Origin of the sequence: Pseudomonas sp. CFBP13508, assembly GCF_005233515.1 — a bacterium.
In the GTDB taxonomy this organism is placed as follows: Bacteria; Pseudomonadota; Gammaproteobacteria; order Pseudomonadales; family Pseudomonadaceae; genus Aquipseudomonas; species Aquipseudomonas mercuritolerans.
Genome location: NZ_QFZZ01000014.1, coordinates 1 through 57,671 on the forward strand (window position 1 = coordinate 1; position 57,671 = coordinate 57,671).

49 protein-coding genes (1 of these 49 running past the window's edge) are annotated in these 57,671 nt (G+C 58.7%); 10 read left to right on the forward strand and 39 right to left on the reverse strand.

Annotated elements, in window-relative coordinates; all coding sequences use genetic code 11:
* Together PspCFBP13508_RS26125 and PspCFBP13508_RS26130 are read left to right on the forward strand one after the other, a co-directional pair.
* A partial coding sequence (locus PspCFBP13508_RS26125) for an RHS repeat-associated core domain-containing protein (protein ID WP_137216185.1) occupies positions 1-2,583 on the forward strand: 2,583 nt, incomplete at its 5' end.
* 14 nt (positions 2,584-2,597) lie between these two features.
* Complete coding sequence (locus tag PspCFBP13508_RS26130; RefSeq protein ID WP_309475210.1) at positions 2,598-3,008, forward strand: hypothetical protein; 411 nt, start codon at positions 2,598-2,600, stop codon at positions 3,006-3,008.
* Positions 3,009-3,045: 37 nt separating this feature from the next.
* Here the strand turns inward: PspCFBP13508_RS26130 and PspCFBP13508_RS26135 are convergent, their stop codons facing one another.
* Entirely contained in the window at positions 3,046-4,833 is a 1,788-nt protein-coding gene (locus PspCFBP13508_RS26135) for a bifunctional diguanylate cyclase/phosphodiesterase (protein WP_137216186.1), read from the reverse strand.
* Positions 4,834-4,951: 118 nt separating this feature from the next.
* Positions 4,952-7,036, reverse strand: a complete 2,085-nt coding sequence (locus PspCFBP13508_RS26140) for a carboxy terminal-processing peptidase (RefSeq protein ID WP_161806099.1) — start codon at positions 7,034-7,036, stop codon at positions 4,952-4,954.
* Between the two features lie 138 nt (positions 7,037-7,174).
* Here PspCFBP13508_RS26140 and PspCFBP13508_RS26145 point away from each other — a divergent pair, with 138 nt between their 5' ends.
* Complete coding sequence (locus PspCFBP13508_RS26145; RefSeq protein WP_024012197.1) at positions 7,175-8,137, forward strand: zinc-binding dehydrogenase; 963 nt, start codon at positions 7,175-7,177, stop codon at positions 8,135-8,137.
* Between the two features lie 96 nt (positions 8,138-8,233).
* On the opposite strand, the gene PspCFBP13508_RS26150 is transcribed toward PspCFBP13508_RS26145, so the two are convergent.
* The 6 genes from PspCFBP13508_RS26150 to PspCFBP13508_RS26175 all read right to left on the reverse strand — a co-directional run bounded on the left by PspCFBP13508_RS26150 (position 8,234) and on the right by PspCFBP13508_RS26175 (position 13,621).
* Positions 8,234-8,887, reverse strand: coding sequence for an HAD family hydrolase (locus tag PspCFBP13508_RS26150; RefSeq protein WP_130888605.1), 654 nt, complete (start codon positions 8,885-8,887; stop codon positions 8,234-8,236).
* Between the two features lie 112 nt (positions 8,888-8,999).
* Positions 9,000-9,989, reverse strand: coding sequence for an ABC transporter ATP-binding protein (locus PspCFBP13508_RS26155; RefSeq protein ID WP_137216187.1), 990 nt, complete (start codon positions 9,987-9,989; stop codon positions 9,000-9,002).
* On the reverse strand, positions 9,986-10,786 hold the full coding sequence (locus tag PspCFBP13508_RS26160; protein ID WP_123443861.1) for an ABC transporter permease: 801 nt from the start codon (positions 10,784-10,786) through the stop codon (positions 9,986-9,988). Before PspCFBP13508_RS26160 ends, PspCFBP13508_RS26155 begins: the two co-directional genes overlap by 4 nt.
* Entirely contained in the window at positions 10,773-11,609 is an 837-nt protein-coding gene (locus tag PspCFBP13508_RS26165) for an ABC transporter permease subunit (RefSeq protein ID WP_161984092.1), read from the reverse strand. Before PspCFBP13508_RS26165 ends, PspCFBP13508_RS26160 begins: the two co-directional genes overlap by 14 nt.
* A gap of 5 nt (positions 11,610-11,614) precedes the next feature.
* Complete coding sequence (locus tag PspCFBP13508_RS26170) at positions 11,615-12,421, reverse strand: alkaline phosphatase family protein (RefSeq protein WP_130909698.1); 807 nt, start codon at positions 12,419-12,421, stop codon at positions 11,615-11,617.
* A gap of 132 nt (positions 12,422-12,553) precedes the next feature.
* On the reverse strand, positions 12,554-13,621 hold the full coding sequence (locus tag PspCFBP13508_RS26175) for an ABC transporter substrate-binding protein (RefSeq protein ID WP_137216188.1): 1,068 nt from the start codon (positions 13,619-13,621) through the stop codon (positions 12,554-12,556).
* A 351-nt stretch (positions 13,622-13,972) separates the two neighbouring features.
* Between PspCFBP13508_RS26175 and phnR the strand changes: the two genes are divergently transcribed.
* On the forward strand, positions 13,973-14,686 hold the full coding sequence (gene phnR, locus PspCFBP13508_RS26180) for a phosphonate utilization transcriptional regulator PhnR (RefSeq protein ID WP_016773745.1): 714 nt from the start codon (positions 13,973-13,975) through the stop codon (positions 14,684-14,686).
* 450 nt (positions 14,687-15,136) lie between these two features.
* Here phnR and PspCFBP13508_RS26185 read toward each other — a convergent pair whose 3' ends face one another.
* From PspCFBP13508_RS26185 to minC, 10 genes are all read right to left on the reverse strand, one after another.
* A complete protein-coding gene (locus tag PspCFBP13508_RS26185; protein WP_137216189.1) occupies positions 15,137-16,471 on the reverse strand; it encodes an amidohydrolase in 1,335 nt (444 codons plus the stop codon).
* Between the two features lie 63 nt (positions 16,472-16,534).
* A complete protein-coding gene (locus tag PspCFBP13508_RS26190; protein ID WP_137216190.1) occupies positions 16,535-18,688 on the reverse strand; it encodes a mechanosensitive ion channel domain-containing protein in 2,154 nt (717 codons plus the stop codon).
* 74 nt (positions 18,689-18,762) lie between these two features.
* Positions 18,763-18,939 (reverse strand): hypothetical protein, encoded by a 177-nt coding sequence (locus tag PspCFBP13508_RS27480; RefSeq protein ID WP_016773747.1) that lies wholly within the window; start codon positions 18,937-18,939, stop codon positions 18,763-18,765.
* Positions 18,940-19,171: 232 nt separating this feature from the next.
* Positions 19,172-20,461 carry a M18 family aminopeptidase gene (locus PspCFBP13508_RS26195; protein WP_016773748.1) on the reverse strand — a complete coding sequence of 430 codons (1,290 nt, stop codon included), beginning with the start codon at positions 20,459-20,461 and terminating at the stop codon, positions 19,172-19,174.
* Between the two features lie 89 nt (positions 20,462-20,550).
* Positions 20,551-21,645, reverse strand: coding sequence for a hypothetical protein (locus tag PspCFBP13508_RS26200; protein ID WP_137216191.1), 1,095 nt, complete (start codon positions 21,643-21,645; stop codon positions 20,551-20,553).
* Between the two features lie 93 nt (positions 21,646-21,738).
* The gene (locus tag PspCFBP13508_RS26205) at positions 21,739-22,581 is read right to left on the reverse strand and encodes a hypothetical protein (RefSeq protein ID WP_137216192.1); all 843 of its coding nucleotides are present in this window, start codon (positions 22,579-22,581) and stop codon (positions 21,739-21,741) included.
* A gap of 152 nt (positions 22,582-22,733) precedes the next feature.
* On the reverse strand, positions 22,734-23,369 hold the full coding sequence (locus tag PspCFBP13508_RS26210; protein WP_137216193.1) for an RluA family pseudouridine synthase: 636 nt from the start codon (positions 23,367-23,369) through the stop codon (positions 22,734-22,736).
* Between the two features lie 169 nt (positions 23,370-23,538).
* Complete coding sequence (gene minE / locus PspCFBP13508_RS26220; protein WP_003223146.1) at positions 23,539-23,793, reverse strand: cell division topological specificity factor MinE; 255 nt, start codon at positions 23,791-23,793, stop codon at positions 23,539-23,541.
* Positions 23,793-24,605, reverse strand: coding sequence for a septum site-determining protein MinD (gene minD, locus PspCFBP13508_RS26225; protein WP_007913953.1), 813 nt, complete (start codon positions 24,603-24,605; stop codon positions 23,793-23,795). The genes minE and minD overlap by 1 nt, the downstream gene beginning before the upstream one ends.
* A 169-nt stretch (positions 24,606-24,774) precedes the next feature.
* Positions 24,775-25,512 carry a septum site-determining protein MinC gene (gene minC, locus PspCFBP13508_RS26230; protein ID WP_024012205.1) on the reverse strand — a complete coding sequence of 246 codons (738 nt, stop codon included), beginning with the start codon at positions 25,510-25,512 and terminating at the stop codon, positions 24,775-24,777.
* A gap of 117 nt (positions 25,513-25,629) precedes the next feature.
* Here minC and PspCFBP13508_RS26235 point away from each other — a divergent pair, with 117 nt between their 5' ends.
* Together PspCFBP13508_RS26235 and PspCFBP13508_RS26240 are read left to right on the forward strand one after the other, a co-directional pair.
* On the forward strand, positions 25,630-26,562 hold the full coding sequence (locus PspCFBP13508_RS26235; protein ID WP_041479319.1) for a lipid A biosynthesis lauroyl acyltransferase: 933 nt from the start codon (positions 25,630-25,632) through the stop codon (positions 26,560-26,562).
* A gap of 35 nt (positions 26,563-26,597) precedes the next feature.
* Positions 26,598-27,770 carry a patatin-like phospholipase family protein gene (locus PspCFBP13508_RS26240; protein WP_130910482.1) on the forward strand — a complete coding sequence of 391 codons (1,173 nt, stop codon included), beginning with the start codon at positions 26,598-26,600 and terminating at the stop codon, positions 27,768-27,770.
* A 91-nt stretch (positions 27,771-27,861) separates the two neighbouring features.
* Here PspCFBP13508_RS26240 and PspCFBP13508_RS26245 read toward each other — a convergent pair whose 3' ends face one another.
* The 8 genes from PspCFBP13508_RS26245 to puuE all read right to left on the reverse strand — a co-directional run bounded on the left by PspCFBP13508_RS26245 (position 27,862) and on the right by puuE (position 36,000).
* Positions 27,862-28,647 carry an outer membrane protein OmpK gene (locus tag PspCFBP13508_RS26245; RefSeq protein WP_056784020.1) on the reverse strand — a complete coding sequence of 262 codons (786 nt, stop codon included), beginning with the start codon at positions 28,645-28,647 and terminating at the stop codon, positions 27,862-27,864.
* A gap of 371 nt (positions 28,648-29,018) precedes the next feature.
* Positions 29,019-29,804: an outer membrane protein OmpK gene (locus PspCFBP13508_RS26250; RefSeq protein ID WP_137216194.1), complete on the reverse strand. Its 786-nt coding sequence runs from the start codon at positions 29,802-29,804 to the stop codon at positions 29,019-29,021.
* Positions 29,805-29,966: 162 nt separating this feature from the next.
* Positions 29,967-31,319 (reverse strand): nucleobase:cation symporter-2 family protein, encoded by a 1,353-nt coding sequence (locus PspCFBP13508_RS26255; protein ID WP_137216195.1) that lies wholly within the window; start codon positions 31,317-31,319, stop codon positions 29,967-29,969.
* Between the two features lie 171 nt (positions 31,320-31,490).
* On the reverse strand, positions 31,491-32,804 hold the full coding sequence (locus tag PspCFBP13508_RS26260; RefSeq protein WP_137216196.1) for a urate hydroxylase PuuD: 1,314 nt from the start codon (positions 32,802-32,804) through the stop codon (positions 31,491-31,493).
* A 51-nt stretch (positions 32,805-32,855) separates the two neighbouring features.
* Positions 32,856-33,359, reverse strand: coding sequence for an ureidoglycolate lyase (locus tag PspCFBP13508_RS26265; protein ID WP_039763801.1), 504 nt, complete (start codon positions 33,357-33,359; stop codon positions 32,856-32,858).
* Positions 33,360-33,478: 119 nt separating this feature from the next.
* Positions 33,479-34,474 (reverse strand): allantoicase, encoded by a 996-nt coding sequence (alc, locus tag PspCFBP13508_RS26270; RefSeq protein WP_016773759.1) that lies wholly within the window; start codon positions 34,472-34,474, stop codon positions 33,479-33,481.
* An 87-nt stretch (positions 34,475-34,561) separates the two neighbouring features.
* Positions 34,562-35,077, reverse strand: coding sequence for a 2-oxo-4-hydroxy-4-carboxy-5-ureidoimidazoline decarboxylase (gene uraD, locus PspCFBP13508_RS26275; protein ID WP_016773760.1), 516 nt, complete (start codon positions 35,075-35,077; stop codon positions 34,562-34,564).
* Entirely contained in the window at positions 35,074-36,000 is a 927-nt protein-coding gene (gene puuE, locus PspCFBP13508_RS26280) for an allantoinase PuuE (protein ID WP_024012213.1), read from the reverse strand. The genes uraD and puuE overlap by 4 nt, the downstream gene beginning before the upstream one ends.
* Before the next feature lie 420 nt (positions 36,001-36,420).
* On the opposite strand from puuE, the gene uraH reads away from it, so the two are divergent.
* Entirely contained in the window at positions 36,421-36,774 is a 354-nt protein-coding gene (gene uraH, locus PspCFBP13508_RS26290; RefSeq protein ID WP_137216198.1) for a hydroxyisourate hydrolase, read from the forward strand.
* A 152-nt stretch (positions 36,775-36,926) separates the two neighbouring features.
* On the opposite strand, the gene PspCFBP13508_RS26295 is transcribed toward uraH, so the two are convergent.
* From PspCFBP13508_RS26295 to PspCFBP13508_RS26315, 5 genes are all read right to left on the reverse strand, one after another.
* The gene (locus PspCFBP13508_RS26295; RefSeq protein WP_137216199.1) at positions 36,927-38,789 is read right to left on the reverse strand and encodes a hypothetical protein; all 1,863 of its coding nucleotides are present in this window, start codon (positions 38,787-38,789) and stop codon (positions 36,927-36,929) included.
* A 134-nt stretch (positions 38,790-38,923) separates the two neighbouring features.
* A complete protein-coding gene (locus PspCFBP13508_RS26300) occupies positions 38,924-42,442 on the reverse strand; it encodes a calcium-binding protein (protein WP_137216200.1) in 3,519 nt (1,172 codons plus the stop codon).
* Between the two features lie 200 nt (positions 42,443-42,642).
* Positions 42,643-43,272, reverse strand: a complete 630-nt coding sequence (locus tag PspCFBP13508_RS26305; protein WP_137216201.1) for a LysE family translocator — start codon at positions 43,270-43,272, stop codon at positions 42,643-42,645.
* Positions 43,273-43,357: 85 nt separating this feature from the next.
* The gene (locus PspCFBP13508_RS26310) at positions 43,358-44,707 is read right to left on the reverse strand and encodes an NCS2 family permease (protein ID WP_024012217.1); all 1,350 of its coding nucleotides are present in this window, start codon (positions 44,705-44,707) and stop codon (positions 43,358-43,360) included.
* 298 nt (positions 44,708-45,005) lie between these two features.
* Complete coding sequence (locus PspCFBP13508_RS26315; RefSeq protein WP_130910490.1) at positions 45,006-45,452, reverse strand: MarR family transcriptional regulator; 447 nt, start codon at positions 45,450-45,452, stop codon at positions 45,006-45,008.
* A gap of 81 nt (positions 45,453-45,533) precedes the next feature.
* On the opposite strand from PspCFBP13508_RS26315, the gene PspCFBP13508_RS26320 reads away from it, so the two are divergent.
* Positions 45,534-46,700: a PLP-dependent aminotransferase family protein gene (locus PspCFBP13508_RS26320; protein ID WP_137216202.1), complete on the forward strand. Its 1,167-nt coding sequence runs from the start codon at positions 45,534-45,536 to the stop codon at positions 46,698-46,700.
* 58 nt (positions 46,701-46,758) lie between these two features.
* Here the strand turns inward: PspCFBP13508_RS26320 and PspCFBP13508_RS26325 are convergent, their stop codons facing one another.
* The 6 genes from PspCFBP13508_RS26325 to PspCFBP13508_RS26350 all read right to left on the reverse strand — a co-directional run bounded on the left by PspCFBP13508_RS26325 (position 46,759) and on the right by PspCFBP13508_RS26350 (position 53,494).
* Positions 46,759-50,304: a calcium-binding protein gene (locus PspCFBP13508_RS26325; RefSeq protein ID WP_241669551.1), complete on the reverse strand. Its 3,546-nt coding sequence runs from the start codon at positions 50,302-50,304 to the stop codon at positions 46,759-46,761.
* A 417-nt stretch (positions 50,305-50,721) separates the two neighbouring features.
* Positions 50,722-51,093, reverse strand: a complete 372-nt coding sequence (locus PspCFBP13508_RS26330; protein ID WP_130910492.1) for a glutathione S-transferase N-terminal domain-containing protein — start codon at positions 51,091-51,093, stop codon at positions 50,722-50,724.
* A 103-nt stretch (positions 51,094-51,196) separates the two neighbouring features.
* Positions 51,197-51,742, reverse strand: a complete 546-nt coding sequence (gene folE / locus PspCFBP13508_RS26335) for a GTP cyclohydrolase I FolE (RefSeq protein WP_011062625.1) — start codon at positions 51,740-51,742, stop codon at positions 51,197-51,199.
* 77 nt (positions 51,743-51,819) lie between these two features.
* Complete coding sequence (locus PspCFBP13508_RS26340) at positions 51,820-52,377, reverse strand: Smr/MutS family protein (RefSeq protein WP_137216203.1); 558 nt, start codon at positions 52,375-52,377, stop codon at positions 51,820-51,822.
* Between the two features lie 74 nt (positions 52,378-52,451).
* Entirely contained in the window at positions 52,452-52,772 is a 321-nt protein-coding gene (locus tag PspCFBP13508_RS26345; protein ID WP_016773771.1) for a hypothetical protein, read from the reverse strand.
* A 131-nt stretch (positions 52,773-52,903) separates the two neighbouring features.
* On the reverse strand, positions 52,904-53,494 hold the full coding sequence (locus PspCFBP13508_RS26350) for a cysteine hydrolase family protein (RefSeq protein ID WP_016773772.1): 591 nt from the start codon (positions 53,492-53,494) through the stop codon (positions 52,904-52,906).
* Positions 53,495-53,733: 239 nt separating this feature from the next.
* On the opposite strand from PspCFBP13508_RS26350, the gene prmB reads away from it, so the two are divergent.
* A complete protein-coding gene (prmB, locus tag PspCFBP13508_RS26355; RefSeq protein ID WP_016773773.1) occupies positions 53,734-54,642 on the forward strand; it encodes a 50S ribosomal protein L3 N(5)-glutamine methyltransferase in 909 nt (302 codons plus the stop codon).
* 92 nt (positions 54,643-54,734) lie between these two features.
* Here the strand turns inward: prmB and PspCFBP13508_RS26360 are convergent, their stop codons facing one another.
* On the reverse strand, positions 54,735-55,526 hold the full coding sequence (locus PspCFBP13508_RS26360) for a hypothetical protein (RefSeq protein ID WP_137216204.1): 792 nt from the start codon (positions 55,524-55,526) through the stop codon (positions 54,735-54,737).
* Positions 55,527-55,624: 98 nt separating this feature from the next.
* Positions 55,625-56,578 (reverse strand): alpha/beta fold hydrolase, encoded by a 954-nt coding sequence (locus tag PspCFBP13508_RS26365; protein WP_137216205.1) that lies wholly within the window; start codon positions 56,576-56,578, stop codon positions 55,625-55,627.
* Between the two features lie 130 nt (positions 56,579-56,708).
* Between PspCFBP13508_RS26365 and aroC the strand changes: the two genes are divergently transcribed.
* A protein-coding gene (aroC, locus tag PspCFBP13508_RS26370; RefSeq protein ID WP_137216206.1) for a chorismate synthase crosses the window boundary here: on the forward strand, positions 56,709-57,671 show its 5' portion. Its footprint extends 129 nt past the window's final position; the window shows 963 of its 1,092 coding nt (coding positions 1-963); the start codon lies at positions 56,709-56,711; its stop codon lies off the right edge, out of view.

Sequence of the window (57,671 nt, forward strand, 5' to 3'; positions counted from 1 at the left end):
GACGATGCACCAACGTCCTACGAGTACCGCAACGGTTTTCTCTACAAGCGTTGCCGTGGTGATGCGGTGTGGATCTACCGACGCAACGCTGAAGGCGCCGTCACCGAAGCGGTCGATCCCGACGGCCAGGTCACGCATTACTACTACAACCTGCGCGGGCAGTTGCTGTCGCTGCGCTATCCGGACAGCAGCCGCCACCGCTGGGTGTGGAACGAGCTCGGCCAGCTCATCGAAGAAACCCTGCCCGATGGCGGCGTGCGGCGCTTTTCCTACGATGCACTGGGCCGGCGGATTACCACTCAGGACGAATTTGGTGTTGTCAGTCGTCAGCAGTGGGACGCCGCCGGCCGACTGATCCTGACGACTTCTCCTACGGGCAGCACGCGCGCCTACAGCTACGGCGCCTACGGCCAGATCACCGCCGAACGCGATGAACTCGGGCGCATCACCCGCTATGAATATGACGATGATTTGCACCTGGTCTCGCGGCGGATCAATCCTGACGGCACCCGCGTGCAGTACCGCTACGACCATGCGCGGCTGTTGCTGACCGAGATTGAAAACGAATCGGGCGAAAAGTACCGACTGGATTACACGCCGACCGGATTGATCCGACAGGAAACCGGGTTTGATGGGCGCCGGACTGCGTATGCCTATGACCTCAACGGGCACCTGCTGGAGAAGACCGAGTTTGGCGAGCAGGGTTTATCGCTGGTCACCCGGTACGAGCGCGACGCGGCTGGAAGGTTGCGAGTCAAAACCCTGCCCGATGGCGCCAAGATCCGCTACGACTACGATCGCCTCGGTCGGTTGATCGGTGTCGATGACGGCCAGAACCATCCGCTGGCCTTCGAGTACGACCGTCAGGATCGGCTGATCACCGAGCATCAGGGCTGGGGCACCTTGCGCTACGCCTATGACGCCTGCGGCCAGCTCAAACGCCTGCGCCTGCCGGACAACAGCAAGCTTGATTATCACTACGCCAAGGGCGGTGCGCTGTCAGCCATCGACCTCAACGGCACGCCGCTGACCCGGCATGTCTATCAATCCGGTCGCGAACAACAACGCCAGCAAGGCTTGCTGCTCAGCGAATATTCCTACGACGATCAGGGCCGTTTGCTCGCCCACGCTGTAGGCCATCGCCACGCCTCGCTGTACCGCCGCGATTATGCCTACAGCGCCAACGGCAATCTCGAGCACATCGCCGACAGCCGCCACGGCCAGCGCACCTACGGCTATGACGCCCTTGACCGACTGATCCGCGTACGTCACTCACGCGACGAACTGCCCGAATCCTTCGCCCACGACCCGGCCGGCAACCTGCTGATGCAGGACCGCCCCGGTCCCGCGCAAATCAAAGGCAATCGCCTGCTGATGCAAGGCGACCGTCATTACGACTACGACGCCTTCGGCAACCTGATCCGCGAACGCCGAGGCCACGGCCAGACCCTGGTCACCGAATACCGCTACGACTGCCAGCACCGCCTGATCGGCCTGACCCGCCCGGACGGCCAGACCGCCACTTATCAATACGACGCCTTCGGCCGGCGCATCCGCAAAACCGTCGACGGCGCCGTCACCGAATTCTTCTGGCAAGGCGAGCACCTCGTCGCCGAAAGCAGCGCCACGCAATACCGCAGCTTCCTCTACGAACCCGGCACCTTCCGCCCGTTGGCGATGCTGGATGGCAAAGGCCCGAAAAAAGCCTGCCCGTTCTACTACCAACTCGACCACCTCGGCACCCCGCAGGAACTCACCGACTACAGCGGCGAAATCGTCTGGTCCGCGCAATACGACGCCTACGGCAAAGTCGCCGCCGTCACCCTCGCCGGCGAAGACTATCTGGATCAACCGCTGCGCTTTCAGGGGCAGTATTTCGATGCGGAAAGCGGCCTGCACTACAACCGGCATCGGTATTACGACCCGAGATTGGGAAGGTATCTAACCCCGGATCCGGTGAAGCTCGCGGGTGGGTTGAATCAGTACCAGTACGTGCCGAATCCGACGGGGTGGGTGGATCCGTTGGGGTTGACGTCGAACTGCCCGCCGCCGAAAACTAATAGGCCCGAGAGGTGCCAAGCACCGACTCAAGCTAACAGGCCGAATGTAAATCAAGGGTTACCGACCGTTCCGGATGTTGGCAAAGATGGACCACAAAATGAAGCTGAAGCTAAGCGCCGGGTATTAGCTTGGAACAGACAATACAGAATGCACTCAGTAGAAAAACATGGCCCAGAGATCGATGATTCAGCTTTAAAGCAAAGATCAATAGACGGCTCACATCCAACAAAAAAAGGCGTTAGAGGCCCAGTGGGCCCGAGTTCGCAATTCAGTAGTTGGATGATGCAATTTAGAGCGTTGCATTTCGCTTTATCCAGAATGCATAAAAAAATACCTGAGCCGACAGGATATGATGCAGACGGAAACCCTATTGTTAGGATGAAACTGCCAGGAGCGGGTCGTGGGTACAAGCCCAATGAAAGAAATCCAAGTAATCCTCGTTACGTAGAAAGCTTGGATGGGGCGGAAGTAAAATTTGATAAACGAGATGTTAAGCGGCCGTTTACTGGCTTTCCGAGATAGGTGGAATTATGTTGATGCAGCCATTCACAAACTTTCCATATGAGCCAAAACTCTCTCATGTTTTGGGTGGAATATCGATCTACGATCGAGAAGAAACGCTTGGTGAGGCGTTGTGGATTTACAATCCTAATAGTTATGAAGACCAAAAAAAAATAATTAATGACTTCATTATTCCCGATTTTGATTATTTAACCTATCGCCATAGGTTTGTGATTTTTAAACTTCTTGAAAGCCATTTGCATGATGCTGATTTTGATTTTTCTAAAGAATTTGAGAGCGACTATGAAGATCCCAGAACACTGGCATGGGATGAGACGGAAATAATGGATGCTCGTGGTTTTTTTGAACATGTATTCGAGATCGCGAGTGAGTCGTGGAAGGATGATCTGGTTCGGGCGAGCCTTGAGGATCAGAGCCAATGGTGACGTTGAGTTGTCTCGTCGTTTCGTAAATTTGAACAGATTAACATTGCTCCACTAACTGCAGTTGTTGATCGCCCAAGGCGAAACTATCAATCAGGTACACACTAAACCCCACAACCCCCTTCGCATGATGCTTAGCCTGCGAAGCCATCTCCGCAAGCTGGCTGGCATCAAGCGCTGCACAAGCCTCAGGCCGCAGATGCACCACCCCAATCGATAACGACAACAACGCAAACTCCTGCCGCACGCCTTGGCGATTGGGTGCAACGAAGCAGCCGGCCTCCACATGCTCGGGACGGTAGAAGCGGCGGCATTGGTTTTGGAAGTCGTCGAGCAGTTGGTTTAGGCGTTTGCGCCAGTCTTCGGGGCCGAGGACGAGAAGGAAGTCGTCGCCGCCGATGTGGCCGACGAAGTCGCGGGTGGGGTCGATGCGTTCGTTGAGGCATTGGGCCAGGCAGAGCAGGACTTCGTCGCCACGGCCGTAGCCGTAGATGTCGTTGAAGGGTTTGAAGCTGTCGATGTCGACGTAGCAGATAATGGACTCGCGGGCCTGTTGCAGCAGGCGCGTGAGGCATTGCTGGATCGGTACGTTGCCCGGGAGCAGGGTGAGGGGGTTGGCGTAGCGTGCCTGCTGGATTTTCAGTTCGGTGATCAGCTTCAGCACGTCGATGACCCGGCCGAGGCCTAGATAGCCGCCGTTGAGGGTGATGATGAAGTCTTCTTCGATGCGCTGGCGGGCGCGGCTGGTGATCAGGCGACTGACTTGCTGCAGTGACTGGCTGATTTCCACGGCGAGGAAGTCATCGTTCATCAGGCGGCTGATCGGTTTGCGCGCGAATAGATCGGTGGCAAACGGTTTGAGCAGTGCGTCCGACAGCGAGTGGCGATGGACGATGCCGCAGGGCTGGCCTTGTTCGTCGAGCACCGCGAGCGAATTGAGGTTGGCTTGGCGGCGGAAGGCTTCCAGTACCGTCGCGGTGGGCGTATCGCGTTGCACGGCGGGCTGCTCGTTGAGCAGGGCGCTGAGGTCGCTGCCTTCGTCATTCAGCGCGACAGCGCTGCTGTCGTGTTTGGGCATCAAGGCGCGAGCGTCGCGGGATGGATGTTCCTGAGGGCGGCCGAGCAGGTAGCCTTGCACCAGGTCGACGCCCATTTCAGTCAGCACCGCGAGTTCTTCCGGAAGCTCGATGCCCTCGGCGATGACTTGCGCGCGCGAGGCTTTGGCGATTTGCAGAATCGAACCGACAAACTCTCTTTTCAACGCATCCTGATGAATACCGTCGATGAAGTGCCGGTCGATCTTCACGTAATCCGGACGCAATTCCGACCACAGGCGCAGGCTCGAATACCCCGCGCCCAAGTCGTCCAGCGCAATGGAAAAGCCCATCGCCCGGTAGTGATGCAGAGCGGTTTGCAGCAACTGAAAGTCATCGATCGGGGTCTGCTCGGTGAGCTCGATTACCACTTGGCTCGGCGCAATGCCCAAGTCCTGCAACAGCTGCAACGTTCGTCCGGGTTGGTGCGCGGCCTCAAGCAAGGATTCCGGCGAAACGTTGAGGAACAGTTTGCCCGGCAACTGCTGCTCATTGAACCGGCGACAGGCGCTTTGTCGGCAGGCGATCTCCAGTTCGCTCAATCGGCCAGCCTGTCGCGCCACGGCGAACAGGGCAATCGGCGAGTGAAGAGGGCTGTTGGACGGGCCACGGGTCAGGGCTTCGTAGCCGAGAATACGTCGCTCGGAGAGGCAGATGATCGGCTGGAACAGGCTGTGTAAACCGCTTTGAGTCAGGATCGAGCTCAAGGCGCTCAGCTGTTCGGTCGTGGTCATGGCAGTCTCTGGCGATAAAAAAAGGACCGGGAGCGCTTGCTCCCGGTCCTTTATTGCACGACAGAATGATGACTGTTTGATGACGATCCGGGGATCGTCAGCACTAAATTGCCATCACTTACTTCTTGGCCACCTGATTGCTCAGTTTCAGGTAATCCAGCAGCACGCGCCCGGTTTCGCTCAGATAGGCATCGTCTTCCGGTTTGACCTTGTCCGGCTCGGCAGCGGCCAGTGCGTCTTCATCTTCTTTCTTCAGCTCTTTGAGCGGTTCTTCGCCTTTGGCCTTGCGACGGATGTTCTCCATCGCCAGCTGCTTGGCGTCGATGTCGGCGTGCTGGGCACGACGATCGGCTTCGTTGAGGCTGACGGTTTTTTCTTCCATCAGTTTCTGCGCCAGGGCCAGCTTGTCGCGGATGAACACGAACTCGGCATCCTTGTTGGTGCGCGCGTCATGTTCGGACTTCAGCTGGGCGAGGAACGGCTTGAACGGATCGGCCGCCGGTTTGATCGCTGCGCGTATGGTGTCCCACGGCATGGCTTCCGGCAGAGCGCTCTCGCCGATTTCCTTGGTGTCGATCAGCGACGGGTAGTCGATGTCCGGCAGCACGCCCTGATGCTGGGTGCTCTGCCCGGAGACACGGTAGAACTTGGCCAGAGTCAGTTTCAGTTCGCCATGGTTCAGCGGCTGAATGGTCTGCACGGTGCCTTTGCCGAAGGTCTGGCCACCGATGATCAGCGCGCGGTGGTAGTCCTGCATGGCGCCGGCGAAGATCTCCGAGGCCGAGGCGGACAGGCGGTTGACCAGCAGCGCCATCGGGCCTTTGTAGAACGCGCCCGGGTTTTCATCTTCGAGCACGTCGACACGGCCGTCGGCGTTACGCACGAGTACGGTCGGACCTTTGTCGATAAACAGGCTGGTCAGCTCGGTGGCTTCCTGCAGGGAGCCGCCGCCGTTGTTACGCAGGTCGATGACTACGCCGTCGACTTTGTCCTTCTGCAACTCGGTGAGCAGCTTCTTGACGTCGCGAGTGGTGCTCTTGTAATCCGGATCGCCGGCACGGAAGGCCTTGAAATCGAGGTAGAAGGCCGGGATCTCGATGACGCCAAGTTTGTAGTCCTTGCCGTCCTGTTTCAGGCTGAGGATCGACTTCTTCACGGCCTGGTCTTCGAGCTTCACCGCTTCACGGGTGATCGGCACGATCTTGGTGGTCTGGTCGTTCGGCGCATTGCTCGCCGGGATCACTTCCAGGCGCACCACGGTGCCTTTCGGACCGCGAATCAACTTGACCACTTCGTCCAGGCGCCAGCCGACCACGTCGACCATCTCTTTATTGCCTTGGGCAACGCCGATGATCTTGTCGGCCGGAGCGACCTGCTTGGTCTTGTCCGCCGGGCCTGCCGGCACCAGACGCACGACTTTCACTTGATCGTTGTCGCTCTGCAACACGGCGCCGATGCCCTCGAGGGACAGGCTCATGTTGATGTCGAAGTTTTCCGCGTTATCCGGCGACAGATAGTTGGTGTGCGGGTCGTAGGACATGGCGAAGGTGTTGATGTACGCCTGGAAGATGTCCTCGGCACGGGTCTGGTCCAGACGCGCCAACTGATTCTTGTAGCGCTTGGTCAGGGTTTCCTGGATCTGCTTCGGCTCTTTGCCGGCGATCTTCTGGCGCAGCACTTCGTCCTTGACGCGTTTGCGCCACAGGTCGTCGAGTTCCGCGGTGGACTTGAGCCAAGGCGCGTCCTTGCGATCGATCAGCAAGGTCTCCTTGGTGTTGAAGTCCATTTTGTCGACGCCTTTGTTCAGCTCGGCAAGGGCGAAGTCCAGACGCGCTTTCACGCGGTCCAGGTAGCGCTTGTAGATGGTGAACCCGGCGTTGAGGTCGCCGCTTTTGAGGAAGTCGTCGAACTGCGTCTTCCACTTGTCGAATTCGGCGATATCGCTGGCCATGAAATAGCTGCGCGATGGGTCGAGCAGCTTGATGTAGCTGTCGTAGATGATCACCGAGCGCGCATCGTCGAGCGGCGGCTTGCTGTAGTGGTGACGCTTGAGCAACTCGACGACGTTCAGGCTGGCGATGACTTCATCGCGATCAGGCTGCAACTTGTCCCAGCTGTTGGCTGCGAATGTGGTGCCCGACACCGGCAACAGGCCGATACCGATGAAAAGAGCGAGGGCGGTGCTGGGGAGCAGATGCTTCATGCTGATTCGACGCGGGGACAATTGATAACGCATATTAGGCCGTCTTTGAAGTCGCCGGTTCTTTGAGAGCCGGTCGCATAATGCAAAAAGCCCGGCGCTACAGCTTCGGGCTCAGTCCAGACTCACTATGGAGGCAGTGTGAAGGCATTGCAAGGCGTTGAAGGTCAAGTGGCATGGGTTGAAGAGCCGAGTCTTACCTGCGATGTAGGACAAGTCCGCATCCGGGTGGCGGCAGCCGGCCTCAATCGCGCCGATTTATTACAGAAGGCAGGGCTTTATCCGCCACCACCAGGGGCCAGCCAAGTGCTTGGTCTTGAGTGCTCGGGGGTGATCAGCGAGGTCGGCGCGGGCTCGTCCTGGCAGGTCGGCGATCGGGTTTGCGCCTTGCTGGCCGGGGGCGGCATGGCTGAAGAGGTGGTCGTCGACGGACGGCACGTGCTGCCGGTGCCCGAAGGTGTTTCGCTGATCGAGGCGGCGGCATTGCCCGAGGTGTACGCCACCGTCTGGCTGAATGTGTTTCAACTTGCAGCGTTGAAACCTGGTGAGAAAATTCTCCTGCACGCCGGCGCAAGTGGAATCGGTTCAGCCGCCATTCAGCTGTGCAAAGCCTTCGGTAACCCGTGCTGGGTCAGCGTCGGTTCCGCCGAGCGCCTGGCTTACTGCGAAGCGTTGGGTGCGCAAGGCGGCGTGGTGCGTACCGATGATCTCGAAAGCCTGCGCGACTTCGGGCCGTTCGATGTCATCCTCGACCCGGTGGGCGGCAATTATTCGGCACTGAACCTCAAGTTGATGGCGCTGGACGGGCGTTGGGTGTTGATCGGTTTGATGGGCGGTCGCGAGGCGAAACTGGATCTGGCGCAGGTGTTGGCCAAGCGTGTGCAACTGCTCGGTTCGACGTTGCGCAGCCGTGGCGATCAGTTCAAGGCCGATCTGCTCAGCGATCTGGGCCAGCATGTGTGGCCGCTGTTTGCCGAGGGCCGCTTGCGTCCGCAACTGGCCAAAGCGTTTGCGGTGAAGGATGCCGAGGCGGCGTTTGCCGAACTGGCGAGCAATACGGTGGCGGGCAAGTTGGTGTTGGTGATCAATGAGGGTTTGAGCTGACAGCAAAGCAAGGTCAAAAGATCGCAGCCTCCGGCAGCTCCTACAGAGGCACGCATTGCAAAAGTAGGAGCTGCCGAAGGCTGCGATCTTTTGCTTTTATTTCCAGAGATGGATCGGCCAGCCGGCCTTTTCGGCGTGCTCAAGCAGCACCGGATCCGGATTGACCACGTGGGGGAAGTCCACTTTAAGCAACAACGGCAGATCGTTGCGCGAATCGGAATAAAAACTCGCGCCTTCGAGGTTTTCTTCTTCGGCGTCCAGCCATTCCAGCAAGCGGGTGATTTTGCCTTCGCGGTAAGTCAGGGTGCCGACGGTTTTACCGCTGTATGCGCCGTGGGCTACTTCCAGTTCGATGGCGAGAACCTCATCAATACCTAATCGTTCGCCGATCGGCTTGACCAGATGGATACCCGACGCCGAGATCACCAGAATCCGGTCACCGGCCTTGCGGTGGGCGGCGATGGTTTTGGTCGCATCGCTGAAGATGATCGGTTCGATGAAATCCTCCACCCACGGGCCAACCAAGTGCTCGATTTCCTCAGGGGTGCGGCCAATCAGCGGTTCGAGACTGAAGGCCATATAGTCTTCCATCGCCAGATGTCCGCGGCCGTAGGCATCCATCAGTTCCTTGTCACGCTGCATGAACGACTCGCCATCGACCCAGCCGAGGCGGACCATCTGCTCACTCCATAGCGAGGAACAGTCACCGTGAATCAACGTTTCGTCCAGATCAAAAATTGCCAAAGCCATCGGTTCTCTCCGAGAACAGCTTCAAGCCATGAGCTTCAAGCTGCAAGAAATTGGAATCAAGTACGCCGCAGTCTACAACCTGAAGCTTGTAGCTCGAAGCTTGCAGCTGCTTTTAAGCTACTTGGCACAAGGCCGTTGGATCGATGGAAATTGCCAGGCGCTGTCCGTCGGGATGCAGATCGGCGGCGGAACGGTTGAGCACATCGACCACCAATTCCACGCCGCGTGCTTCGACGCGATAGCGAATGACGTTACCGAGCAGGCTGTGGCTGCGGATCTGCGCGTCGAGTTCGCCGTCGAGGCTCAGTTCGATGGCTTCCGGGCGGATGGCGATGCGGTGGCTGATCGGCCGTTGCAACAGCTTTGAGGCGGCAGCGGCATCGAGCAGGTTGTAGTTGCCGATGAAGCCGGCGGCGAACACATCGACCGGCGCGGTATAGAGGGTTTCGGCATCGCCGCTCTGGACGATCTTGCCCTGATTCATCAGGAATATCCGGTCCGACATGGTCAGCGCTTCTTCCTGATCGTGGGTGACGAAGATCGTGGTCAGGCCAAGTTCGCGCTGAATCTGGCGAATCTGTTCGCGCAGGTGTTTGCGTATCCGTGCGTCGAGGGCTGACAAAGGCTCATCCAGCAGCAACAAGCGCGGGCGGGTTACCAGTGAGCGGGCGAGGGCGACTCGTTGGCATTGGCCACCTGAAAGCTGATGCGGATAGCGGCTGGCGAAGTCGTGCAGCTCAACCAGTTTCAACACTTCTGCCACGCGTTTGTGGCTGTCATCGGCGTTGACCTTTTGCATACGCAGGCCGAAGGCGACGTTCTGTTCGACGGTCATGTTTGGGAACAGCGCATAGCTTTGAAAGACCATGCCGATTCCGCGTTTCTGCGGGCTCAACGGCACGATGTCGACGCCCTCGAGGAGGATCTTGCCGCCGTCCACCGGGGTCAGCCCGGCGATGCAACGCAGCAAAGTCGACTTGCCGCACCCGGACGGGCCGAGCAGGGTGACGAACTCACCTTTGTTGATCTCGCAATCGATGTCGCTGAACACCGTGGTGCCGGCATAACTTTTCTGCAGGTGTTGGACGCTGACGTAGCTCATTCGCTTTTGTCCTTGTTCAAGATGTTGGCGATCCAGGTCAGGACCAGCACGAAAAAGAAATACGAAATGACCAGCGCACTGGTGAAGTGGCCGCTGCTGTTACGCATGTTGTTCAGGTACACCTGCAGTGTTTCGTAGCGGGTGCCGACGAGGATGTTGGCGAACACGAATTCACCGAAGAGGAACGAGAACGACAGCAGCAGCGCCACCATCAGGCCTTTGCGCAGATTCGGCAGCACCACCAGAAACGCCGCTTGAAAGGTGCTGGCGCCGAGCAGTTGCGCGGCGTCCATCAGGTCGCGCAGGTTGATCGCTTGCAGGTTGTTGGTGATCGCGCGGTACATGAACGGCAGCGCCACGGTGAAGTAGCAGCCGATCAGAATCCATGGCGTACCGACCATCGCCATCGGCCCGGAACCGTAGAGCTGCAACAGCCCCACCGAGGACACCACTGGCGGCACCGCGAAGGGCAGCAGGATTAGGATGTTCATCAGTGCATCGAGTTTCGGGAAGTAGTAATGCACGACGAACAGCAGCGGCAGGATCAGCAGCACCGACAGCACCAGCGCGCCGACACAGACAATCAGCGACTGACCGAATGCATGCAGAAAGCGCGGATCGCTCCACAGCTGGATGTACCACTTGAAGGTGAAGCCGCTGGGCAGAATCGTTGCCGACCAACTGCTGGCGATCGAATAGACCAGCGTGCCCAGCAGCGGCAACAGCAGAATGGCGAACAGCAGATAAACCACGACGCGGTGGTAGAGGCCGGCCGGGCCGGATTCAGCGCGAGACATGGTAGCTCCTCTTCAACAGCAGTTGATGCACGACGGTGACGATGGTCATCAGCGCCACGAGCACCACGGCCAGGGCGCTGGCCAGGTTCGGGTCAAGGGAAATGTCGCCGGAGACCATCGCCGCAATACGGATCGGTAGAACGTTGAAGTTGCCGGTGGTCAGCGCATAAACCGTGGCGTAGGCGCCGAGGGCGTTGGCCAGCAGGATCACGAACGTGCCGAGCAGCGCCGGGGTCAACACCGGCAGGCCGATGTGCCGCCAGAACTGCCAGCCGTTGGCGCCGAGCAGTGCGGCGGACTCGCGCCAGTCTTCCCGCAGAGCGTCGAAAGCCGGGTAGAGGAGCAGCACGCCGAGGGGAATCTGGAAGTAGGTGTAGAGGATGATCAGGCCGGTTTTCGAGTACAGGTTGAAGTCCTGAATGATCCCCGACTGCTTGAGCATGATGGTAATGCTGCCGTTGAAACCGAGCAGGATGATGAAGGCGAACGCCAGCGGCACGCCGGCAAAATTGCTGGTCATGTTGGCGAAGGCATTCACGAAGTTGCGCAGCTTCGAATCGACGCGGCGTAGTGAATACGCACCCAGCACGGCGATGATGATGCCGAATACGCTCGACCAGAAACTGATCTCCAGGCTGTACTGGATCGCCTGCCGATAGAACTTCGAACCGAAGATCTTGCTGAAGTTGGCCAGGCCCCAGCCGGACTCTTCCGATTGCAGGCTGTTGATCATCACCCAGACCAGCGGGGCAATTTCGAAGACGATGAAGAACAGCGCGAAGGGCACCAGACACAGCGCCGCGAGCCATTTGCCGCGATTCATGGCATTCACTTGAGCAGCTCCCGGCACACAGGTTTGTCGTGGGGCACGCCGAGCAGTTCGCAAACCGTGCCGCAGAGCTCGGTCTGCTTCGGAGTGGCGTCAGGGTTGAGGCTGAACGCCTCACCGAGGACGAACAGCGGTACCTGACGTTCTTCCGCCAGCAGGCCGTTGTGCGAACGATCGTTGTTCATGCCGTGGTCGGCGGTCACCAATACCTGATAACCAGCGTCGAGCCAGCTCTGCAGATAATCGGCGAGGATGACGTCAGCCGAGCGCGCGCTGTTGCGGTATTGCGAGCTGTCGAGGCCGTGCTTGTGCCCGGCGTCGTCGATGTTCATCGGGTGGATCAGGAGGAAATCCGGCGCGTGGCGCAGGCGCAGGCTTTCGGCGTCGGCGAACAGGTGCGAATCCGGATAATGATCGTTCCAGTAGAAGTGGCCGTACTGGATCGGCAGCGTCGGATCATTGGTGTGGCGGTCGCGCGCCGCCACGAACGGTGAGCGGTTGTACAGCTCGCTGACCCAGTGATACGCCGCAGCGGCTGTTTTCAACCCGGCATCGCGGGCGTAGTGATAGATGCTGCGCTGGTTGGACAAGCGCGAGACATTGTTGTGGACAATGCCGCTGTCGATCGGCGGCACGCCGGTGAGAATACATTCGTAAAGCGGTCGGGACAGGGCCGGCAATTCGCACTCCAGCTGATAGAGCGCCGCGCGTCCTGCGCCAACATAAGCCTGCAGATGCCCCATGGCGTGACACGCAACCTCGTAGTTGAGGCCGTCGAGCACGACAAGGATGACGGTGTGCTTCATAGGGGCAAGAACTCCGAAAACAAATCTGGAACCAATCTGTGTAGGAGCTGCCGGAGGCTGCGATCTTTTGATGTTGCTTTAAAGGGCAAGATCAAAAGATCGCAGCCTCCGGCAGCTCCTACAGATGAAGGATTACTTCATCTCGACGATGACTTCTTCGTTCCACTGTTGTGGCAGGGCTTTGGAGGTCTTTTCCCACGCCTCGGCGTCCTTGACCGGCGTGACCTTCTTGTACTGCTCGTTCGGCAGCAGTTGGGCTTTCACGTCTTCCGGCAGTTGCAGGTGTTCGGCGCGGATCGGCCGGGCGTTGCCGCGGGCGAGGTTGGTCTGGCCGGCGTCGCTGAAGATGTATTCGCGGGTCAGCTTGGCGGCGTTGGGGTTTTTCGCGTACTTGTTGATGATCGTGGTGTAGCCGGAAATCACCGAGCCGTCAGACGGGATCAGCACCACGTAGTCATCCGGATTGGCCATCTTGGCTTTGTAGCTGAGGCCGTTGAAATCCCAGACCACGCCGACTTCGATCTCGCCTTTTTCCATGGTGGCGATGGTCGGGTTTGCCATCGACAGACGACCCTGTTTGGCAAGGTCAGCGAACAGCAGCAGGGCAGGCTTGATGTTTTTCTCGTCACCGCCATTGGCCAGTGCGGCGGCGAGAACGCCGTTGGCGGCCTGCGCTGCAGTGCTCACGTCGCCGATGGAAACCTTGTATTTGCCGGTCTTCAGGTCAGCCCATTTGGTCGGCACGTCGGAGCCGTTCAGCAGCTTCTTGTTGACGATGAAGGCGATGGTACCGGTGTAGGCCAGCGCCCAGTTGCCGTCCTTGTCCTTGGCCCAGTCCGGAATCTGATCCCAGGTGCTTGGTTTGTACGGTTGCACCACGCCTTGCTTGACCGCGATCGGGCCGAAGGCGGCACCGACGTCGCCGATGTCGGCGGTGGCGTTATCTTTCTCGGCGGCGAACTTGGCGATTTCCTGAGCCGAACTCATGTCGGTGTCGATGTGCTTCAAGCCGTAATTCGCAGCCAGGTCATCCCACGTGCCTTTCCAGTTGGCCCAGTTGTCGGGCATGCCGACGCTATTGACCGCGCCTTCCGCTTTCGCAGCGGCTTCGAGGGTTTTCAGATCGGTGTCGGCCGCCATGGCGGCGGTGCACATAGCGATGGTCGAGCCTAACAGTGTTGCCAGGAAAAGCTGTTTCATTCCGAAGCTCCTTGGTCGTGTTCAACGCTGCGATTGCGGTTGGTGTTGGTCTAGGTCAGCAATACCTGAGCCAATTTAGGTCGGCTGGATGACATTTTGATGTCGATGGCCTCGTGGCTGATCTTTTATCAACCATTGTCAGGAAGGTGCCAGATCAGCGTAGACCATACCCAAAGGCCCGTAGGGCAGGGGACTTGGCCGATGTATTGCAAGCCGTGAAAGCGACCGTTCGGTAGTTTTGTCATCTGTCGGTCATCTGCACTGCCTAGGCTTGCAACATACGAAGGCGCTTTGATCGGCGTTCGGATTTGCCCCGAAACAGTGCTGGTCTAGTCCAGATAGGTAACGTTGATGCGCGATGAGGCAACGAAAGCGGTGACAGCGATTGGCCAGGTGCTGCAGGAGCAGATCGATCATGGTTTGCTGGCGGCCGGGAGCAAGTTGCCCGCTGAACGCAAGCTCAGCGAGTTGTTCGGGACGACGCGGATCACCGTGCGAGAGGCGTTGTTGCAACTGGAGGCGCAGGGGCAGATTTACCGTGAAGAGCGGCGCGGCTGGTTCGTGTCGCCGCCGCGTCTGGCGTACAACCTGATGCAGCGCAGTCACTTTCACGCGATGGTCAGTGCGCAGGGGCGTGAGCCGTCGACCGAGGTGATTTCGGCGCGGTTGCAGCCGGCTTCGGCGGCGGTGTGTGCGTGGTTGCAGTTGCCGGCCTTGTCGAGCGTGATTCAGATTTGCCGCTCTCGGCGCATTGATGGGCGACTGGTGTTGTATGTGGAGCATTATCTGAATCCGCAGTTTTTTCCGGGGATCCTCGAGTTTGATTTGAATCAGTCGATCACCGAGCTGTATGCGCGGCATTTCGATTTGCACTATGGGCGGGTGCGGTTTGAGATCGTGCCTACGTCTTTATCTGTCGATGCGGCGGCGGCTTTACGGGTGTCGGTGGGGAGTCCGGGACTGAGGATTGCTCGGGTCAATTATGATCAGCATGGGCGGTTGATTGATTGTGATCTGGAGTTTTGGCGGCATGATGCGATTCACGTAGGGGTTGATGTGGTTTGACCTTGGCGGCCTCTGGGCCGACCAGGTTGGTTGGGTTTTGCGTGAATATCCGTTTCTGCGGGTGTTGCTGGTTACGGTTCCGCTCTTACAGCGGGTCACTTTGGCAAACGCCCCAAAGTAACCAAAGGTCTGCGCCCTGACGTTCGGCCCGCTCGCTGGGGCTCGGGGTTCCTTCGCTCCGGGATCGATCCTGGCGCAGCGGCTCCGGTTTGCTTCGCTGCACCTACACTCGCTGTGTACGACTGCGTCGTACGGTCGCTGCGCTCCCACGCCCGGATCAATCCCTCCACTCAGCCTGCCGACGGGCTCCGAGATCAAGATCAAAAGCGGTGCTCGAGCTAACGCTCATCGTGTGTAGGAGCTGCCGAAGGCTGCGATCTTTTGCTTTTGCTTTCGCTTTTCTGTGGGAGCGAGCCTGCTCGCGAAAGCGCCCCCACAGTCAACCCCTCTCTACTTGCCTACCGCCGCATTCCCATACAAATAATCCGTCGCCAACGACGCCAATGTCCTGACCCCAACCACCAACGCCGACTCATCGACAAAGAACCCCGGATTATGATTCGGCGCAGCTTTGCTCATGTCCTGGTCCCTCGGGGTCACGCCAAGAAATACAAACAACCCCGGTGCTTCTTTGGCAAAGAACGAGAAATCTTCCGCCCCACCCACCAGCGGTCCCTGCACCACGTCATCCTTGGCAGCCCACTTCAACGTCGGCAGCATTTTTTCGGTCAGTGCCGGGTTGTTGATGGTCGGGTCGTATTTTTCGATGATGGTGACGTCGGCCTTGGCGCCGCCGCTTTCCGCGATTTTCTCGATGGTCTGGCGCACGTCGCTGTGCAGTTTCTGGCGGATGCCGTAGTCGTAGGAGCGGATCGTGCCGGTCATGTCGAGCGATTCGGGGATGATGTTGTAGCGGGTGCCGCCGTTGATGGTGCCGATGCTGACCACCGACGGGTAAGAGGAAATGTCGGTGCGGCGGCTGACCACGGTTTGCAGGCCGACGATGGTTTGTGCGCCGACGGTGATCGGGTCGATGCCGTCCCAGGGGCGGCCGGCGTGGGTTTGTTTGCCGTGGATCTTGATGCGCAGGTCGTCGGAGCTGGCCAGGGTCGGGCCGGGGCGGTAGGCGATCTGGCCGGCGGGGACGCCGGCCCAGACGTGCAGGCCAAATACCGCGTCGGGTTTCGGCGATTTCATCACGCCTTCCTCGACCATCATCTTCGCGCCCCAGGTGTTTTTGCCGTCGGGAATAAAATCACTCGGACCTTCCTCGGCGGGCTGGAAGTAGAACACTACGGTGCCGGGCAGGGTGCCGCGCATGCCCGTCAGAATTTTCGCTGCGCTGAGCAGGATCGCGGTGTGGACGTCGTGGCCGCAGGCGTGCATGACGTCGACTTCCTTGTCGAGATACGTGCCTTTGGCTTTCGAAGCGAACGGCAGGTCCGAGACTTCCTTGACCGGCAGCGCATCCATGTCGGCGCGCAGGGCCACGGTCGGGCCGGGCAGGGCGCCTTTGAGAATGGCGACAACGCCGGTGCGGGCGACGCCGGTTTTCACTTCCAGGCCCATGGCTTGCAGCTGTTTGGCGACCAGTTCAGCGGTGCGTTTTTCAGTGTTGCCAAGTTCTGGATGAGCGTGAAGGTCGCGGCGGGTTTCCAGCAGCTCCGGTTCGAGCTTCTGCGCCTGCTCGGCGATGCGCGTGCGGGCGCTGTCCATCGTCGCGGCGCTGGCGTGGCTGGCGACCAGGGTGAGCAAAAGGGTCTGGGCAATGCGCGTCAGTTGCATGGGCTTCTCCTTGATTATTGTTGTTGGCTTCCTTGCCTGTGACTGCAACCGCGCGCCTGAGTGCTATTCCTTCGGCTGACCGCCGCCGGCAGTAATCACCTGCACACTCATCCGCGGTGTCGCCAGATCCAGCCCCGCCTCATCCAGTTGCCGTTTCAGCGACAAATTGAACGCCCGGGAAACTTCCCACTGCTTGATCGGCGCAGTCTTGAACCGTGCGCGGAGGATCGCGCTGCCGGACTCGAAACTTTCCACACCCTGAATCTCCAGCGGCGACCAGATGTTGCGGCGCTGCAACGGATCGCTGCGCATCTTCTGGCCGACGTCGCGCATCAGTTTGATCGCGTCGTCGATTTCCATGTTGTACGGCACGGCCACGCGGAAGATGGCGTAGCCGAATTCCCGCGAGTAGTTCTTGATGCTTTTGATTTCGCTGAACGGGATGGTGTGGACGATGCCGTCGATATCGCGCAGGCGTACGGTGCGGATGGTCAGGCCTTCGACGGTGCCGAGGTGGCCGCCGACGTCGACGTAATCGTTGATGGCCAGCGAGTCTTCGATGATGATGAACAGGCCGGTGATCAGGTCAGCGACCAGCGACTGCGCACCGAAACCGATGGCCAGACCGATCACACCGGCACCGGCCAGCAATGGCGTGACGTTCATGCCCATGTTCGCCAGCGCGACGATCAGCGCAATGATGAAAATCGCCACGAACAGCACGTTGCGGATCAGCGGCATCATCGTCTGTGCCCGGGCGTTGGCCAGGCCTTTGCGCGAGCGGGTGAGGGCGTGGTGCACGGCGGTGTCGGCGAGGATCCAGATCAGCCAGGAGAAAATCAGCGTGCCGATCAGGCTGAACAGTTTGACGCTGATGTCATGGCCATCGCCTTCGGCGAACGCGATCAGCGAATGGCCCCAGACGCGCAGGCCCAGTTCGATGAAGATCAGCCACACCAGCAAATGCGTCAGGGTATAGAAGAAGTTTTTCAGTCGCTCCGAGTACAGCGCATGGCGTTTCGGCCCGCGTTGTGGTTTCAGCGAATGACGGCGCACAAGGCCGTTGAGGACCATGCACAATACCAGCAGAACCGTGCAGATCAGCGATTGGCGCAGCGCGGTGCTGGTGTCGCCGGCGGAGACGAATGTGGCGAACAGCGAGATGCCGACCAGCACCAGCGCCGGCACGTACCAGAAGGTGCCGAGGATTTCGATGGTGTCGCTGAGGGCGCGGCGAGTCAGGCGGCGCGACAGTGGTTGGTTGCGGATCAGGTGCGCGATCGGTCGGCGGAATCGCAGAATGAACAGGCCGGTCGACAGCGCCGCAAGCACATTGGCGGTGGTCGCGGCGGTGTGCGCCAGATGCACGCCGAGGCTCTCGACCAGACGCGGGTCGCTCAACGCTTCACCGAACGCGGCGAAACTGCCGATCAGCCACAGCGGCCGGAACGCCTGATGACGCAGGATGTACAGCGCACGATGGCGGTGCGGGCCGTCGAGCAGGGAGAAGGCAATCACGCAGATCGCCGAAAAACAGGTGCCGACCACCAAGGCATAGGCCAGCACCATCGCCAGGCTTTTGCCCAGTGACGACGGCAGCACGTAGCTCATGTACACCGTGATCACCAACGCGATCAGCCACGGTCCAAGCTTGCGCAGGGCAAAACGCAGCATGTCGAGGGCCTTGGGGTGTTGCGGCAGTTCTTCGGTGAGGCCAAAGCGCATGCGCACGCGGTGGCCAAGCCAGATCAGCGCGGCGGCGAGCAGGCTCCAGACCATCAGGATCACCGCGAAACCGAAGATGATCGGCAGCCATTCATTGGCCGGCAGCAGCTTGCTGGTCAGTTCGTCCTTGGCCAGATCGAATTCGTTGGACCAGCGGGTAATCGGGCTGTCGGCGCCGGAAAACTGTTTTTCGAAGTTGGCGAGGGTGCCGCCGATCAGGCCCAGCACGCCTTCCTCCGGGGTGGTCTGAGCTTTCTTCGTGGCGTCGCGCAGCTTCTTCAGATCACTGAGCAGTTGCGCGCGTTGCTTGTCGTTTTCCAGCGACTTGATCACTTCGTCCAGCGACTGGCCGAGGGGTTCCACAGCTTCAGGCTGCGGCTTGGAAGTGTTGAGCAGGCCGGGCAGACCGACCGCCTCGGCGGGCGCCAGCGGCAGCAGCGTCATCAGGCAGACAAGCAACAGACCGGGCAAAGCAGAAAGACGAGCAAACACCAGGGGACAACCTCGGAATAGGCGAATGCGCTGGAGTGTACGAGGCCCCTTAGCGCAATGCGAGCCGGGCTCGGTCATTCGTTCAGTTTGGCGAGGATCTTGTAGACCACCGTGGCGAGGATCATCAGCATGCCGATCCACATGGCGAACACCCCGGCGTTCTTGTCGCGGAAGTTGAAGCCGATGGCCAGCAGGATCATTCCGCTGAGGATGGGAATGAGCATGGCGTGGAAGGAGGACATCGAGATCATGAAGACTGCCTTGTCTGTAGAGGATTCTTGCAGTCTAGGCGGGTTTTCGAGGCAGGGTGTGATGTAGCTCAGGAATGCAACAGGCCGAGAGGATTCTGCTGTCTGCACAGGCGCTTTCGCGAGCAGGCTCGCTCCCACGGGTTGATTGGCATTCCAAGGGGAGATGACTGGCTCCCACAATGAAATGCAGTTCAATTGTGGGAGCGAGCCTGCTCGCGAAGCTTGTCAGCCGTTACGGCAATTCACGACTGGCATAAAACGCGCTGAGCACTTTGACCAGATGCGCCAGGTCATGGCTGCCGCACAGTTCGCGAATCGAGTGCATGGCAAAGGTCGGCAGGCCGATGTCGACGGTGCGCACGCCCAGATGGCTGGCGGTGATCGGGCCGATGGTCGAGCCGCAGCCCATGTCGCTGCGCACCACGAAGCTTTGCACCGGGACTTCTTCGGCCATGCACAGGTGGCGGAAGAAACCGGCGGTTTCGCTGTTGGTGGCGTAGCGCTGGTTGCTGTTGACCTTGATCACCGGGCCGGCGTTGAGTTTCGGGCCATGGTTGGCATCGTGCTTGTCCGCGTAGTTGGGATGCACGCCGTGGGCGTTGTCGGCCGACACCAGCAGGGATTTCTGAATGGTGCGGACGAACTCGTCACCTTCCGGCAACAGGCGGCGCAGGGTCTGTTCGAGCATCGGGCCGTCGGCACCGCACGCCGAACACGAGCCGACTTCTTCGTGGTCATTACAGACCAGCACACAGGTTTCGTCGGTCTCGGCGGTGAGCAACGCTTGCAGGCCGGCGTAGCAGGACAGCAGGTTATCCAGGCGTGCACCGGCGATGAAATCACCGTTCAAGCCGATCACCGCAGCGCTTTGCGTGTCGTAGAAACTCAGCTCGTAATCCAGCACCACGTCGGCATTCAAGCCGTGTTCGCGGGCCAGTTGATCAGTGAGCACGGCGCGGAAATCGACGCGCTCGTCACCGGCAAATTGCGCCAGAATCGGCGGCAGTTCGGTCTGCGCGTTGATCGCCCAGCCCTGGTTGGCTTCGCGGTTGAGGTGAATGGCCAGGTTGGGAATGATCGCGATCGGTGCCTTGAAGTCGATCAACTGGCTCTCGACCTTGCCGTCACGGCGGAAGGTCACGCGGCCGGCGAGCGACAGATCGCGGTCAAACCACGGCGCCAGCAGCGCGCCGCCGTAGACTTCGACGCCCAGCTGCCAGAAGCCCTGACGCTGCAGTTCCGGTTGCGGCTTGACCCGCAGGCAAGGGCTGTCGGTGTGGGCGCCGACCAGACGGATTCCGTCGTGCAGTGGCGAGTTGCGACCCATCTTGATCGCGACGATCGAGGAGTCGTTACGGGTGACGTAATAGCGGCCGTTGGCCTCGGTGGACCATGGCTCGCGCTCGTCGAGGCGCACATAACCGGCGGCCTCCAGACGCTGAACAAGACTGGCGGTGGCGTGGAACGGGGTAGGGGAGGCCTTGAGAAAGTCGATCAGGCCCTGGTTCAACTCTGCGCGCATAAGAAACTCCAGACAGCAATGGGCGGCAGTTTAACGCATCGCTCAGGCCCGTTGGGCAAGTGCTTTCATTGCTGATCTGTGGAATGACGTCAGGGGTGCTGATCGATGCGCTTGCGCAGGTAGGCAATGATCGCTTGTTGATCATCCTTTCTGGCGGGTTTCGGCAGGTGCTTCGGCCAGCCCTTGCCGCTGCCGAAGAAGGCTTTTTGCGCGACACTGTCCCAGCGAAGGATCTCCCGCGACGCCGATTCCCACCATTCGTGACGGCAGATCTCGTAATACGGGTGGGCAGGTGCAGCGCTGCCGAACAGCAATGCCCGGCCGACTTTCTTCATGCCGCCGCGCTTTTTGCGCAGCTTCCACTTGATGCGCAGGCGCTCCCAGGTCGATGGAACGGGCTTGCTGCGCGGAACCTCGGAGCACAGCGCTGGCAGTTCGGGGTGGAAGGCCTCGCCATGGCGGGCGAAAAAGTGTTTCTGCATGGCGTGGAAGAAATTTTTGTCGGCGAAGTAGTGATAGACGAATTTCTTCGCTTCCTGGATCGGCTGGTCGCGCATGGCAAACGACAGTGCAATCTGTTCGATCGTATGGATGTCGAACGAATCCTGCGTCCACTCATCGATCAGCCGGATCGACGTTTGCAGCAGCGCTGAATCGCCATCGGTGACGCCGCACAAGCCACTGTTGTAGAGCTTGAAGCTGTTTGCCGACGAAATCCCGTGGACTTGCAGGCAGCGCGCGAGTTTTTCGTAGTCTGCCCGGTTACAGACGTAACTCCAGTCGTATTCGAAGCGGTCCATCACGTAACGCCCGGGCGTGATCATGCTGAACAGCCGGTGCGGTGAACCGAGAAACAGCGTGTCGGTATCGACGAACAGGGTTTTTTCGGCGAGTGTCAGGCCCAGTGCAATGGCGCACGCTTTGCGGCGATGGTGGTAGCCGTTTTCGCCCTGCCACTGGATCAGGGTCTGCTCGCTCAAAGTGACGGTATCGACCGGCCAGCCGGCATAGTCCTGCGGACGATCGGTCAGGACTCGGATGCACAATGATTCGCCTTGTTGCAGCTGTGACAGGGCCGTGAGGATGCTGAATTTCGCCTCGCGCCGATAAACGTCTTTGTCGCCATAGATCAGGTAGAGCAACTGGTGCGGTACTTTTTCCATGGGGGGGAAGGCTTCGCGCATAAGCGGCTCCATACGGCGGGGGCGCGAGTTTACCGTATTGCTCCGCTGATTTGCAGGCCAGACACCTGCTTCGAAGTGTTGCCGGAGAGGGTATCAACCGACGATCAATCTGCCCGTGAGGAAGACTTCACGCCGCTGCTTGCGACCGACGTATTCATGTTTGCTCAACTGGTAGACGGTCTCGAACTTGTCTTTCGACAAATCCGGCAGCGCACCGATGTATTGATCGACCAGGCGATCGTAGGCGGCTTCGGTAATGAACTTGTAGATATCCCGACGATAGAAGAAGCCGAGTTGAAAACCCAGTGTTTCACTTGCGTGCGCGGTCGGGCCGGCGAAGCAGTTTTCAAAGTCGATGGCTTTGAGTGGCCTTTGCGTTTGCTCGGGCAGCATGATGTTGCCCACCCAGAAATCCATGTGAGTGATGTTCTTGCTGGCGAGCGAGCTGAGCAGTTGAAACGCGTCGAGGATGAAAGCTTCGATGTTTTCGGGATTGCGTCTGATGCATTCGGCGCCGTCGATATGGCCTTCGAGCAGGTGAGTCAGGAGGAAAAACTCCTCGGTCAGGCCGAGTCGGCTGCGGGTATAGCCATAGCCTTTCAGTGGAGGCATCTCCACGCCCCGGCGCTGAGCTTCGAGGCAATTCATCAGTTCTTCGAGCGGCCAGTCGAAGCGCCCGTTGCGTTGCGGTTTTTTCAGGCTCACCCGCACCTTTGCCTTGAACGTGTCCAGTGGCTGGACTTTGGCGAAAAGTGGTGTTTCACAGTACGACAACGGTGCGCTGGCCCGGGTCAGTTTGCGCGCGCGACGTTTTTTTATCAGTTGCTCGAGGGCTTGGCGGGCCTGGATGCTGGGTGCTTCGCTCAGGTGCAGGGTGGTGTTACCGAATGCGCACACGATGGGGTATTCGGATTGAAGTGTTTTGTTGCAGAACACGGAAGAGGCCTCCTGCCTGATATCGAAGTGCCATGATTTTATATTTGATTACAATTTTATGACAGTTCTTTACGTCAATGTATTGCCGGTGGAATTTTGGCAGGACAAAAAAAGCCCTTCGCAAGGAAGGGCTTTCAAAGTATTCACGCATTTCAGAATGGCGCCGGGCACTCGAAGCGCAGGCGTTCGCCGCTTTGCGGATGAGTGAAACTGAGCATGCTCGCGTGCAGGCACAGACGTGGCCAGGCCGCCAGCGCTTGCTCGTGGGCGTAGAGCCCGTCACCGAGCAGCGGATGGCCGATCGACAACATGTGCACGCGCAATTGATGCGAGCGCCCGGTAATCGGTGTCAATTCGACCCGGCACCAGTCGCCGCACCGTTCCAGCACCTTCCAGAACGTCAGCGCATGTTTGCCGAATTCGTGATCGACCACATGCCGTGGCTTGGTCGGTGGGTCGTAGCGCAGGGGCAGGTCGATGCTCCCGCTGTCCAGTTCCGGCTGACCCCAGGCCAAAGCGGTGTAGGCCTTTTCGGTTTCGCGATCATGAAACTGCCGCGACAGCTCGCGATGGGTGTCGGCATCACGGGCCAGCAGAATGATGCCGGAGGTTTCCCAGTCCAGACGATGGACGATGCGCGCTTCCGGGTAGCCGTTTTCCTGCAAGCGGGTAATCAGGCAGTCCTTGTTGTCGTCAGCGCGACCGGGCACCGAGAGCAGCAGGGTCGGTTTGTCGACCACCAGAACGGCGGCGTCCTCATGGATGATGCGGATGTTGGACAGCGGCATTAAAACAGCCTCGTAACAAATGCCAACGGCGGCTCGGAACTGCTGATAACCCTGTAGGAGCTGCCGAAGGCTGCGATCTTTTGACTTTGAAGATCAAAAGATCGCAGCCTTCGGCAGCTCCTACACGAGCATCAACAGTCCGAGCCGCCGTAGCGACTGCCGGATCGACTCAGCGATCGGGCAGGGTGATGTTGAGTTCCAGAATCGAGCAACTGCCCTGGCTTTCCAGTGCAACATGTACGTCGTCGTTGCCGATGTTGACGTACTTGCGGATCACGTCGACCAGTTCCTTCTGCAAGGCTGGCAGGTAATCCGGCGTGCTGCGCTGGCCGCGCTCATGCGCCACGATGATCTGTAGACGCTCTTTCGCTACCGAGGCGGTACTTGGCTTTTTGTTGGCACGAAAGAAGTCAAAAAGGTTCATTACCTACCTCCAAACAGGCGCTCGAAGAATCCCTTCTTCTCGACATCGAGGAATCGGTGGGCTTTTTCTTTGCCCAGCAGGCGGTCGACGGTATCGCTGTAAGCCTGACCGGCATCGCTCTGGTCGTCGAGGATGACCGGCACGCCCTGGTTGGAAGCCTTGAGCACCGCCTGGGATTCCGGAATGACGCCGAGCAGGGTCACCGAGAGGATTTCCTTGACGTCTTCAACGCCGAGCATCTCGCCCTTTTCAACACGCTCCGGGTGGTAGCGGGTGATCAGCAAGTGTTCCTTGATCGGGTCTTCGCCACGTTCGGCGCGGCGCGATTTGCTCGCCAGCAGGCCGAGCATGCGGTCCGAGTCACGTACCGAGGACACTTCCGGGTTGGTCACGACGATCGCTTCATCGGCGAAGTACATAGCCAGGTGCGCACCTTTCTCGATGCCCGCCGGGGAGTCGCAGACGACGAACTCGAATTGTTCCTTGAGCTCCATCAGGACTTTTTCCACGCCTTCGACGGTCAGCGCGTCTTTGTCGCGGGTCTGGCTGGCCGCCAGTACGTAGAGGTTTTCCAGGCGCTTGTCTTTGATCAGTGCCTGTTGCAGGTTGGCTTCGCCGTTTACCACGTTGACGAAGTCATACACCACGCGGCGCTCGCAACCCATGATCAGGTCAAGGTTACGCAAGCCCACGTCGAAGTCGACGATTACTGTTTTGTGGCCGCGCAGAGCGAGACCGGTACCGATAGCGGCGCTGGTGGTGGTCTTACCCACACCACCCTTGCCGGATGTAACCACGAGAATCTTGGCCAAGGTGTTTCACCCCTAAGGAAGAAGGACTGTTCAGCCCCTGAAAAACATCTCTTGAAAACTACTGCAGTCGGACAGCCTTGGCTGGAATTTGGCTTTAGGCCTTTTTCCTACTTCGTTTGAGCCGTTTTCGCTACGTTTTAGAGATGCTTGGAAAATGCGGCAGTATCCGTTAAAGCCGAATGATGTTCAACACGTCGCCTGACAGGCTGACCTGGACGCCCGAGCCCCACATCGGATCACGACGCAAATCCTCGGAGACCTTGTAATGACCGGCGATGGAGATCAGTTCAGCGCTCAATTGCTGACAGAAAATCCGTGCCTTGGTGTCACCTTTGACGCCGGCCAGCGCACGGCCGCGCATCGGGCCGTATACATGGATGTTGCCATCGGCAAGAAGTTCCGCCCCCGGACTGACCGATGAGACCACGACCAGATCGCCACCCTGAGCATATATCTGCTGGCCACCACGTACTGGCGTGGTGATTACGCGGGTCGGTTTGACGCTCGGCTCAGGCGGCTTTTCCGGCTTCTTTTTGACTTCGGCTTCCGGCGTCTCCAGTGGACGCTCGCGGGCACCCGAGGGCGGTAGCACAGGGATGTCGATGGCGATGGCAGCGGCGATGTCTTCGATGCGGCTGGCACGAATGGCCAGGGTACGCAGGCCGTGCTGACGGCAGACGCGCATCAGCCCCGGCAGATCAACCGCGCCCTGGTTCGGCGGCAGTTTGTCCAGCGCCAGGACCAGCGGTGCATTGCTGAAAAAATTCGGCGCCTGGGCGACTTTGGCGGCCAATTGCCGATCGAGGCTTTCGAGGTCGTTACGGGCCAGTTCCAGCACAGTGATGGCCAGCATGCTGCCCTTGAGCTGGAATACGGGATCTTGGTCTAACGGGTCGGTTTGGCTCATGTCGGCATACAACGGCTTGTCACTAAAAGTGCCGAGACTTATAACGAGAACGCCCGCGAGCCGCAAGCCGGGTCGAACGATGTAGAATGCGCGGCCACTGTATTTACGGAAGCTTTAATGGATCGCCCGCGTTTTCGAAAAGCATATCTTGCTCCGCGCTTCTGGCCGCTCTGGTGCGGCCTGGGGCTTTTGTGGCTGATCGTGCAGTTGCCGTATCCGGCGCTGCTGACCATCGGTCGAGTTTTGGGTGCGCTGATGTATCGCGTCGCCAGCGACCGGCGAACCATCGCCCGGCGCAATCTGGAATTGTGCTTCCCGGAAAAATCCGCCGCCGAGCGCAAACGCCTGCTCAAGGAAAACTTCGCCTCCACCGGCATCGCCTTTTTTGAAATGGCGATGAGCTGGTGGTGGTCGCGCGAGCGTCTGGCGAAACTGGCCCACGTCGAAGGCCTTGAACATCTGCAGAAGGCCCAGCGCGAAGGCAAAGGCGTGATCCTCATGGCCGCGCATTTCACCACGCTGGAAATCGGCGCGGCGCTGCTCGGCCAGCAGCACACCATCGACGGCATGTACCGCGAACACAAAAACCCCTTGTTCGACTTCGTCCAGCGCCGTGGCCGCGAGCGGCACAATCTCGATTCGCTGGCGGTGGAGCGCGATGACGTGCGCGGCATGCTCAAACTGCTGCGCTCGGGCCGGGCGATCTGGTATGCGCCGGATCAGGATTACGGCGCCAAGCAGAGCATCTTCGTGCCGCTGTTCGGCATTCAGGCCGCCACCGTCACTGCGACGACCAAGTTTGCACGGCTGGGCAAAGCGCTGGTGGTGCCGTTCACGCAGGAACGTCTGGCCGACGGCAGTGGTTATCGCCTGGTGATCCATCCGCCGCTGGAAGATTTCCCCGGCGAAAGCGAGGAGGCCGATTGCATCCGCATCAATCAGTGGGTCGAGAGCGCTTTGCGTGCCTGCCCCGAGCAATATCTATGGGCGCATCGGCGCTTCAAGAGTCGCCCGCCGGGTGAGCCGAAGCTTTATCCCAAGCGCCGTTGATTCACCCGTCCTGACAAGCATCCTGGAGTGTTGCGATGAGTCCTGCTGAACCGGTTACAGGTTTGATTCTTTCCGGCGGCGGGGCTCGGGCGGCTTATCAGGTCGGGGTGCTGGCGGCGATTGCCGAGTTGCTGCCGGTCGGCGCGGACAATCCGTTTCCGGTGATCGTCGGCACCTCGGCCGGGGCGATCAATGCGGTCAGCCTGGCCAGTGGCGCCACGGACTTTCGCGCCGCCATCGAACGCCTGACCCAGTTCTGGCAGGGCTTTCGCAGCCACCGCGTGTTGCGCAGCGACTGGCCTGGAGTCATCCATCAAGCCAGCCGCTTCGTCAGCCACAGCCTGCTCGGTCTCGGTCGACAGATGCCGGTGGCGCTGCTCAACAGTTCGCCGCTGCGCGAACTGCTCGAGGAAAAACTGCACCTGCCCGGCATCGCCGAATCCATCGCGCGCAAGCAGTTGCATGCGGTGGCGGTGACCGCGTTCGGCTACGAATCAGGGCAAGCGGTGACGTTCTATCAGGGCGGCGGCACCATCGACGCCTGGCTGCGGCATCGACGCATTGGTGTGCCGACGCAGCTGTCGGTTGATCACCTGTTGGCCAGTTCAGCGATTCCGCTGTTGTTCGCGCCGGTGAAAATCGGCGAGGAGTATTTCGGTGACGGCGCGGTGCGCCAGTCGGCGCCGATCAGCCCGGCGCTGCATCTGGGTGCCAGTCGCGTGCTGGTGGTGGGCGTCAGCGGCAACCCGCGCGGCGTTGATGCACAGCAGCCGCTGGAGCGCGCCTACAGCGGCCAGCAACCGACGCTCGCGCAGATCGGCGGGCACATGCTCAACAGCACGTTTATCGACAGCCTGGAGAGCGATATCGAGTTGCTGCAGCGTCTGAATCAGTTCAGTCATTTGCTCCCGGCCGGCACGCCAACCCGCGCGCTGGGTGTGGCGCCGGTGGAAGTGCTGGTGATTGCGCCGAGTCAGCCGATCGACGAAATCGCCGCGCGGCATCGCCAGGAGCTGCCAGCGGCGTTGCGCCTGTTTCTGCGCGGGCCGGGCGCGACGAAGACGAGCGGGGCGGGGGTGCTCAGTTACCTGCTGTTCGAGGCCGGGTATTGCAGCGAGTTGATCGAGTTGGGGCGGCGGGATGCGTTGGCCAAGCGCGAGGAACTGTGCCGGTTTTTGCGGATATCTGAAGCGGTGGCTCCTGCCTGAAATCTGCGGTGAGGCCTTCGCGAGCAGGCTCGCTCCCACATTTGAACTCGGTCTGAATGTGGGAGCGAGCCTGCTCGCGAAGCTTTCAGGGTCAGAAGTGGAACTTGACCAGGAAGCTCGTGGTGCTCTGATCGGTCTTGAAGTACTGGCTGTCCTTGATCCCGTACTTGTCCGACCAGTAGTCGTACTCGACACCGACATACAACTGCTTCTCGCCGAAATTCAGCGCCTTGCCCAGGTCGTATTTGACCTGCGGGTTGAAGTGCAGGTTGGCGTGGTAATCGCCTTTGGAATTGGAGTCGTTGTCGACCACCCAGTCCATGAAGCCGTCGATGAGGATGTTCGATTTGCCCACCGGAATGGTGTAGGACCACACCGGGGTGATCTGCCAGACATTGTCACCGGCGCGTGCGCCCTGGGTGTGACGCTGGTAGAAGTTCAGCTGGAAGTAGTCGAAGCCTGGAATCGCCAGGTCGAAGCCCGGACCGATCAGGTACGACTCGGTATCGCCTTCACCGAACTCGTAGGTCATGGCCAGCAACACGTCAGTCACCGGGCCGAAGGCCAGTTTCTGATCGAAGATCTTGCCGAACGACAGGCGCGGGCTGAGCTCGCCGTAGTAGGTGTTGGAGCCGACGCCGCCATCATCCTTGCCGTTGTAGAAGATCTTGTCGATGAACAGGAAGTTGTCCCCATACTTCCAGGCATCGGCGTGCTCGAAGGTCACGGTCTGCTGAATGCGCGGGTTGACCTGGAAGTCCTTGCCATACAGGTAGGTCAGGCTGTTGTTCTGCCACTGCAGCAGGCCTTCGGCCATCGCCTGGCCGCCGGCGAACATCGATCCGGCCAGCATCAGGCTGGTGCACATACGTTTCATTCGGTTGCTCCCAAAGTAGGTGTTCCACGTTATTTTTTTAAGTTCGGCGCTCTGATGTGGCGCCTTTTTTCGTACCGCAAATTTCATCCGATCGGTCAGCTTTCAATGCTGGTAGCAAAAGCTGCGCCAAGGCTTTCGAAAAACCAAAAAACGCCCGTTCGGCTGCTGAAAAACAGTCGACGAGCGTGTTTTCGGGATGCCTCAGGACTGACCGCAGCCGGGATAAGTTGGCTTTGCGGTCAGAAATTGAATTCGGGCTTTTTTTTAGAGCGAATTCGGAAGGCCGCGGAGAATACTGACTCCTCGGCCAAGGCTCAAGTGCCCCGCAACAGAGCACCGACGACAGGCATGGCGCACGGTTGCGGGCCATTTCAGAAGTGCACCTTCAGCAGCAGGCTGGCGGTGTTCTGGTTGGTATCGAACGCGTGGCTGTTTTCGATGCCGTATTTGTTCTTCCAGTAGCTGTACTCGGTGCCGACGTATACCTGTTTCTGGCTCCAGCCCATGGCTTTGCCGAGGTCATATTTGATCTGCGGATTGATGTGCAGGTTGGCGTGGTAGGTACCGCGTGAGTTTTCGTTGTTGTCGACGACCCAGTCGAGGTAGCCGTCGATCAGCACATCGGAATTGCCCAACGGAAAGCTGTAGGACCACGCGGGGGTGATCTGCCAGACACCATCGCCGGGGCGCGGGCCTTCGGTCTGGCGGCGGAAAATGTTCAGGGTGACGTAGTTGAAGCCGGGCACTTTCAGATCGAAGCCGGGACCGATCAGGTAGGCCTCGCTTTCGCCCTCGCCATACTCGTAGGTCATCGCCAGCAGCACATCCTTGATCGGACCGAACTCGATCTTGCGGTCGAGGATCTTGCCGAAGGACAGGCGCGGGGTGAACTCGCCGTAGAAGGTGTGCGGACCTTTGTTCGGGTCCTCCTTGCCGTTGTAGAAGATCTTGTCGACGAACAGAAAGTTGTCACCGTACTTCCACTTGTCGGCGTGCTCGAAGGTGACCGTCTGCTGATACGACGGGTTGATCGCGAAGTTCTTGCCGTACAGATAGCTGAGGCTGTTGCTCTGCCACAGCAGCAGATCGCCGGCCATGGCCTGACTCGCGGCCAGCAGGCCGCCACTCAACAGAACGTTGCTTTGCGTGCGGATCATCTGTTGCTCCCTGTTGTTTTTATTGTTTGAGGCACAAGCAGTTGCGTAGTCCCTGTGGGAGCGAGCCTGCTCGCGAAGCGGTTGTGTCAGTCGCCATCAATGTTGAATGACACAGCGCTTTCGCGAGCAGGCTCGCTCCCACAGGTGGTGTGGTGGTTTCAATCAGTGCGCATGGCAATCATTGATCGCCGCACGCTCCTTGCCGCCGAGGATGTTGAACAGCAGGTTCAGGGTCAGCGCGCTGAGGGTGGCCATGGCGATGCCGCTGTGGGTGATCGGGCTCATCCACAGCGGCAGGTGGGCGAAGAATTCCGGACGCACCACCGGGATCAGGCCCATGCCGATGCTCACCGCGACCAGCAACTGATTGCGCCGGTCACCGATGTCGGCCTCCTGGAGGATCTTGATGCCAGTAGCAGCGACCATGCCGAACATCGCAATCGCCGCACCGCCCAGCACCGCCGGTGGAATCGATGCCACCAGAAACGCTGCTTTCGGCAACAGGCTGAGGACGATCAGCAGGCCACCGGCAACGATGGTCACCGAACGGCAGCGCACGCCGGTCATCTGCACCAGGCCGATGTTCTGCGCGAACGAGGAGTGGGTGAAGGTGTTGAAGAAACCGGCGAAGAACGACGCGCCGGCATCACACAACAAGCCACGACGGAGCATGCGCGGGCAGACTTCCTGGCCGGTGATCTTGCCCAGCGCGAGGAACATCCCGGTGGACTCGACGAAAATGATCACCACCACCAGGCACATCGACAGAATCGGTGCCAGCTCGAATTTCGGCATGCCGAAATGCAGTGGAGTGACGAACTGAACCCACGGTGCGCTGGCCATGCCACTGAGGTCGACCATGCCGATCACGCCGCACAGTACATAGCCCAGGCACATGCCGATCAGCACGGAAATGTTGACCCAGAATCCGCGCATGAAGCGGTGCACCAACAGGATGGTGGCCAGCACCAGCGCGGCGATGGCCAGATAAATCGGCGAACCGAATTGCGCGGCGTCGACCCCGCCACCGGCCCAGTTCACGGCCACGGGGAACAGCGATAAACCGATCGAGGTGATGACCGTGCCGGTCACCAGCGGCGGGAAGAAGCGCACGACCTTGGACATGAACGGTGCGATCAGCATGCCGAAGAAACCGGCAGCGATGGTTGCACCGAAGATGCCTTGCAGACCGATGCCGGGCATGCCGGCCATGGCCACCATGCTGCCGACCGCAGCGAAACTGGCCCCCATCATCACCGGCATACGGATGCCCATCGGGCCGATGCCGAGCGACTGCACGATGGTGGCGATGCCGGCGACGAGCAGGTCGGCGTTAATCAGGAAGGCGATTTCTTCACGACTCAGGCCAGCGGCCTGTCCGATGATCAGCGGCACCGCGATGGCACCGCCGTACATCAGCAGAACATGTTGCAGACCGACCAGGATCAGTTGCAAAAGGGGCAAACGCTGAATGGCGGGTGCGTCGGGGATGCGCGCTTTGGACAGCTCGGACATGCAACACCTCGGATCTTTTTTATTCTTGTGATTAACAGCTGCCGGGTTGCTTGCAGCTGTTTCTTTGCATCAGGGGAAACCGCGTTGCGGCGGCCATTCGCGAGCAGGCTCGCTCCCACAGGGGCTCAAGGTGTCCTTGTGGGAGCGAGCCTGCTCGCGAAGCTTTTTCGCTTAGTTGGTTTGCGCTCCCTGGGCGATCCAGGCACCGATCAGGTCACGTTCCTGCTGGGTCATCTGGGTGATGTTGCCCAGTGGCATGATCTGCGTGGTGATGGCTTGCGCCTGAATGCGCGCGGCGTTCTGGCGGATCTGCTCGGGGGTGTCGAACATCACACCGGCCGGGGCTGCGCTGAACAACGGGCTGGTCGGCTTGGACGAGTGGCACACCGTGCAACGCTCTTGAATCACGTTGTGCACTTTGTCGAAACCGGGGCCGGCATTCGAGGCTTGCGAGGGTGCCGCCGCAGGGGCGGCGGGTGCCGCAGGTTGCGCCGCTTCGGCCGGTTTCGCGCCACCGCCCAGTGCCGTCTCCGGCAGCGGTTGGTACTCGATTTTCGCCGGTGCCTTGGCCACTTCAGGTGCAGTCGACATCGGCGTCGGGCCGGTGACGTAGGCCAGGCAGATCATGCCCACCGCTGCCACCGGCAGGGTCCAGGCAAACTTGTGGCTGTCGTGGCGGGTGTTGAAGTAGTGACGCACCAATACCGCCAACACCGCGATCCCGGCCAGGATCAACCAGTTGTACTGGCTGCCATAAGTGCTCGGGAAGTGGTTGCTGATCATGATGAACAGCACTGGCAGGGTGAAGTAGTTGTTGTGTCGCGAACGCAGCAGGCCCTTGGCCGGCAGGGCCGGATCAGGCGTGCGGTTCTCGGCGATCGCCGCGACCAGTGCCCGTTGCGCCGGCATGATGATGCGGAACACGTTACCGACCATGATGGTGCCGATGATCGCGCCGACGTGCAGGTACGCACCACGACCGCTGAACACTTTGCTGAAGCCATAGGCGGCGGCAATGATCAGCACGAACAGGATGAAGCCGAGCAGGGCGGGTTTCTTGCCCAGGGCCGAATCGCAGAGGAAGTCGTAGACGAACCAGCCGACGATCAGCGAGCCGATACCGATGGCCACGCCTTCAGGACCGCTGAGGCCGCTGCCGGGTGCCACGAGGTAGAGCACCGGATTGGAGTAGAACACCACGCACAGCAGCGCGATCCCCGACATCCAGGTGAAGTAGGCTTCCCATTTGAACCAGTGCAGGTTGTCCGGCATGGACGGTGGGGCCAGTTTGTATTTTTCCAGGTGGTAGATGCCGCCGCCGTGGATCGCCCACAGATCACCGGCCAGACCGGTTTTCGGGTTGACGCGGTTGAGGTTGTTCTCCAGCCAGACGAAGTAGAACGACGCGCCGATCCAGGCCACGCCAGTGATCATGTGAACCCAGCGCACGCTCAGGTTCAGCCATTCCAACAGATGTGCTTCCACAGTCTTTACCTCTCGCCTGTCACTCTTGTTGTCGAGTGATCAGACCTTCTCTTATTGGTGGGGGGCGAGGATCAACCGCTCATCCTCTTTGAAAAAATGCTCATCGCAGTTATTGCCTGTGCCACTGCGATCAACCACCAGGAAGTCATCCCGCTTTTCGATCGTCAGCACCGGGTGGTGCCAGACGCCGCGATGGTAATTGATGCCCTGCCTGCCGTTGGTGACGAAGGCGCGGACCAAGCCTGATACAGGTGCATCGCCAACTGGCGCGACCACGATCAGAAAGGGGTTGCCGAGCAGCGGAATGAAGGCCTGGCTGCCCAGCGGATGGCGTTCCAGCATGCAAACGGTCAGCGGCATGTCCTGCGCGTCGGCGCGGAAAATGCTGATGATTGCGTTGTCCTCAGGCGTAGCGGTTTCGACCGTCGCCAGTTTGTGGAAGCGCATGGTCGAACCGTTGTTGATCATGAAGTGATCGCTGCCGTCGGTTTCGATCACGTCACCGAAAGGGGCGAAGGCTTCTTTGGTCAGCGGTTCAATCGTCAATGTGCGCATGCTGTTCTTCTTTTCCAAATTCTGTTTTGTTGGTTCTGACGCTTTCGCGAGCAGGCTCGCTCCCACCTTTGGAATGCTATCCCCTGTGGGAGCGAGCCTGCTCGCGAACGGGTTCAACCTTATTTAGCGACCTTGCCGAGTACACGCAGGCGACTCACGCCACCATCCGGGAACACGTTCAGGCGGATGTGGGTGATCGGGCCGAGTGCCTTGATTTGCTCGACGAAGGTATGTTCGGCGTGCATTTCCAGCTTCTGGCTTGGCAGCAGTTCGCGCCAGAACAGCGACTGGGTTTCGATCTGGCTGTCGGTGCCGCCTTTCACGAACGCGCCCTGGATCGAGCAGGTGTCCGGGTAGTTGCCTTTGAAGTGCAGGGTGTCGACAACGATTTTTTCGATCTCGCCCGGATGACCCAGCGCGACGATCACCCAGTCATTGCCCGGCGTGCGACGACGTGCAGTTTCCCAGCCGTCGCCCATGTTGATGCCACGGCCCGGGTTGAGGATGTTGCTCATGCGGCCGAAGTGTTCGTCGGAGCAGGCGAGGGCGCGGCCACCGTTGAGGGCTGCTGCCAGGTCCACTTGCTCGTTGTCGCCCACAGCGGACCAGTCGCGGAACGGAATGCCGTACACACGCAGACGGGCAACACCGCCGTCCGGGTAGATGTTGAAGCGCAGGTGGCTGAACGCTTTGTCGTTGCTGATTTCGTGGTAGTGGTGGCTGTTGCCCTGCAACTCGACGGCCGACAGCACTTCGGTCCACTGGGTGTTTTCATCCGGCTCGCCCGAGGCCAGGAAGCACGCTTCCAGCGAGGCCGATGGCGGGTAGTTGCCGGTGAAGAATGAAGTGTCGATGTCCACGCCTTTGATCGAGCCCGGTACGCCCAGACGGATCACCGCGCTGTCGAAACCTTCGAAGCGCTTGCGGCGCGACTCCCAGCCGTCCATCCACTTGCCGTTGTCATCGAACACGCCCTCCTTCCATACGGCCGGGGTCGGTTGGAACAGACGATTGGCGTCTGCGAACCAGTCATCGGTGACCGAAATGATCTTGGTGCCCAGACGGGCGTCGGCCAGGTTGACGTATTTTTCGAAAGGTACGGCGTAAGCTTTCATTCTTCTTGTCTGCCTTTGATAAGTTGGCTGGGGATGCTCGCAGGGCCCTGGGCGTTTGCGCGTTCATTCACGCTCGGGCCAGGCTTGCTAAAGAGTCAGTAAACGGAACAGGGCAATCTTGTTGATCTCCGCCAGCGCGCATTTGAACTCGGCTTCCACCGAATTGTTGATGCGCGTTTCGAACGCCGCGAGGATCTGATGCCGGTTGCTGCCTTTTACCGCCATGATGAAGGGAAACTTGAACTTGGCTTTGTAGGCGTCGTTCAGCTCGGTGAAGCGCTGGAACTCTTCGGCCGTGCATTGGTGAATACCGGCGCCAGCCTGTTCATTGGTGCTGGCTTCGGTCAGTTGGCCCTGGACGGCAGCTTTGCCGGCCAGGTCCGGGTGAGCGTTGATCAGGGCCAGCTGGCTGGCATGATCGGCGCTCAACAGGATATCGCTCATGCGCTGATGCAGGGTTTCGATCTCGTCGATCGAAGCGTCCGCACCGAGGTCGTAGGCCTTTTCGGCCACCCATGGCGAATGTTCGTAGATGTCGGCGAAGGCTTTGACGAAAGCGTCGCGGCTCAGGGTCGACGGTTGCAGGGTTTGAAAGCGGCTCATTTTGCAGTCCCTTGGTACGGGTGGGTTTCTTGCCAGTGACGCGCGATGTCGACGCGACGGCTGAACCACACCTGTTCATGACTTTTGGCGTATTCGATAAAGCGTTTGAGCGAAGCGAGGCGACCAGGACGGCCGATCAGGCGACAGTGCAGACCGATCGAAAGCATTTTCGGCGCTTCGGCACCTTCGGCGTAAAGCACGTCGAAGGCGTCCTTGAGGTATTCGAAGAAATCGTCACCCTTGTTGAAACCCTGCACTTGCGTGAAGCGCATGTCGTTGGTGTCGAGGGTGTAGGGGATCACCAGATGCGGCTTGCCGGTCGGGTTGTTCGGCTCCCAGTAGGGCAGGTCGTCGTCGTAGGTGTCGCAGTCGTAGAGGAAACCGCCTTCTTCCATGACCAGCCGGCGGGTGTTCGGCCCGGTGCGGCCGGTGTACCAGCCCAGCGGACGTTCGCCGGTCAGTTCGGTGAGGATGCGGATCGCTTCGAGCATGTGCTCGCGTTCCTGAGCTTCGTCCATGTACTGGTAGTCGATCCAGCGGTAGCCGTGGCTGCAGATTTCGTGACCGGCTTCGACCATTGCACGGATCACATCCGGGTGACGCTGGGCGGCCATGGCGACTGCGAAGATGGTCAGCGGAATGTCGAATTCCTTGAACAGCTTCAGAATCCGCCAGACGCCGGCACGGCTGCCATACTCGTAAAGCGATTCCATGCTCATGTTGCGCGCGCCTTGCAGCGGCTGAGCAGCGACCATTTCGGAGAGGAAGGCTTCGGATTCCTTGTCGCCGTGCAGGATGTTGCGTTCGCCGCCTTCTTCGTAATTGAGCACGAAGGACAGGGCGATCCGGGCATTGCCCGGCCAGTGTGGGTGAGGAGGGTTACTGCCGTAACCGATCAGGTCGCGTGGGTAGTCAGCGCTCACTGCAGTCTTCCTTCTTGTACGTTGACAGATTGGTGTGGCGGCCTGGCAGGCTGGCGTCACAGCGATGGGCTGATTGTATACAACTTTATTTACATTTTGTAAGCCTGAATTTTCGCATTTTTCACCGGCTGTCATCTTTTGCTGCTAACGGTTCAAGCCTGCAAGAAACCTGCCTGACCAGTCAGCTAATGAATAGAAGGTTCAATGATCAGGCGCTTTGCTGGTTGATTGGCGATAAACGCCCGGATGGCGGGGGTGAGGCGAAAAATGTCGTTTTTATTGTGTACAATTTTTTTCAAAAGTGTCTTAATCAGTCGCTCGCCGCAGCGTTTCGTGCTCCGAAACGGTGCGGTCTCCTTTTCAACTGACTTCGGGAGGCGCGAAGTCTGACCGCTTGTTGCGGCCAGGCGCGCAGAATCAATGGGACGTTTGACAACACACGTTTTGGACGCTGCACACGGTTGCCCGGGCAGCTCGATCAAGGTCGAGCTGTACCGCGTTGAAGGCTCGCAGCTGGAATTGGTCGCCAGTGCGACAACCAACAGCGATGGCCGGGTCGATGCGCCGTTGCTGCAGGGCGATGATTACCGCAGCGGGGTTTATCAGGTGCAGTTCCATGCCGGCGATTACTACCGCGCCCGTGGCGTGCAACTGCCCGAGCCGGCCTTCCTGGACGTGGTGGTGCTGCGCTTCGGCATCAGCGCCGAGCAGGAGCACTATCACGTGCCCCTGCTGATTTCGCCTTACAGCTATTCCACCTATCGGGGCAGCTGACCCCCAAGCAGCTGCCCCCACCGGGAAGCGACTGCGCATATAGCTTCTTTGGTCTTTCGCCCGCTCACACTGCGGGCTTTTTTTATGCGTTTTTTTACCTACCGATCAATTGTGAACGCAGAGTCTGCGATCACGACGCTCGGGGGTGACCTTTAGCGCTCGCGAACGATGAACACCGAGTCGGGAACGCCGTCGACCTTCAGCACACCGCCGAGCAGCCAGGTCAGTTTTTTTTGTGCCGCGGCTTCGGTCAGGGCCTCAAAGGCTTCGGGGCCAACTCTGGCGGGAAGACCGGGCTGCGTCAATTCATCGGCCGGCGTAGGGGAAAGGTCTGAATGATCGACGGCGCCCTTCAGCAAGAACACCCGGTCATTTTGAGCACCCTTGAATACCAGCGTCGGCGCGCCGCGTTCGTGCGGCACTGGATAGATGTCATACCCGCTGCGCCTCAGCAGCGCGCTGAGCAGGCGCTGCAGGTTCAGCTCTGTCGGGTCGGTCGTGTAGTGATGCCATTCAACCGGCGATCCCTGCGGATCGAACGTCAGCCGCAGCAACTCGGCGTCAGTCTGCGAGGGCAATCGAATCAGTCGTTTTCCAGCGCGCTCGGTATAAGGTGCCACCGCCAGCATGCTCACCGGGTCGGCGAACTCTGTGGCGTTGGCAAACGCAGGGTACTTCCATTGATTCAGAATGGTGTGAATGTTGACCAGCCCGGTACCAGTGATGGTTGAAGAATTGTCAGCAGTTTCGTACATCCGTATTGCCACCGCTCGCGCGGTGAGGTCGGACAAGCCGGGAAACATTTGCCTGACGGTTGCCCATAAGGGCTGTTGGAAAAGAAGGTCACCGGGATGAACTTCTCCCGGGTTGACGCCAAATCGATACGCCGCCACCGGTTGCAGGTGGGGCGCGGTTTGCAGCATGTTTTCGAAGGAGTTGAAGTCGGTTGGCATGAACTCGGGGTTAAGAACGAAAAAGATTTGCGGTGCCTTATTGGAGCCTACTGGCACAATGGGATAGTGCAGATGGCCCATTTGCACCGATGCCACTGGTGGGGTGTTCAACAGACCCCAGCGAATCCATGCAAGCTTAGCCTCTTCGTCCTGTGTGCCAGACGACGCTTGGGTTGGCTCTTCAACTCTTGCCCGCTTGCTTGGGCCGGCTATTGCTTCGGTGGGCTCAGCGCTGGCGGGATGGCCGGCATTCGCGGTCTCGGTCGATGCAGTGTGCAAGGTTTTCCGTCGCCAGAAGACCGTTCCGTAAATCTGTTCAAAAAATATCTCCGGCGCCTCACTCGTTGATGCAAATGCTTGCTGATATTCGCCGTTTTGGTTTTTGCGAACCATGACCGTGCCGTCAACCGTAGTGACGAAAGTCTGCTTGAGCTTGTTGTACCGCACTCCATTGGTGTCCATCTCAGCCGCAGTCAGTCTTTTTGCATCTTCGATGGAAATGTACGTCGGGGTTTGCGCCGCAGCGGATGTCTCACCCTGTTCGGGCGATGTTTGCCAGCCCGGACGCTGAATGCGCCAACTCGCCTGGCCGTCGATCTTCGCCAGCAGGGGGCCGGGAACGCCTGGCGCAAAAGTCAACGGCACGTAATATCGGCCTTGCTGATTCCGCTCGACAACAAAAAGGCCCTCGTCTGCGATTTGCGCATAAATGCGTTGATCAGGCCCGGTAAACAAGCCCGTGTTTTCCCCAAAAGGAGTCAACTCGTCGCGGCGACTCTGGGGCCAGGCGATCGCCCGGTTAGCGGCGTCAGGGGACGTGACAGCTCTGTCAGGCATCGGGGTCACAACCACAGCCGCCTGGCGAGTCTCCGGACCTTGTGTGGTTTGCGTGACGTGCGCAACCGTGGAGCCGGGGCGAGACACAAAAGCATCGACCGTTGCCGTTATGGCGCGGGTGGAGGTTGTCTCTACGGTTCGTGTGGTTGTGGATGTCGTTGTCGTTGTGGTTGCAGATATATCGGTTATTGGGGGGGTTGCGAATTTCTTGGGCGGTTTGGCCATTGGAAAAACTCGTGTAAATGAAGGCGTGAAGCGCCAGGAGGCGCCCCAATGCCAAGTGAGCACAGGCGTTCACAGGCGGAGAGACCCGGCTGCGAAAACCTCGGAGTAATCGATGACGTCGGCCTGATGCCGATTCAGGCCGCAGTCATCGACGGTTGTGGTTTGAAGAGATCGGGGCGCAAATGGACGCACTGGTGCAGAACCCACAGTTCTGATGACTCGATGCGCGACCTGTCCTTGCTCAGCACCCACCCGTACGCAGGGAATTTGTAATTCACTGCCTGCCCGTCGGCGGCCGCGACGATATGTCGGCCGCGCAGCTCCTCGTTTGCCAGGGCGAGCAGTGCTTCGGGCAATACTCTGGATGCGTCGGGCTCGGTAAAAAAACGGCCGTCAAGTCCATCCAGGTAGACCCGGTCGAAAGACAGGTCGACGGTATGCACAACCCCGTACTCGGTAATCACCTGAATCTGGTCGATCAGGTCTTCACTTCCATAAACGGGCAAGTGGATAACGCAGGTACCGATACGCAACTGGTTATTTTCCAGGGTGATATCGACCTTGCCGAGTTTCGTCGCGTCCAGCTCCCAGGTGGATGAACGAGGCAGTCGGATTTCAGCCGTGGCCAGAGCGCCGGGTGTCGAGAGCCTGATTATCATGTCGGCCGCCAGATGCATGAGATAGGTCGCGCCATGGCCCTCGAAACATTCCATCGCAGTCTGGCCAGAGTAGGAGAACAGCTGCGCACATTCGGAGTGCGCGCTCATGTTGTGAGCTTCGTTTTCCGGCAGGTCGTAGAAGTAGTCGCCTTTGCGCATCGTCAATGGCAGCGGAGCTTCCTGAACCCATTTTGTGAAAGCATGGTGTTGGTAGGTCTGGCCCTCTGGTATCACATGGCTCTGCGACGAAAGAGTCGCATTGGCAGCGACCCCGTCGCTGAAGACAAGCAGATATCGCTGATTCGGGGTGCAAGCCATGGTGCGCAGGATTTTTTCCATGTTCATGGGGTCGCTACCGCCCCTGGCGAAGGAAAAATTGGCCAGGCCCAAGGTTTTTGCACCGAAGTGATAAACCAGATTGCATCCGGCCACCAGATCGTTTTTGGCATCCGACTGGCGTGCTGAATAATGCTCTTCGACTTTCGTCAGTTCATTGCTGGCATAGTCAAGATAAAGTCTGGTCACTGCGTCATCGCGTTTCACCGAATAGAAATCGATGCTCTTCGCGGAGCGAGGAATGTAGTAACTGTGATCATTCTGATCATTGATCAGATAATGCGAGTCAAAAAGAATGGTTGCTTTTGGCGGGTTCCCATGTTTGATGACCGTTATCTCGATATCGACGAGGTCATCGCTTTCAATTTGTTCGGGAAGTATTGGCTGGAGATAGAAAGCATCACGGGTGATGAACGTCAGCAATTTGTTCTTCAGCTGATATTCGGCGAGCTCTTGTTTGTATACGCCGTCAATGGTGACGATGTTTTGCGGGGTATCGAAGAAGTCGAATTTTGAGGTAATGACCAGCGAGCCCTTGTCGATACTCCAGCTTTCGATCAAATCCTTGTTCCAGTTCAACATAATGAAAGACTGATCATTGCCATCTTCATCAATAGAGAAACGACCGCTTTGATGCTCAATGAAATACTCGTCGATACCCGCTTCTCCCGAAGCAGTTGCACCGCGGTGCAGCAGGTAAATCTGGTCGTCGCCTGCACCGGCCTTGATTGTGTCGTAACCGCGTGACTTGATGACGTTACGGTCGTCGGTGCCTGTGACAATGCTGGCGGCAGAGTCCACGGTCTCAACGTTCTCGATACTTTCGATCAAACTGTGAAAAGAGTATCTGACGCCGTCTTCAGCGCTGATATCCGGCTGCATTGTATGCAGCGTACCTGCGGGCAAGTCGACGTCGAAGCCGATGTCGGGTCTGCGCGGATTATGCAGGATGCCGCCGAGCGCCAGCGTGTCGTTACCTGCTCCACCCCTGAGCGTGGAATGCTCGGCTACGTCTGCTGGCTGGCGGAGCAGATCCGCAGCTCCCTCGAAGACGAAGCGGTCATCGCTGGTGCCTCCCGTCAGTTCCTTTCTTCCGGACCTGTAATGGAAACTGTTGGGTTTGTTTTCGACCCCACGAATCGAGTCGCGCCCGTCGCCTATAAGCCACAGAACACCCTTGTTCTGCGCCGTAATACCGAGCTCGGCGCCGGGAGTGTCAGAATTGACGCCGGCGCGGGCGTCAATCGAGTCATCGCCGCCCTTGATCACCGGGACATTGATCCATTCCCAGGCATCCTGTTTGGTCCACCAGTTACGCTTCCACACCCGTGTTGGCTTGAGCTGAACGTCAACCGTGCCGTTGACAATGGCTTCGATACTGTCCTTGAGCGCGCCATCGAGCAATTTCCTGGCGGTTTCCTTTGCCTGCCGAGTGTGCTGGATCATGGCTGTCGCCCGAGAGTAGCGATCCTGAATATCCTCGTCGAGATCCATCATGCAGAACGAAAACCAGCCCGAGCGCCAGCGCTCATCGACACTCAGCTCGATGTAGTCATCAATCTCGTCAACGATTCTCACGGCCCCGTAGATTTGTGAACCGATCGCCAGAATGGCGCCGGCTGCGAGTCCGGCAGGGCCCGCGAAGGCGAATCCGGCCATCGCCGCCGCGCCCAGAATGATCGTCATGGCTGCACTCGCAACGCTGAGACCGGCGCTCACATAGTGATCCATGGCCTCCTTGCCGGTTGCGTTTTCGGCGGCGTTCAACGATCTGACTGCGGTGAAGATGTCGAAGGGCAAGGTAAACGCGCCGCCAATCAGGCCTCCGGAGCGCCCGAGCCTGACGGCAAATCGGGTTTTGGCAAAGTCGCGGTAGGCGTTCTGGCCTGCATTGAGCATTTGAGTAGCGATACGGTTAACCGCCACATCACTTGCAATGGAGGCGCCCTCCGAAGCAATACCGACACTGTTTATCGCCACCTCGGTTTTATTGTCGGCCTTGATGGCATCAACGATCCCGCGCAGGCCCATGAAGATGCCAAATCCCTGAATACCCACACTTGAGCCGAGTGTGGTGTAACTCTTGATCGCTGCTACCCAGCGCGGGTGGTGTTTTGGCAATCGTGCGTGACGCAGGTCGAGTTTTTGCGCCGAGTTCAAAAGCTTTGCCAGTTTTGTTCGGTATGGAAATTGATCCGTGTCGCTCGGCGCGGGATCGCGAATGAGAGGCGGGGCGGTCAACGGTCGCCGGCTGGCCATTTCGAACAGCAGCGTGGACAGTAAATAACTGTCCCGCCCCGTATAGGAAGTTATATAGCGCTCTATATTCGGAGCGCTGAACTGCAAAGTATTGATGAACGAGTGGCGCGGACGCCGAAAGAACGTATTTTTACCGTTTAGCGGTTGGCCATCGAAGGTCGCCCCGAGCGCGTTCAGCGACACTCGTGTTATTGAAACTTCACCCAGTTGCAAAGGCCCGAACAGATCGTCTACAAGTTTCAGTTGAGTTGCTGCAGTGGCCGAAATGTCGATGGTCGAATCCGTGTGGGCATTGGTTGCGAAAACCATGTCAGTGATCACGGCTCGGTCGCCGCGGGGATTATTGTTCGGCTCTGGTACGGAAGTGAGGATGATTGATTTTTTAATAAGACTGGCCATTTGAACATCCTTGTTCTGGCGTGAAATCATTTAAGCAGATGCGGATCTTACGGCGAAGTTTGATGGGCTGTATATCGCAGGGTTGTTGCGGTGTATTGCGTGTCGTTGATCAACTTGTCTGAAAGTTGCTGGAGCATAAAAGCCAGCCTTTTTCGAATCCATTCGATCGGGATGGCTTGATATGGAGATCGCAGTACCGATCAGTGACTGCTCAGTAGAGAAGCCGCGCCGGCCCCGCCGAACAGACCTGCACTGATGCGGTTGAACCAGCTCTGGCCCTTGCCGCTACGCAGATAGCGGGCGGCACCGTGCGCGCCCAGACCGTAAGCCAGTTTGCAGCACAGATCGAGCGCCACCCAGGTCACGATCATGATCAGCAGTTGCGGCAAAAACGGCTGGTTGGCGCTGAGGAACTGCGGCAGAAACGCGGCGAAGAACAGGATGTCCTTCGGATTGCTTGCGCCCAATACGAAGGCGCGACCGAACAGCGTACGGAAGCGCGGTACCGGGGCAGCTTGCGGCACTTCGGCGCCCACCGACGGCTGGCGCGATTGCTGCCAGCTCTGCCAGGCTAGATAGAACAGGTACAGCGCGCCGACGATTTTCAGTGCGCTGAACAACTGTTCAGAGGCCAACAGTAACGCGCCAAGCCCCAGTGCCGAAGCGCTGAGCAGGCAGATCGAGGCGATCACACCGCCCAGGAAAGCGGGGTACGAGCGGCGCAAACCGTAATTAAGACTGTTGCTGATCATCAGCAACGACAGTGGCCCCGGGATCAGGATCACCACCAGTGCGGCGCCACTGAACAGCAGCCAGGTTTCCAGACTCATCGCTTTGCTCCTTTGTTGTTATCGAGATGCACAAAAGCCCCACCCGTAAGGGTGAGGCTGGTTTGAAACCTGAACCGCGCAGCGCTTACAGGAAGATGAACTTGGCGATGAAAATCGCGCAGAGCACCCACAGGCTGACGGAGATTTCCTTGTACTTGCCGGTGCCGGCCTTCAACGCCACGTAGGTGATGAAGCCCAGCGCGATGCCGTCGGCAACCGAAAAGGTCAGCGGCATCATGATCGCCGTGACGATTGCCGGAATGGCGTCGGTCGCTTCGTCCCATTCGATGTGGGCCATGCCACCCATCATCAGCATTGCCACATAAATCAGTGCACCTGCGGTGGCGTAAGCGGGAATCATGCCAGCCAGCGGGGCGAAAAACATTGCCGCTATAAATAGCACACCCACGGTAACGGCGGTAAGACCAGTCCGACCACCAGCGGCCACGCCAGCGGCGCTTTCCACGTAACTCGTCACCGGAGGCACGCCGACCACGGCGCCGAATACGCTGGATGCGCTGTCGGCCTTCATGGCTCGGGAAAGGTTCTCGATGCGACCGTCCGCGGCGACGAGATTGGCGCGCTGGGCCACGCCCATCAACGTACCCGCCGTGTCGAACATATGCACGAAAAGGAAGGCCAGCACGACGCTGATCATGCTGACGTTGAACACGCCAGCGACGTTCATCGCCATCCAGGTCGGCGCCAGGCTCGGTGGGGCAGACATGATGCCCTCATAGTGCACCAGGCCCAGACCCCAACCGGCGAGAGTGACGGTGATGATGCTGATCAGGATTGCACCGAAGACGCGGTGGTAACTGAGGATCGCGATCATCAAAAAGCAGATCGCGGCGAGCAGCGGGCCAGGTTCACGCAGCGAGCCGAGTTTGATCAGCGTCGCCGGGCTGTCGACGACGATACCGGCAGTCTTCAGCCCGATCAGGCCCAGGAACAGACCGACACCGGCGCCCATCGCAAAACGCAGGCTGACCGGAATGCTGTTGAGCAGCCACTCGCGAATCCGTGAAAAGGTCAGGAACATGAACAGCACGCCCGAAACGAACACTGCGCCGAGCGCGGTTTCCCAGTTGTAGCCCATGGTGCCGACCACGGTGTAGGTGAAGAACGCATTGAGGCCCATGCCGGGTGCGAGGCCGACCGGCCAGTTGGCGTAGAGCCCCATCAACAGGCAGCCCAATGCGGCAGCGATGCAGGTGGCGACGAACGCCGCACCGTGATCGATACCAGCGTCGGCCATGATGTTCGGGTTGACGAAAATGATGTAAGCCATGGTGATGAAGGTTGTCAGACCGGCAATCAGCTCGGTCTTCACCGTGGTGCCATGCAAGCTGAGTTTGAACAGACGCTCCAGCAGGCCATTGCGTAATGGCGGCGTGAGCTCGAGCGGCGGTGCTTCGGATTTGCGGCTTTCCACAGCGAGTACTCCTCAAGAGTTTTATTGTTATTTCCAGGGCCGGACCCATGAGGGGTGGCAGCGGCCCTTTGAGGCATACGCGAATTTGTTGACCGTGTAGTCAGGAACTCGCACGCAGTGGATTATGCTTTTGTGTACAAATAAAGCAAATATTGTTTTTTGTTTTGTTTCCGAAAATTCCGTCGATAGTGATATATCGCTTTGAGGATCCCATCACTGGCAAGCCAGCTCCCACAGGTTTTGTGGACATCCACAGATCATTGTGGGAGCTGGCTTGCCAGCGATGAGGCCCGAATAGTCAATCGAGATGTGTCTGACCGTTCCCGAGCGCCAAATTCACCGCCAGCCAGCCATTCACCGCCGCTTCCCCAGCCTCGGCAAACACCCGCTCAAGCAATTTCACCTGCTCACGCCGCAACGCTTGCTCGAATTTCAAACCTTCCGCCGTCAGCTCCAGCAGACGTTTACGCTTGTCCGTCTGCGAAGCGACGCTGTCGACCAGGTGCATTTCCTGCAACTGGCGCAGGGGCATGTTCAACGCTTGTTTGCTCACGCCGAGCAGGGCCAGCAGCTCTTTCACGCTCAGGTTCGGATAGCGCGCGATGAAAAACACGATGCGCTGATGCACCCGTGAGAGGCCGCGGCGCTCGAGCATTTCATCGGCCTTGGCGGTGAACGCCTGATAGCCGAAGAAAAACGCTTCCATGGCCTGTTGCTGAATGGACGGGTTTTTAAGGTCAAGCATGTTGACGTACTCGCTTCAGCTGTCGTAGTTTCAGTCAATCAGTTTGACTCACTTTTCGCATCCCTCGCTACGGTGACTTCCATGGCTTTTTCCGAACGTGTCTCGCGCCTGAAAAGTTCTTTGATCCGAGAAATCCTCGCCGCCGCTCAGCGTCCGGAGGTGATGTCATTCGCCGGCGGTCTGCCTGCTGAAGCAATGCTGCCCAAAGTGCAATGGGCCGAGATGCCGTTATCCCTTGGCCAGTACGGTATGAGCGAAGGCGAGACGGCTTTGCGCGAGGCCTTGGCGGCAGAGGCGAGGGCGCTCGGTCTCAACTGTGAGGCGAGTCAGGTACTGGTGGTCAGCGGCTCCCAGCAAACCCTGGATCTGGCCGCCAAGCTGTACATCGACAAGGGCACGGAGATTCTGCAGGAGGCGCCAACTTATCTGGCCGCGTTGCAAATCTTCCAGCTGTTCGGCGCCGATTGCCTGACTGTGCCGCAGGAAGCCGACGGCCCCAACCTGGCGCAATTGCGCAGTCGGCTGGAACACCATCACCCAGCCTTCATCTACCTGATACCGACTTTCCAGAATCCCTCTGCGGTGCGCTATAGCGAGGCCAAGCGCGCAGCGGTCGCCGCATTGCTCGACGAATTCGGCGTCACCCTTATCGAAGACGAGCCGTACCGCGAACTGACCTTCGATGGCGGCAGTGCCAACCCGATTGCCGCGCGATTGAAGAAAGCCAGCTGGATCTACACCGGCACCGTGTCGAAAACCTTGCTCCCTGGCTTGCGTGTCGGTTATCTGATTGCCAGTGCGGATCTGTTTGCGCATCTGCTCAAACTCAAGCAATCGGCGGATCTGCACACCAATCGCATCAGTCAGTGGCAGGCGCTGCAATGGATCGGCACAGAGCAATATCAACAGCACTTGGGCCAACTGCGGGATTTCTATCGGCAGCGTCGCGATGCTTTTCAGTCAGCGCTGGAAAGACATTTTGCTGATCTGGCGGACTGGAACATGCCGCAGGGTGGACTGTTTTTCTGGCTGACGCTGAAGCAGCCGCTGGATACGCGAACATTGCTCAACGAGGCGTTGGCCAATGACGTAGCGTTCATGCCGGGCGAGCCGTTCTTTCCAGAGCCGGACAACCATCACGGGCATTTGCGTTTGAATTTCAGCCACATTGATCCGGTGCGGCTGGACGAAGGGTTGAAGCGCTTGGCCGCCGTGGTGCGGCAGGCGAATCTGGAGAACGTGGCCTGAAAACAACAAACCGGCCCGAGGGCCGGTTTGTTCAGCACTGATGCCGATTGGCCAGCGGTCAATTATCGGGGAAGTCTAATGGTGGCGCCGGTGGTTTCCTGTGATCGCAGAGGTTCAGTACCAGTTGCGAATAAGATATTTCTCGAGATTTGTTATTGTCCAGAATCCACTTGCGGTTCGTGAGGTTGTATTTCAACCTGCCTCTAGTGCCGTCGGCCATTGCAATATTGCGTACGTACAGATCGCGTTGACCAATCGCAGAAAACTCTTCGGGCAGCTCTGCGGTAGTAGGCGGCTCAAAGAATGAGGCGTCGAGGCTGTCGACATAAACCCGATCGAACGCCAGATCCACGGTATGTACCACACCTTTTGGCCCTATGACGAAAATCTGATCGATGAGATCGTCAGGGCCGTACTCGGGCAAATGAATTGTGACCGTTCCGATGTACAGCTTGTTTCCGGCCAGCTCGATTGCGAAGTTTTTGATCTGGGTGGCATCGATCTGCCACGTGGACGAATTGTTCAATCGAACTTTCGCAGTTGCCAAACCGTCTGGAGTGGAGATACGCAACACTCTGTTCTCAAGCAAATGCACTAAATAGATACCACCTTTACCTTCAAGGGAGTCGATGGCAATTTGTTCGGCTACAGGCTGCACATTGACACAACTTTCGCGAAGGTCCAGTTCCTTGGGGAGTGTGAAGGGGATTTCAAAAACTGCATCGGGGTTTGTCTTGAGCGGAAAGTCCAGAGTGTGACTGGTCAGCGTATTGGCGGTCACGCTGTGCTCGTAGTGTGTCGGAGGCACGGCGTACTTCTCTTCAAGAGTGAGTCTATGGGATATGCCATCACGAAATATCAGAATATAGCCATGGGTGGAGACGTTGGCGGCAGCGCTCTTCAGGGCAGCATCCAGCGTTGTTTCTGCGTGCTGGCTGACGCCTGCAATCTGCAACAGGCTCTCGCCGAAGTAGAACAGAAAATCGCAAGAGACATTGACCTTGTTCTTGTCTGCCGCTTCATTCATCAAGATCGACGGAGTCGTGGCAAAGGCAACATGTGCACTGGTCATCTCGGCATAGTCGTAATCAAGAAAGATGCGGGTGCCGTAATTGGGGTGGGGGAGTCTGCCTGTTATGAATCGAGTGCTCTGGTTGTAACGCTGAACATAGTAATGGGTGTTCTTGTGGGTGGGTACCTCGCAGTCACTCGAGTGGACAATAGTCATTGGTCCAGGGTATCCGTCCTTGATCTTGTATGTGTTTACCCTGAGCGGATTGTCATGTTCGATAGTTTCAGGCAAGTCCGGTCTCAGTTGATAATGATCCCCGGTAATGATGGTAAATTTGTCGTTGTGCAAAACTCGACGGCCATCCTCGACTTTATATATGTTCTCAAGGGCTATGGTGCTTGTACGGCCGTATGGAAAGTCAAAGTTCAATGTGACCACCAGCCGACACTCGTTCACTTCCCATTTTTCGATCTGGTCCATTCGCCAGCCCAGCGAAATTTCACTTTCATCTGCACCATCTTCCGAGATGATGACCGAGCCCTCCGCCAATTCCACATGGTAGTAATCCACTCCAGATTCCCCCGATGCCTTGGCGTTTGCGTTGTACAGATAAATCAAGTCGTTACCGGCACCGGCATCGATAATGTCCGCCCCCCTTGACTTGATCACATTGGAGGCCCCGGTGCCTGTGACGACAGTTCTTCCCCCTTGCAACGTCTGCAGGTTTTCAATGCTTTCGAGCAGTGCCTTGAAAGAGTACGTCTCGCCATCCACCACAGACGGGTCCCGATTCGGCGTGTAGATTTGCAAGGTTCCTGCCGCAAGATCGATGTCGTAGCCGCGGCCAGTGATCGGATGCCACTGTGTGCCTTCCATTATCAAGGTGTCGTTGCCGGTGCCACCTTTCAGTCGGGAAAACTCACTGCTTGCAATGTGTCTTACCAAGTCGTCCGCTGCATTCTGGACAATGAACTTGTCGTCTTTATCACCTCCGGTAATGTTCTTTATTCCTTCGGTGTAATAAAAATCATTGGGCTTTGCCTTGACGCCAGTGATCGTGTCTTTACCACTGCCCAACATCCATCGAATGCCTTTGTTTTCGCCCGCCGTCCCCAATATGGCGCCGGGTGTCTGAGCCGTTACCCCGTCCCGAGCATCAATCGTGTCGTCAAGGCCGACCACTTCGGGAACATGGACAATCGGCATGCTTTGAAGCCCCCACCAATGCTTCACATGCTGGCGTGTTTTCTTCATGCGATGTTCATAGCTTCCGTGCACGATGGCTTCGGGGGTGCCTTTGCGCGTATCTTCGAGCAGCTTTTTCGCGTTTATTTGCAGTTGCCTGGCGGTTTCGATCTTGGCTTTGGCCAGTTCGTAGCGGTTCTTGATGTCCTGGTCTATGTCCATGAACGGTACGAAGGAAAACCATCCGGTGCGCCACCGCTCTTCAACGGTGAGTTCGATATAGTCATCGATTTCATCGACCATGCGCACGGCACCGTAGACTTGAGATCCTAACGCCATCATCGCACCCGCCGCGAGGCCGACCGGACCGGCGAAGGAGAAACCCGCCATTGCAGCGCTGCCGAGAATGACGGTCATGGCGGCACTGGCGATGTTCAAACCGAAACTGACGTAATGATCCATGGCTTCTTTGCCGGTTGTATTGCTGGCGGCATTGAATTCTTTGACGGCGCCGATGATGTCGAACGGCAACGTGATTGCACCGCCGATAAGCCCGCCCGAACGACTGAGGCGCAGCCCGGTGCGGGTTTTGGTGAAATCCTTCATTGCGCCACCGGCTTTTTCGATCATGTTCTGACCGCATTTGGTGATGGCTACGTCTGTGACGATCGACACTCCCTCCGAGCCGAGCGCAAGGCTGTTGAAGAGGATTTCAGTCTTGTCATCCTTCTTCACGGCGTCGTGAATCCCACGGATTCCCATGAAGATGCCGAACGCCTGAATGCCGACACTGGCGCCGACCATGGAGTTGTTCTTGACGATGAGCCAGCTCGGATTCTTGCGCTTGGTTGAATAGGTCAAGCGTATATCCAGGGTCTGGGCCGATCTCAACAGGCGAGTCATTTTTTTCGCGTATCCGCTGTCCTCGACGCTTGTCCCGATCTCCTCTCTGAGGACTGGCGGGGCAGTTGCCGGTCGCAGATTGGCGAGTTCGAACAGAAATGAAGGAAGCAGATAATCGTCACCGAAAGTCGAGACCTTCATGCGCTTTTCGATTTCGGCATAACTGAGCTGCAGAGAGTTGGTGAAAGATCGCCTGGGTATGCGGAACTGAGTGTTATGGCCGGTAAGCGGCTGGCCATCAATCGTCGCTCCCAGGGCGTCCAGAGCTCGGCGTGTTACGGTGTACGAACCTATCTTGAGCGGGCCGTACAGATCGTCGAGCATCTTGAGTTGGCCCGGCTTTCGCTGGCCGGAAGAGGTAGACGTTTTTCCTGACTTGTCATCCTCTATCGCTTCAAAATCTATTGTTGTAGCCGTACGTTCAACAGGTTGCGTGCCGATGTACGATACCACCATGGTGTCGTCGTCGGCATAGGTGTTGTTGGCTACAAAGGGTGTGGACATTAGAACTTCCTTGTTCGGTTTCATTGATACTTGCGCAGCGGTGTTCTGAAAGAAATAGCACTTTCTTTAATGCGGGCAAGAACTTGTTGTATTGAGGCTTGATATTAAGGCTATGTTCAAGCTCGCGGTTTTCAGTACGACATGCTCATTACTTGCAGCAGTGGTCATACATGCTGAAATCTGGAGTTGACATCACTTCGCTCTGGCGAATCCATTGCCGTTGATTGTGCACCGGTTGGGTTGGGCACAGTGTCGAATTTTTATAACAGCAAGTTAAATCTCATAAAAGGTTTGGGGTACCGTAAGTCGGTATTGCGTCATGTCGGTAACCTTGTGCAAAAAAAAACCGGCTCGAAGGCCGGTTTATTTTAAATTCGGATTTGAAGCGAGTTGATATTTTTTATCGCTGCACCAACATCACACCGCAGCAAATCGCCTATCCAGATAATCGATAATCGCTTTCGATTCATACATCCAGACAGTCTGCCCATTTTCTTCAATGCGCAGGCAAGGCACTTTGATCCTGCCGCCCTGGTTCAGTAAAGTCTGGCGATCCTGCTCGTTGTTCTTCGCGTCTTTCAGAGCCACTGGCACATTCAAGCGATGCAGTGCACGGCGGGTTTTCACGCAGAACGGGCACGCGTGAAACTGATACAGCGTCAGATCTTTCGCGGCAGCGTCTACCTGAGCCTGAGCGGCGGCGGGGCGTTTTTTCTTGCCCGGGCGGGTGATGAAGTCGATGAAGATAACCAGTTGGCCGAGGCCGACACGAAGCGCTTTGACGAACACGTTGAAAGCCTCACGGTGCTAATAAAGAAAGGCGCGCAGCTTACCCGATTTTTCACGGGCGAAAAAAAACCGGCGATCAACGCCGGCTCTTTTCTGTTGCGAATTACTTGATGAGGCTGAGAAATTCGCTACGGGTTGCTGCGTTTTCGCGGAATTCCCCGAGCATCACCGAAGTGATCATCGACGAATTCTGTTTTTCGACACCGCGCATCATCATGCACATGTGCTTGGCTTCGATCACCACGGCCACGCCCAGCGCGCCGGTGACTTGCTGCACCGCATCGGCGATCTGGCGGCTGAGGTTTTCCTGGATCTGCAGGCGGCGCGCGTACATATCGACGATCCGCGCGACCTTCGACAGGCCCAGCACTTTGCCGCTCGGGATATAGGCGACGTGCGCCTTGCCGATGAACGGCAGCAGGTGGTGTTCGCACAACGAATACAGCTCGATGTCCTTGACCAGCACCATTTCGCTGTTGTCGGAGCTGAACAGGGCACCATTGGTGACCTCTTCGAGCGTCTGTGCATAACCGCGGCAGAGGTACTGCATGGCTTTGGCGGCACGCTTTGGCGTGTCGAGCAGGCCCTCGCGGGACACGTCCTCGCCCAATTGGCCGAGAATCGCGGTGTAATTCTGTTCCAGGGACATGAAACTACCTGTGGGGATTTTCGCAAAGGGCAAGGGTACGGTGGCGGACACAACCCTGCAAGTTCGGTGTGACGGCTTTATTCGTCGCGGCCTTCCATCATCGTCCGTTTCAGCATCACATAAACCGCGCCGGCGCCGCCGTGGCGGGCCTGGCAGGAGCAGAAACCGAGCACTTGCGCATGCTGGCGCAGCCAGGTGTTGACGTGGCTTTTGATCATCGGCCGCTTGCCATCCAGGCGCACAGCCTTGCCATGAGTCACGCGCACACAGCGGATTTCGAATTTGGTCGCTTCGGCGAGAAAGGCCCAAAGGGTTTCGCGGGCCTTTTCCACGCTCATGCCGTGCAAGTCGAGACTGCCTTCGAACGGGATCTGCCCGACCTTGAGCTTGCGCATCTGGCTTTCCTGCACGCCGTCGCGGGACCACATCAGCTCGTCTTCCGGGCCGACGTCGATCACGAACTGGTCGGAGAGGCCATCAATGATAGTGGTGTCGCTGCGCACGGTGGCGGACTGACGCAGCTTGGCGATCTGCGCGCGGTCAGCCTTGGGTTTGCCGGTGTCGGCGCGGTCGTGCTTGATCGGCTTGACGCCCTGGGTCGCACTTTTGAACAGAGAAAAATCGTCGTCTTGCATGTCAGCCTCCGCGAAGGGCGGCCAGTTTACCCAAGTCGACAGAAAACGGCCCGGCAAAAAGCCAGGCCGTTGGGTCAGTCGTGTTTTTTCATCAGATGCGGGGACATGTTCAGTTCCCGCGATTGCCGTGCGCGACGGCGGCAGCGGCGCCACAGAGCAACGCCGAAGTAGAGAAACAGCAAGCCGACGGCAAGCATGATTGCCGAGCCCAGCGGTGATGCGTTCAGGTCACCCAGCGCCGGCGGGCGGCCGAGCAGGCTGGCGGCGCCGGCCATCGCCAGCAGCACGCCGAACGTCGCCAGAATGGCCGAGATCGCCGCGCCAAATCGAAAACGCCAGTTGCTTTGGCCTTTGGGCCGCAAACGGCGTGCGTCAAATCCATCGGATAACTTCATTCCGACCTTCCTCAATGGTATCGGCCCTTCGACCGGGAGTTGACCGGGTTGTTCCTGAGGCTATGGCATTTGCGGCAAATCAGCGGATATAGCGGATGAGCGGCGCCAATGCACCGCTCACAAGGGCAGGATCAGATCAAGTCCTGAGTCTTGGCCAGCGTGGCGAAGTTGTCAGCCATGATCGCCATTTCCGCTTCCTGTACGCGTTCGGCGCTGAGCACGCCGCCCTTGAAAGGCAGATCGCGGGTCGCGCAGGCGTCTTCAACCAGGGTGCAGCGGAAACCGAGGTTCTTCGCCGCGCGCACGGTGGTGCTGACGCTGGAGTGACTCATGAAACCGCAAACGATCAGGTCCAGCGAGCCGAGATTCTGCAGGCGCTCGAGCAGTTCGGTGCCATGGAACGCGCTCGGCAGCAGTTTGCCGATAATGGTTTCATCGCCTTGCGGTTCGAGACCGGGGATGAATTCGCCACGTTCGCCCTGCGGGTCGAACAGGCCACCAACGGTGCCGAGATGACGCACGTGCACGATCGGCCGACCGGCGGCACGGGCTGCGGCAACCACTTGTTTGATGTTCGCGACGGCCGCGTCCATGCCGCTCAGGGCCAGCGGGCCACTGAGATATTCTTTCTGGGCATCGATGATGACCACGGTGGCATGGCTCAGTGTGGCCGCTGCGTAACCGCGGCCGCTGAGTTGAAACATCGTTTTTGGAACGGACATTCTGGGGCTCCTCGGGGTGGGGCTTTTGCGACATTGTCCTCTGGCTGAGCGGTTCTGTGAATCGCTACCATCGTAGGCGCCGTCGTTCTTGGCCTGCAGCCTTGTCAAGTTACACGTTCCGTTCAATGCCTGATGCAAAAAAAAGAAATCTCCTACCGTTGCCGCGCGGTTTTTCCTGCGTCGTCGTCGCGCGTTTTGGCTGGTAGAATCGCCAGTCGTTTTTTCTGGAGTTCTACGCCGTGATCACTTCCCGACTTCGTACCCTGCGCGACCACATCCGTTGGGCCGTCAGCCGCTTCCATGGGGAGGATCTGTTTTTCGGCCACGGCACCGACAACGCCTGGGACGAGGCGCGTCAGCTGGTGCTGGGCGCTTTGCACCTGCCGTGGGAAATCGCCGACAGCTATCTTGATTGCGCGCTGGAGGACGACGAACTGGTCAATCTGCAGCGCTTGCTCAAGCGCCGCATCGAAGATCGCGTTCCCACCGCCTACCTGCTCGGTGAAGCGTGGTTCTGCGGCATGTCGTTCATCGTCGACCCGCGCGTGCTGATCCCGCGTTCGCCGATCGGTGAGCTGATCGAAAACCGCTTTGCGCCGTGGATCGGCAACGAACCGGCGCGAATTCTCGACCTGTGCACGGGTTCCGGCTGCATCGGCATTGCCTGCGCGTACGAGTTCCAGAACGCCGAAGTGGTGCTCGCGGATCTGTCGTTCGAAGCGCTGGAAGTGGCCAACCAGAACATCGAGCGCCATGGCGTCGATGAGCGCGTCTATACCGTGCAGGGTGATGGTTTCGATGGCCTGCCGGGGCAGCGTTTTGACCTGATCGTATCGAACCCGCCCTACGTCGACGCGGAAGATTTCGCCGACATGCCGGACGAATATCAGCACGAGCCGGAACTGGGCCTGGCCTGCGGAGATGATGGTCTGAATCTGGTCCGGCGCATGCTCGCCGAAGCGGCTGATCACCTGACCGAGAAAGGTTTGTTGATTGTCGAGGTGGGCAACAGCCAGGTGCACGTCGAGGCGTTGTACCCGGAAGTCGATTTCGCCTGGCTGGAGTTCCAGCGCGGCGGGCATGGCGTGTTCATGCTGACAGCCGAGCAGTGCCGCGCGCATCAGGCCCTGTTCGCCTCCCGCGTCTAAAGGCTTCGCGAGCAGGCTCGCTCCCACATTGGAATGCATTCCCCTGTGGAAGCGAGCCTGCTCGCGAATGGCCGCGACGCGGTCTCAAGCCCTCAGCGGTGCGTAGCAATCCAGATCAACAACCCCGCCTGAAACACCGCAAACGCCACCAGACACGTAATGGTGAAGCGCAACCCGGCATCTTCACGCTTGAACTTGCTGACTTTCTCTTCCTGTTTTTTCAGCTTCACTTCCTGCTCGGCCAGATTCTGTTCGGCCTGCTGCAGCATCTGCGCGGCTTCAAGAATCTCGACGATCTGCAACTTTTCGCTGTTCCAGTCACCTAGCAGATCACCGACCTGCACAGCCTTGATGCTGCCTTTCAGATGCTGAGCATCGGCGTAAGCCACATCGAAACCGTGCACGCGCAGGAAATGGTCGCGGCGCAAGCGAGTGTCTTCGTTTAGCGCATCCTTGTTGTTCAGGTCGATGCCGTCGACGGTGTAGCCGGGCCAGCGTTTTTTCGCCCAGTTGATGCCTTGCGCGGCCATGAAGCGGCCGATACCACGATTCAGCGGTTCAATCTGCAAGCCACTGTCGGGACCGAAACTCACACGTTTGGTCGCATGGTCGACCCACACATCGAGATGGTTTTGTTCTTTGCGCACACGCTGGTTGGGCAGTTTGATCGCCATGCGCATCAGGCTGCGTTCTTTGCTGTTGCGCTCGGCGTAACCGAACTCGACAAAGCGCAACGGCCGGCCGCCGGTGTTGCGGTCGGTCTGCAGCGGCGCCAGGCGGAGCATCTTGTGGTGCTCGGCCTGAACATCCGCCCACGGCAGTTCGACCGCTGGCGGTGCGTCTTTTTCAGCGCTGGTGTCGGGTGAAGTCTGGGTTTCAGTCATAACGGCGAGATCCTGTCCAAGCCCTGCTTGCCGCCAGACGTTGCGCTGGCGACAAAGGCTTATCGGCCGTTTTTCGTGAGGCTGGAGGGTAAACGCAGTTAACTTGCACGAATTCCGTCAATAAATTCGATGACGGCGGCGCCCAGTTCGGCGGCCAGTGGCAAATTCGGGTCCTTGTAGGAGGCCAATTGCCGCTTCATATCGTTATGAACGATGCGCAGCACATGGTTCATGCCTTCGATCACCGTCAGTTGCGCGTCCGGTTTCGCTGCCTTGAGCAGCTTCGCGTCCTCGGTGCCGACTTGAATGTCGTTGCTGCCCTGGACGATCAGTGCCGGCATTTTCAGCTGGGCAAAGGCTTGCGCCGGGTCCTGACGGAACAGCGAAATCAGGTACGGCTGCACGCTCGGGCGAAAGATCACCTGCAACGGTTGCGGCACGTTGTCATCGGTATGGCCAGCCTTGAGGCTGTCGAGCAGTTCGTTGCTGCGCAGCATCAATGGTGGCGGCAGGCTGCGCGCCAATTGCTCGCGAATCACTTCATCGACCGGCCGCGCGCTGCCGGACAGCGAGATCACCGCCGCTGCGTCCAGCTTCGGCGCAGCGAGGCTGGCAATCAGCGCGCCTTCGCTGTGGCCGAGCAGAATCAGTTTGCCGAAACGCGGATCGGCCTTGAGCTTCTGCCCCCAGGCCACGGCGTCCGCCGCATAGCCCTCGACTGACAGCTCACGTTCATCGGGAGCGGCCGCCAGACTCGCCGCGACGCCGCGCTTGTCGTAGCGCACGCTGGCGATGTTGTGTTTGGCCAGCACCCAGGCCAAGCGCTTGAGGCTGTCATTGCGCCCGCCGTCGGGGTTGTTTCCGTCGCGATCTGTAGGACCCGAGCCAGAAATCATCAGAACAATCGGCACCGGGTTGTCGGACTTGGGCAGCAACAGCGAGCCGAAAAGTTCGCCGCTGCCGGTGTCCAGAGTGACCGGGCGCTGTAGGACTGTCGCTTGGGCAAAGCCGGTAAAGAGGGTAAGACTCAAGATCAGAACTCGCAGCATCATCACGCCATCATTGGTCAAGGTGCCGGTTGGACTCGCCAGCACCACTAAGGTTCGAGGATGAACTACTCGGTTAGCCTGCGTATACTGGCGCGCATCAAGAATTCGGGTTTGATTTCACGGAGCGTCCTGCATGTCCGGCAATACCTACGGCAAGTTGTTCACTGTCACCACCGCTGGCGAAAGCCATGGTCCGGCGTTGGTCGCCATTGTCGACGGCTGCCCGCCGGGCCTGGAGATTTCCCTGGAAGATCTGCAGCGCGACCTCGATCGCCGCAAGCCTGGCACCAGCCGCCACACCACCCAGCGCCAGGAAGCCGATGAAGTCGAAATCCTCTCCGGCGTGTTCGAGGGCCGCACCACCGGTTGCTCGATCGGCCTGCTGATTCGCAACACCGACCAGAAGTCCAAGGACTACTCGGCGATCAAGGACCTGTTCCGCCCGGCTCACGCCGACTACACCTATCACCACAAATACGGCGAGCGCGATTATCGCGGCGGTGGCCGCAGTTCGGCGCGGGAAACCGCCATGCGCGTAGCGGCCGGTGCGATCGCCAAGAAGTATCTGGCCAGTCAGGGCATCGTCATTCGCGGTTACATGAGCCAGCTCGGCCCGATCGAAATTCCGTTCAAGACCTGGGATTCGGTCGAAGAAAACGCCTTCTTCAGCCCTGACATGGACAAGGTCCCGGAGCTGGAAGCGTACATGGACCAGTTGCGCCGCGATCAGGACTCGGTCGGGGCGAAGATCACCGTGGTCGCCGAAGGCGTGATGCCGGGTCTGGGCGAGCCGATCTTCGATCGCCTCGACGCCGAACTGGCCCACGCGCTGATGAGCATCAACGCGGTCAAAGGCGTGGAGATCGGCGCCGGTTTCGCCTGTGTCGCCCAGCGCGGCACCGAGCATCGCGATGAACTGACGCCGGAAGGATTCCTCAGCAACAACGCCGGCGGCATCCTCGGTGGCATCTCGTCCGGCCAGCCAATCGTTGCGCATCTGGCATTGAAACCGACCTCGAGCATCACCACCCCGGGCCGCTCGATCGACGTGAATGGCAACCCGGTCGATGTGATCACCAAGGGTCGTCACGACCCA

Bases quoted from the DNA above. Each gene is read 5' to 3' on its own strand.
- uraD (WP_016773760.1), bottom strand. From the start codon at position 35,077: ATGAGCCGCTTTCAAACCCTGCAACCGTCGACCCTGAGCCGCGACGCT.
- PspCFBP13508_RS26240 (WP_130910482.1), top strand. From the start codon at position 26,598: ATGAGTCCTGCTGAACCGGTTACAGGTTTGATTCTTTCCGGCGGCGGG.
- PspCFBP13508_RS26295 (WP_137216199.1), bottom strand. From the start codon at position 38,789: ATGGCCAAACCGCCCAAGAAATTCGCAACCCCCCCAATAACCGATATA.
- PspCFBP13508_RS26185 (WP_137216189.1), bottom strand. From the start codon at position 16,471: ATGCAACTGACGCGCATTGCCCAGACCCTTTTGCTCACCCTGGTCGCC.
- PspCFBP13508_RS26305 (WP_137216201.1), bottom strand. From the start codon at position 43,272: ATGAGTCTGGAAACCTGGCTGCTGTTCAGTGGCGCCGCACTGGTGGTG.
- folE (WP_011062625.1), bottom strand. From the start codon at position 51,742: ATGTCCCTGGAACAGAATTACACCGCGATTCTCGGCCAATTGGGCGAG.
- PspCFBP13508_RS26350 (WP_016773772.1), bottom strand. From the start codon at position 53,494: ATGTCCGTTCCAAAAACGATGTTTCAACTCAGCGGCCGCGGTTACGCA.
- PspCFBP13508_RS26315 (WP_130910490.1), bottom strand. From the start codon at position 45,452: ATGCTTGACCTTAAAAACCCGTCCATTCAGCAACAGGCCATGGAAGCG.
- PspCFBP13508_RS26245 (WP_056784020.1), bottom strand. From the start codon at position 28,647: ATGAAACGTATGTGCACCAGCCTGATGCTGGCCGGATCGATGTTCGCC.
- PspCFBP13508_RS26235 (WP_041479319.1), top strand. From the start codon at position 25,630: ATGGATCGCCCGCGTTTTCGAAAAGCATATCTTGCTCCGCGCTTCTGG.
- PspCFBP13508_RS26175 (WP_137216188.1), bottom strand. From the start codon at position 13,621: ATGAAACAGCTTTTCCTGGCAACACTGTTAGGCTCGACCATCGCTATG.
- PspCFBP13508_RS26340 (WP_137216203.1), bottom strand. From the start codon at position 52,377: ATGCAAGACGACGATTTTTCTCTGTTCAAAAGTGCGACCCAGGGCGTC.
- PspCFBP13508_RS26250 (WP_137216194.1), bottom strand. From the start codon at position 29,804: ATGATCCGCACGCAAAGCAACGTTCTGTTGAGTGGCGGCCTGCTGGCC.
- uraH (WP_137216198.1), top strand. From the start codon at position 36,421: ATGGGACGTTTGACAACACACGTTTTGGACGCTGCACACGGTTGCCCG.
- alc (WP_016773759.1), bottom strand. From the start codon at position 34,474: ATGAAAGCTTACGCCGTACCTTTCGAAAAATACGTCAACCTGGCCGAC.
- minE (WP_003223146.1), bottom strand. From the start codon at position 23,793: ATGAACCTTTTTGACTTCTTTCGTGCCAACAAAAAGCCAAGTACCGCC.
- PspCFBP13508_RS26320 (WP_137216202.1), top strand. From the start codon at position 45,534: ATGGCTTTTTCCGAACGTGTCTCGCGCCTGAAAAGTTCTTTGATCCGA.
- PspCFBP13508_RS26360 (WP_137216204.1), bottom strand. From the start codon at position 55,526: ATGACTGAAACCCAGACTTCACCCGACACCAGCGCTGAAAAAGACGCA.
- PspCFBP13508_RS27480 (WP_016773747.1), bottom strand. From the start codon at position 18,939: ATGATCTCGATGTCCTCCTTCCACGCCATGCTCATTCCCATCCTCAGC.
- PspCFBP13508_RS26135 (WP_137216186.1), bottom strand. From the start codon at position 4,833: ATGACCACGACCGAACAGCTGAGCGCCTTGAGCTCGATCCTGACTCAA.
- PspCFBP13508_RS26195 (WP_016773748.1), bottom strand. From the start codon at position 20,461: ATGCGCGCAGAGTTGAACCAGGGCCTGATCGACTTTCTCAAGGCCTCC.
- phnR (WP_016773745.1), top strand. From the start codon at position 13,973: ATGCGCGATGAGGCAACGAAAGCGGTGACAGCGATTGGCCAGGTGCTG.
- minC (WP_024012205.1), bottom strand. From the start codon at position 25,512: ATGAGCCAAACCGACCCGTTAGACCAAGATCCCGTATTCCAGCTCAAG.
- PspCFBP13508_RS26345 (WP_016773771.1), bottom strand. From the start codon at position 52,772: ATGAAGTTATCCGATGGATTTGACGCACGCCGTTTGCGGCCCAAAGGC.
- PspCFBP13508_RS26210 (WP_137216193.1), bottom strand. From the start codon at position 23,369: ATGCCGCTGTCCAACATCCGCATCATCCATGAGGACGCCGCCGTTCTG.
- PspCFBP13508_RS26170 (WP_130909698.1), bottom strand. From the start codon at position 12,421: ATGAAGCACACCGTCATCCTTGTCGTGCTCGACGGCCTCAACTACGAG.
- PspCFBP13508_RS26130 (WP_309475210.1), top strand. From the start codon at position 2,598: ATGCAGCCATTCACAAACTTTCCATATGAGCCAAAACTCTCTCATGTT.
- PspCFBP13508_RS26300 (WP_137216200.1), bottom strand. From the start codon at position 42,442: ATGGCCAGTCTTATTAAAAAATCAATCATCCTCACTTCCGTACCAGAG.
- PspCFBP13508_RS26140 (WP_161806099.1), bottom strand. From the start codon at position 7,036: ATGAAGCATCTGCTCCCCAGCACCGCCCTCGCTCTTTTCATCGGTATC.
- PspCFBP13508_RS26365 (WP_137216205.1), bottom strand. From the start codon at position 56,578: ATGATGCTGCGAGTTCTGATCTTGAGTCTTACCCTCTTTACCGGCTTT.
- PspCFBP13508_RS26165 (WP_161984092.1), bottom strand. From the start codon at position 11,609: ATGAATCGCGGCAAATGGCTCGCGGCGCTGTGTCTGGTGCCCTTCGCG.
- PspCFBP13508_RS26150 (WP_130888605.1), bottom strand. From the start codon at position 8,887: ATGGCTTTGGCAATTTTTGATCTGGACGAAACGTTGATTCACGGTGAC.
- PspCFBP13508_RS26255 (WP_137216195.1), bottom strand. From the start codon at position 31,319: ATGTCCGAGCTGTCCAAAGCGCGCATCCCCGACGCACCCGCCATTCAG.
- PspCFBP13508_RS26325 (WP_241669551.1), bottom strand. From the start codon at position 50,304: ATGTCCACACCCTTTGTAGCCAACAACACCTATGCCGACGACGACACC.
- PspCFBP13508_RS26155 (WP_137216187.1), bottom strand. From the start codon at position 9,989: ATGAGCTACGTCAGCGTCCAACACCTGCAGAAAAGTTATGCCGGCACC.
- PspCFBP13508_RS26265 (WP_039763801.1), bottom strand. From the start codon at position 33,359: ATGCGCACATTGACGATTGAACCGCTGACCAAAGAAGCCTTCGCCCCT.
- PspCFBP13508_RS26160 (WP_123443861.1), bottom strand. From the start codon at position 10,786: ATGTCTCGCGCTGAATCCGGCCCGGCCGGCCTCTACCACCGCGTCGTG.
- PspCFBP13508_RS26200 (WP_137216191.1), bottom strand. From the start codon at position 21,645: ATGCGCGAAGCCTTCCCCCCCATGGAAAAAGTACCGCACCAGTTGCTC.